The organism is Microbacterium sp. UFMG61, assembly GCF_015354505.1.
In the GTDB taxonomy this organism is placed as follows: Bacteria; Actinomycetota; Actinomycetes; order Actinomycetales; family Microbacteriaceae; genus Microbacterium.
The window spans coordinates 166,034-223,219 of the sequence record NZ_JACAFP010000007.1 but is presented as its reverse complement, the minus strand read 5'-3'; the positions used below and the strand labels follow the sequence as shown (position 1 = coordinate 223,219).

Below are 57,186 nucleotides of genomic sequence, written 5' to 3'. Positions count from 1 at the left end.
CGGGGCGACTGGCCGCTCCACCTCGGCGTGACCGAGGCGGGCCCCGCCTTCCAGGGAACCATCAAGAGCGCGACGGCATTCGGCATTCTCCTCGGTGAGGGCATCGGCGACACCATCCGCGTGTCCCTCTCCGCTCCTCCCGCAGAAGAGGTGAAGGTCGGCCACCAGATCCTGCAGTCCCTGAACCTGCGTGAGCGCAAGCTCGAGATCGTTTCGTGCCCGTCGTGCGGACGCGCTCAGGTCGACGTCTACACGCTCGCCGAGAACGTGACCGAAGGACTCAAGGACATGACCGTCCCGCTGCGCGTCGCGGTCATGGGCTGCGTCGTGAACGGACCGGGTGAGGCCCGTGAGGCGGATCTCGGTGTCGCCTCCGGCAACGGCAAGGGGCAGATCTTCGTGAAGGGCGAGGTCATCAAGACCGTGCCCGAGGCCGACATCGTCGCCACTCTGATCGAAGAGGCGAACCGCATCGCGGCCGAGATGGGACCTGAGGCGCCGCTCGGCACCGCTCAGGTCGTCACGGTCTGAGCGCGTGGTCTCTGCGGTGACCACGTCGACGATCGTGTCCTTCGCCGGTGGCGACGTCACCGGCTCGAGCACTGTCTCGCGCGTCGAATCGACGCCGATCGGCGCCGTCGTGGTCGTGGAATCGACCCCGTTCCACCCCGTCGATCACACCTGGCCCGACCAGCCTGGCGACACGGGTGAGATCGCGTACGACGATTCTGCCGTCCGAGTCTCCCCGGCGGTCATGGCCGCGGTCTCCGACGAGGGAGCGTTCGCGGTCGGCTCTGACATCCCGGTGAAGCGCGGGGCTGATGGGTGGACCTGGCTCGTCGGCCATCCGCTCGAGGCCGAGGCGCCGGCGTGGATGGTCGAGGGTGCGCGCGTCGAGTTGTCGGTCGACTCGTCCCGGCGGGCGGGGCTCAGCCGCGGCCACACGGCCTGCCACCTCGCGTCGCTGGCTCTCGACCTCGCGCTCGCGGATCTGTGGCGCAAGGATCCCGGTGTGGATGCCCTGGGCACCCCGAACTTCGAGGCCAGGGCGAACCAGTCCAGCCGCATCCACGAAGACGGCGCCGTGGACGAGTATCGACTCGGCAAGAGCCTGCGCAAGGCGGGCTTCGACACCGAGGGGCTCACCGCGACGCTCGCCGACCGAGAGGCGGCGATCAATGCACAGCTGACCGCCTGGGTCGCATCAGGCGCGCCGAGCCGCGTGGTGCCTGAGGGCCCGACGATCGTGGATCGGCGCAGCTGGAGCTGCGAGCTTCCTCAGGGAACCGCAGAGATCCTGTGCGGCGGTACACATGTCGCGTCCCTCAGCGAGTTCGTCTCGATCTCGGTGACGCTCGACCTGACGGATCCTCAGACGCTGGTCATGACGACAAGGGCCGTGCCCGCGTCCTGAGTCGTGCTCAGCGCACGAAGCCGCTCTGAACCCGGCCGCCCGCACGATCGAGCTCGTCCTCGACACGGTCGGCGAACGTCGCATAGTCGCGATCGATCCACGGGATGCTCAGCAGCTCGGCGCGTTCGTGACCAAGGTCCCGGAGCCGTCGCGGCAGCCACTTGCCCGAAGCGATCCACCGCCGCTCGCTGAGCAGCATGAGCTCGGCGATCTTCTCGAACAGGATGGCTGCCTCGATCTGCTGCTCGAGAGGGTCGGTGGCATCCCTGAGGTCGTCGAGAACGTCGGTGATGACGTAGCGGCGGAAGGTGGATTCCTGCGCGGACAGCGCGGGGCCCGCGTCGAGGATGCGCTGCCACCGTTCTCGGAGCGCGGCGAGGCGGCCGTCGTCCCGGATCGCGATGCCGTCGACGAGCATGTGCACGGTCACAGGTCTGTACGGGGCGACGCCACGATCGGCCCACTCGTCGAAACCGGTCGGCGTGTAGGCGAAGACCTCGAAGATCTCACCCTCGAACTCGTGAGTCGACGCCTCGCTCGTCTGATCCCGCGCGTCGAACAGTGCGTCTCCGAGCAGCAGCAGGTCGATGTCGCTCGTCGTGGTGCGCTCTCCGCGGGCGGAGCTTCCCGCAACGATGGCGACGTCGGCTCGGGGGTAGTGCGCAGCGACGAATCGTTCAGCGACGGCGAGGGGATTCACGCCGTCAGCGTAGCTGCCTGTGCCGTTCACACAGAGAACTCGATCTCGCCTCGTGCGATGTCCGCACGCACGACCCGGAGTGGCACGACCGCGCCGGGAACGGTATCCGCCGGGAGCGGAGCGGAGGCGGTGACGGCGGGGTCCGCGAGCTGGATCGTTCCCCGTTCCCCACGCACCTCGATCACCGTCGCATCCACCGTCGAACCGACCAGCGGTGTGAGAAGCGCGGCCTCGACGCAGTTGATCGTCGCGGAGTCGAGCGTCGATGCGCGCTGACCGGACTCCTGCATCAGCGCGGGGAGGTCATCGAGCGACTCGCGAACCCAGTCGGGTACGTCACGCCCTTCGGACACAGCCAGGCAGATCGCGAGCGACCAGCGGTCGACGAGGCGACGCAGGGGAGCGGTGGCGTGTGCATAGGGAGCGGCTATCGCCGCCTGCTCGATCTCGGAGGGCAGCGCGCCGTCGAAGGTCACGTAGCCCGCCCCGCGGAACAGCGACGCCGCTGCCTCGAGAACAGGGAGCGTCATCGGGTCGGCACGATCCAGTCGCCGCAGGTACTCGCCGTACCTGCCTGTCGTCCACGGGCGCCCGAGCGCTTCGGTCTGATGGCGGAACGCCTCGAAGGACTTCTCATCGGGCTGAGGCATCGTGCGCAGGATCCCGATGCCGGCGTCGATCATCAGGGATGCGGCCGCCATGCCGGTCATCAGGGACAGCTGGGCGTTCCATTCCTCGACGGGCAGCGGGTGCCTGCGCTCTATCTCGTACGTCCCGTCGGAGTGCCGCACGACTTCCTCGTCCGGCAGGTTCAGGCTCGCGCCGCCCCGGAGCTTCTCCTGCTCGATGCGCAACGTGCCGATCTCCGGCAGCAGCGCTGCGGGGCCGCCCTCGCCCCGGTCGAGTGCGGCCTGAGTGCTGGCGTAGTCGAGCTGGGCGTGCGAGCGGATCAAGGCCCGCTCGAGCCGGAACTCCTCGACGATTCCCGCAGGATCGAGGGAGAACGTCCAGACGAGCGCGGGACGATCCACATCCGCCAGCAGCGACGCGCGGTCCTCGCTCAGGACCTTCGGATGCAGCGGGATCGTGCCGTCTGCCGCATACAGCGTCTGACCTCGGCGACGCGCCTCCGTGTCGACCGCGCCTCCCGGCGCGACGAAGCCCGGAACGTCGGCGATCGCGTACCGCACGGTGTATCCCGCATCCCGCCGCTCGAGGTGGAATGCCTGATCGAGGTCCCGCGACCCGAGCGGGTCGAGCGTCGCGAAGGGGATGTCGCGCAGGTCGAGGCCAGGAGTCGCGGCGTCGGCGTCGGCGGCCTCGGCCACCACCTCTGCCGGGAAGTCGGTGGGAGTGTCGAGGGATTCGCGGAGCGCGGTGAGCGCCGCAGCGAGTTCGGTCTGCGCGGCGGACGGAGCAACGTGAGATCGGCGCTGAGGCATGTGCCCACACTATGCGGCGGTCGATGATGTGCGGTCACCCGGTGGCGGGTCTGATGACGAGGGAAACCTGTGATTTGCGTGTCCGTCCGGCCCCGACCGGAATACTGGGCGTTAGCGTGGGGGCATGACCACTGCTGCGAAAGCCCAGACCCTGATCGGACTCTACGAAGCCCCGGAGATCCTCCGGGTGGTGAACGTGTGGGACGTCGTCTCCGCTCGTGCGGTCGCGATGCTCCCCGAGACGAAGGCGATCGCCACCGCCGGACACGGGATCGCCGCCTCGTTCGGATTCGAGGACGGCACCATCACCCGCGAGATCATGATCGACATGGTCGGGCGCATCGCGGCATCCGTCTCCGTGCCGGTGACCGCCGATCTCGACGACGGATACGGGGATGCGGGGGAGACCACCCGGCTCGCGATCGGTGCCGGTGTCGTCGGCGCCAACGTCGAGGACCGTCTGAAGCCGTTCGACGAGTCCGTGGCGGCTGTCGAGGCGATCGTCAAGGCCGCCGAGGCCGAAGGCGTGCCGTTCGCCCTCAACGCCCGTACCGACGCATTCGTGCGTGCCGGCCACCGCCCTGTCGCCGAGAGTGTCGCCGACGCCATCCAGCGCGGTCGGGCCTTCCTCGACGCCGGTGCCACCGCGGTGTTCGTCCCCGGCATGCTCGACGCGAACATCACACGACAGCTCGTCGAGGGCCTCGGCGAGGGCAAGCTCAGCGTGATCGGTCTGCCCGGCACGCTCGCGGCCTCCGAGTACGAGAAGCTCGGCGTCGCCCGGATCTCGTACGGACCCCTTCCTCAGCGGGTCGCCCTCACCGCCGTGCAGGAACTCGCCGCGAGCCTCTACGCCGGAGGTGTGATCCCCAACGGGCTGCCCGCGCTCAACTGACGAGTCGCGAAACGGGTGACCACCGGTCAGTAGACTTGGCCCGTGGTCACTCGTTTTTCGAACTTCTTCCTCCGTACGCTCCGTGAAGACCCTGCAGGCGCAGAGGTCGCGAGCCACAAGCTGCTGATCCGCGCCGGATACATCCGACCGCAGGCCGCCGGCATCTTCGCATGGCTCCCGCTCGGGCTCCGGGTGAAGGCCAAGATCGAGACCGTCGTCCGCGAGGAGATGGGCGCTGCCGGTGCGCAGGAAGTGCACTTCCCGGCTCTGATGCCGCGCGAGTCGTACGAGGCGACCGGGCGCTGGGATGAGTACGGAGACCTGCTGTTCCGTCTCCAGGACCGCAAGGGCGGCGACTACCTGCTGGCTCCGACTCACGAAGAGGCCTTCACCCTGCTCGTGAAGGACCTGTACTCGTCGTACAAGGATCTGCCCCTGACCCTCTACCAGATCCAGGACAAGTACCGCGATGAGGCGCGTCCGCGCGCAGGTCTGCTCCGCGGTCGTGAGTTCACGATGAAGGATGCGTACTCCTTCGATTCCTCGGACGAGGGCCTCGAGGTCAGCTACCAGGCGCAGCGCGATGCGTACGAGCGCATCTTCCAGCGGCTGGGGCTCGAGTACGTCATCGTCCAGGCGGATGCCGGAGCGATGGGCGGCTCGCGCAGCGAGGAGTTCCTTCACCCGACTCCCGTCGGCGAGGACACGTTCGTCCGCAGTGCCGGTGGATACGCCGCCAACGTCGAGGCGTTCACGACTGCCGTGCCCGATGCGATCGCTTTCGACGCGGACGCCGCGCCGGTGGTCTTCGACTCGCCGAACACACCCACCATCGAGACGCTGGTGGCGCATTCCAACGCTCACCTCGACGGCGAGTACACGGCCGCAGACACGCTCAAGAACGTCGTGCTCGCGCTCACGCACCTCGACGGCACCCGCGAACTCGTCATCGTGGGCATCCCCGGCGACCGCGAGGTCGACGAGAAGCGCGCCGAGGTCGCGTTCGCGCCCGCCGAGGTCGAGACGGCCACCGCCGACGACTTCGAGAAGAATCCGCTGCTCGTCAAGGGCTACATCGGGCCCTGGTCACCGACGGGCGCCATGCTCGGTGAGGATTCCGCCACAGGCATCCGCTACCTGGTCGACCCCCGCGTGAGCGAGGGCACCAGCTGGATCACCGGCGCGAACATCGACGAGAAGCACGCGCACTCGGTCGTCGCCGGACGCGACTTCTTCGCCGACGGCATCGTCGAGATCGCGAACGTCCGTGCGGGCGACCCCGCGCCCGACGGATCTGGTCCGGTCGAGCTCGCACGCGGCATGGAGATCGGCCATGTGTTCCAGCTGGGTCGCAAGTACGCGGAAGCGCTCGGACTCAAGGTGCTGAACGAGAACGGCAAGCTCGTCACCGTCACGATGGGCTCGTACGGCATCGGCGTCACCCGCATCCTGGCGATCATCGCCGAGCTGAACAACGACGAGAAGGGTCTCATCTGGCCCGCGTCCGTCGCCCCGTTCGACGTCCAGGTCGTCGCCGCCGGTCGCGACCAGGTCGCCTTCGACGTGGCCGCTGACCTCTCGACGCAGCTCGAGGCGGCCGGACTCGACGTGCTCTACGACGATCGCCCCAAAGTGTCGCCGGGCGTGAAGTTCGGCGACGCCGAACTCGTCGGCGTCCCGAAGATCGTCATCGTCGGTCGAGGCGCCGCCGACGGTCAGGTCGAACTGTGGGATCGCAGCACCGGCGAACGGGATGCGGTCTCGATCGCCGACGCGCTGGGCCGGCTCACACGCCGCTGACTCTCATGTCGATTCACGCAGAACGCCGCGTATCCCTTCTCGGGTACGCGGCGTTCTCGATGAGGAGGGCGGTCAGTGCACGATGTGCCCGTGGTTCATGATGTCGTCGTCCGGGGTGTCCTTCGTGACGAGTGCCTTGAGCGCCCCCGCAGCCATCGCGATCTTGCCCTTGGCCGGCTCCCAGAACTCGGTCACCGTGGGCGTCACCTTCAGGAGCGCGATCCCGGGGGTGTCGAGGCCCTCGGCGAACCAGATCTCGAGCGACGGCGAGTAGAGCTCCTTCATCTTGGCCCGGTCGTGCACGAGGGAGGCCCTGCCGGCGACCGAGACGTAGCGCATCCCCTTGGCGTCGCAGTACGACAGCCCCACTTGGCGGTGCTTGCGTGCCTCGTCGACCTTCTCGGTGTCCTCCGCGGTGAAGAACCAGATGTCTCCGGCATCATCCATCTGCCTCGTGGACATCGGTCGGCTGACGAGGTTGCCGTCGTCGTCGGTCGTCGTCAGCATCGTGAAGTCGATGTCCTCCACGAGCTCGGCGACGCGAGCACGTGCTTCAGGTCCAGTGATCTCTGTCATGTCGACAGCTTCGCGCGAGCGGCCGGCACCGGCACGGGGATTGACACGGCGAGGGTCGCGTGATCGGGAGCGGCGTTGCGGCGCCCACGCCGCCGATCGTGCATGACAGGGTGGACTCATGACCGAGGAACCGCTGCCCGAATCGCTGAGTGCCGAGATCAACGTCGTCCTGGACGAGGCCGGGGTCAAGACCGATCGGCGCCTGGTGATGCGCATGATGCGTACCGCGATCCTGCTCGGCGAGGACGGCACGAACAGGCTCGACCTCAAGATCGCATCCGCGGCGCTGGCGGAGATGCGCGATGCGTTCCGGCTCTTCGCACCGTTCGAAGGAGTCCCCAAGGTCACCGTCTTCGGGTCCGCACGCACCCGACAGGACGATCCGCTGTACTTCCAGGCGCGAAGAGTCGCGGAGGCTCTCGCGGCGGACGGCTGGATGGTGGTGACCGGAGCCGGACCGGGGATCATGCAGGCCGCGGCGGAGGGTGCAGGCCCCGCGCTCTCGCTGGGCGTCTCGATCCGACTACCGTTCGAGGAGAAGGCGAACAGCCTGGTCGCCGGAAGCGACCACGTCGTCGCGATGAAGTACTTCTTCACCCGCAAGCTCATGCTCATCAAGGAATCCATCGGCTTCATCTGTCTGCCGGGAGGATTCGGCACGCTCGACGAGATGTTCGAGCTCCTGACGCTGCAGCAGACGGGGAAGGCCGAGCCCACCCCGATCGTGCTTCTCGATGAGCCGGGCGGCACGTTCTGGAACGGACTCAAGCGCTTCATCGACGAGGATCTCGCGCCCACCGGCGTGATCTCCGAGGGTGATTTCGACCGGGTCGTCATCACCGACTCGGTCGAGTCCGCGGCCGCGGTGATCGCCGGATTCTGGCGCAACTACGACTCGCTGCGCTGGGTGGGTGACACCCTCGTGCTCCGACTTCGCTCTGAACCGACCGATGCGGAAGTCGAGCAGCTCAACGATCAGTTCGCCGGAATGCTGGCGAGCGGCCGTATCGAGCGAAGCGCACCGCGCTCACCGGAGGTCGCCGACGACGACGTGCTGCATCTGCCGCGGCTGGCGCTGCATCTCGATCAGCGCCAGGTGGGCAACCTGTTCCGACTGATCGGTGCGATCAATTCGTTGGAGACTGCTCCCGCGCTCTGACGCCGGCCACGAAGGCGGCGAGGTCGACGTCATGCCCGAGGATGCGCTCGGCCGCGCGGTGCCCCGAGTAGTACGCCGCCCCCACGGTGGCAGGTTCGTCGCCCCAGGTGGCTTCGCCGGCGAAGTGCAGCACTCCGTCGACGGGCCCCGCCGCCGCGTCGTGATCGTGATGCGATGACCCGACAGCCAGGTGCGAATAGGACCCGTTCGAGAACGGGTCGTGTCCCCAGCGGGTGATCCAGTGCGCTGTCGGCTCTGCGACGGCGTCGCCGTACAGGGCGCGCAGCGCGACGAGCACGTCGGCGACGATCTCCTCATCAGGGAGCTCCTGCATCCTGCGACCGAACGGGCCCGCGGCGAAGGTGAGGAGTGTCGGGAGCCCGCTCACCGCCGAGACGTCGTACCAGGAGTGCCAGTGCTCACCGGCCTCGCCGAGAGCCCGCAGAACATAGCTGTCCTCTCTCCAGAAGCGCTCCGGGAACTGGATGAATACCTTGTTGAACACTCCCATGCCGAGCCGTTCGATCGGCCCCGCGACCGCGTCGGGCAGAGCGGGGGCGAAGTCGATCGACCCCGCCTTGAGCACTCCGAGCGGCACCGTGACCACGGCGCTTCGGGCGGAGAACTCCCCGTGCTCGGTCGACACCGTGACGCCGGCATCCGTGCGCGCGATGCGGGTGACCACGTGCCCCAGGCGGATGTCGAGGTCGGTGGCGATGCGCCGCGGGAGCTCGTCGTAGCCCCGGGGGAAGATCACCTCTTCACCGTCGATCGCATCCTCGTCGAGCCCGTGCGCGTCGAGGTCTCCGATCCAGGCTCCGCACTGCTCCTCGACGCGGTGTCGGAAGAACTCGCGGATCTCGTCGATGCGTTCCGGTGCGAACCCCGAGCGGTCGAGCGCCCGCTCGGCCACGTCGAGGTAGGTGTCGCCGGGAGAGGACCGCTCGATCTCGTCGACCAGCAGGCGGTCCGCCGCCGCGACGTCGTCGACCCACTGGGTGGTGCTCGCGGCATCCATCGGCGTGCCCTCACCGTCGAAGTTCTCGATCGGACGACCACCCGCCTGGAAGCTCCCGACGGTGTACTCGATCGTGGGGATGCCGAGGGTCTGCACCAGCTCCCACAGGGGGGAGCCGTCGATGCCGTGGATCCAGGACGCGCCGAGATCCACGGGGAACCCGGCGGCGCGGTCGGTGCTCATCCGACCTCCGATGCGCTCCCGTGCTTCGAGGACCACGACCTGCTCTCCGGCGTCCGCGAGCATACGGGCTGCGGTGACGCCGGACATGCCGGCTCCGATCACGATCGTGTCGTACGTGGTCACTGGGTCCTCCCGGGTGTCCTGCGCCGCGGGCCCGCGACGCCCGCCGTGGCAGCGGGCGGTGGGCACAGGGTATCGTGGTACGGATGTCGCGTGTGCACACCCGCGCGACGAGAGCTGAATAGGGAGCCGTCATGGATATCGAACTGAGTCTGCTGCGTGGGATCGAGAAGGAGAAGGCGATTCCCTTCGATGAGCTCGTCTCGATCATCGAACAGGCCATCCTGACGGCCTACGCCAAGCACGTGTCCGCAGATGGCGCCACACCTGAGGGTGTCCGCGTCGAACTCGACCGCCGCACCGGACACGTGGCCGTGCTGCAGGCCGTGAAGGACGACGAGGGCGCGATCATCGGCGAAGAAGACGCCATGCCCGACGACTTCGGCCGCATCGCCGCCTTCGCGGCCAAGCAGGTCATCAGTCAGCGTCTGCGTGACATCGCCGACGATGTCGTGCTCGGCGATTTCAAGGACAAGGAGGGCGACATCGTCGCCGGCGTGATCCAGCAGGGACCCAACCCCCGCATGATCCACGTCGATCTCGGATCGGTCGAGGCGATCCTGCCGCCCGAGGAGCAGGTGCCCGGCGAGGAGTACACGCACGGCTCACGCCTTCGCGTCTACGTGACCAGCGTCGCCAAGGGGCTCAAGGGTCCGCAGATCACGGTGTCGCGGACGCACCCCGGGCTGGTGCGCAAGCTCTTCGCGCTCGAGGTTCCCGAGATCGCCGCCGGGCTCGTCGAGATCGTCTCGCTGGCCCGCGAGGCCGGCCACCGCACGAAGATCGCTGTTCGGGCGAATGACCCGGCCATCAACGCCAAGGGTGCATGCATCGGAGAGATGGGGCGCCGCGTGCGCGCCGTCACCGAGGAGCTCGCGGGGGAGAAGATCGACATCGTCGACTTCGACCCGGAACTCGCGCCCTTCGTGGCGAACGCTCTCTCGCCGGCCAAGGTGACGAGCGCGTTCATCCTCGACGCGAACACGAAGGCGGTACGCGCCCTGGTGCCCGACTACCAGCTGTCCCTCGCGATCGGCAAAGAAGGGCAGAACGCCCGACTCGCCGCCAAGCTCACCGGCGCGAAGATCGACATCCAGCCCGACAGCGTGCTGGACTGACCGCTCGGCACACCCGACTCGCCACCCTCGCGCGAGTCGGGTGGGAACTCAGGTGTAAGATGGAACCCGTACGAATGTGCGTCGGTTGTCGCACGCGTGCTCCCCGCGCCGCTCTTCTCAGAGTGGTGTCCCAGAACGACACACTCATCATCGATGAGCGAGCCGTTTTGCCAGGGAGAGGCGCGTGGGTCCATCCGACACCGGAATGCATGGATGCCGCTGTGCGGCGTCGGGCTTTCGGACGAGCACTGCGCGTCTCCAGCGATCTGGACACGCGGAACATCGAACAGCACCCACCAAGAAACAAAGGCTGAACGGCTATGGAAACAAAGTGAACGGCTCGAAATGAGACCCGTCCGCGACTAGTGGTCTGCCCTGTCTGGGTGGACCGACCCCAGACAGGAGAATTGTGGCTGGTAAACCACGCGTACATGAGATCGCCGCTGAACTCGGCGTCGACAGCAAGATCGCACTTGCAAAGCTCAAGGAACTCGGAGAGTTCGTCAAGAGCCCCTCTTCGACCATCGAACCGCCGGTGGCGCGTAAGCTTCGCGCCGCCATCGAGTCGGACGCCTCGCTGAAGTCTTCCGGCGACGCTGCTCCGGCAGCGAAGCCCGCGTCCTCCGCGGCCAAGCCGGCTGCGTCCGGCGCCAAGCCGGCCGCTCCCGGTCGCGCACCGCGGCCCGGAGCTCCAGTGCCCGGCCCGAAGCCCGGCCCCAAGCCGGTCGCCGAGGCGCCGGTCGCAGAGGCTCCGGCCGAGACGCCCGCTCCCGCGGCGCCCGCCGCTCCCAAGTCCGGCGATGACGCTGCTCCGAAGCCGTCAGGCGATGCTGCTCCGAAGCCCGGCGCTCCGCGTCCGGGCAACAACCCGTTCTCCTCGGCGCAGGGCATGGGCCAGCGTCCGGCCGGTCCGCGTCCGGGCAACAACCCGTTCGCGTCCGCGCAGGGCATGGGCCAGCGCCCGACCCCGGGCAACATCCCGCGCCCGCAGGCACCGCGTCCCGGCGCTCCGCGGCCGGGTGCTCCGCGTCCCGGTTCTCCCCGTCCCGGCGCTCCGCGCGGCGGTCAGGGTGGCCGTCCCGGCGCACCGTTCCAGCAGCGTCCGGGTGGACCCGGTCGTCCCGGCGGTGCCGGTGGACCCGGTGCAGGCCCCGGCGCGCGTCCCGGTGGCGGCGGCGGTTTCGCCGGTCGTCCCGGTGGCGGCGGTGGCCGTGGCCGTGGTCCCGGCGGTGGCACGGCCGGTGCCTTCGGCAAGGGCGGCGGCAAGAGCAAGCAGCGCAAGTCGCGGCGGGCGAAGCGCCAGGAATTCGAGATGCGGAGTGCTCCGGTCGTCGGTGGCGTCAACGTCACCCGTGGCAACGGAGAGATCATCCGCATGCGGCGCGGCGCATCGATCGCCGACTTCGCCGACAAGATCGAGACGCTGACCGGGTACACGGTCCAGCCGGGAACCCTCGTGACGATCCTCTTCAACCTCGGAGAGATGGCCACGGCCACCGAGTCGCTGGACGAGGCGACGTTCGAGGTCCTGGGTGCCGAGCTCGGCTACAAGATCCAGATGGTCTCGCCCGAAGACGAGGACAAGGAGCTCCTCGAGGGCTTCGGTCTCGACCTCGAGGCCGAGCTGGAGGCGGAGAGCGAGGATGACCTCGAGATCCGTCCCCCCGTGGTCACCGTCATGGGTCACGTCGACCACGGTAAGACCCGACTGCTCGACGCCATCCGCCAGACCAACGTCATCGAGGGTGAGGCCGGAGGCATCACCCAGCACATCGGTGCGTACCAGGTGTGGACGGAGCACGAGGGCATCGAGCGTGCCATCACCTTCATCGACACCCCGGGTCACGAGGCGTTCACCGCCATGCGTGCCCGTGGAGCGCAGGTCACGGACCTCGCGATCCTCGTGGTCGCAGCCGACGACGGCATCATGCCGCAGACGGTCGAGGCCCTGAACCACGCCCAGGCGGCGAACGTGCCGATCGTGGTCGCGGTGAACAAGGTCGACAAGCCCGACGCCAACCCCGGCAAGGTGCGCCAGCAGCTCACCGAGTACGGTCTGGTCGCCGAGGAGTACGGCGGAGACGTCATGTTCGTCGACGTGTCGGCACGTGCCAACACCGGAATCCAGGACCTCCTGGACGCCGTGCTGCTCACTGCCGACGCGGGTCTCGACCTCACGGCCAACCCGAACAAGGCAGCTCGTGGTGTCGCCATCGAGGCGAAGCTCGACAAGGGCCGCGGTTCGGTCGCCACCGTGCTGATCCAGTCCGGAACGCTCCGCATCGGTGACGCGATCGTCGCAGGCACGGCCTACGGGCGCGTCCGGGCGATGGCGGATGAGAACGGCGAGCAGGTCCTCGAGGCCTACCCGTCGCGTCCGGTGCAGGTGCAGGGTCTCAACTCGGTGCCGCGTGCCGGCGACGTCTTCATCGTCACCGAAGAGGACCGTATGGCCCGTCAGATCGCTGAGAAGCGTGAAGCGGTTGAGCGCAACGCCCAGCTGGCCAAGGCCCGCAAGCGCATCTCGCTCGAAGACTTCACCCGTGCTCTCGAAGAGGGCAAGGTCGAGTCGCTCAACCTCATCATCAAGGGTGACGTCTCCGGTGCCGTCGAGGCGCTCGAGGAGTCGCTGCTCAAGATCGAGGTCGACGACTCGGTCCAGCTCCGCATCATCCACCGCGGTGTCGGTGCGATCACCGAGTCCGACGTCAACCTCGCGACGATCGACAACGCGATCATCGTGGGCTTCAACGTCCGCCCCGACACGAAGGCGCGTGAGCGCGCTCAGCGTGAGGGCGTGGACATCCGGTTCTACTCCGTCATCTACAACGCGATCGACGAGATCGAGAGCTCGCTCAAGGGCATGCTCAAGCCGGAGTACGAAGAGGTCCAGTCGGGTGTCGCCGAGATCCGCGAGGTGTTCCGCTCCTCGAAGTTCGGCAACATCGCCGGTGTCATCGTGCGGTCGGGAACGATCACGCGAAACGCCAAGGCTCGCGTCATCCGCGACGGTGTCGTGCTGGCCGATGGCCTCGCCATCGAGTCGCTGCGCCGCTTCAAGGACGACGTCACCGAGGTGCGTACGGACTACGAAGCCGGTATCGGCCTCGGCAAGTACAACGACATCCAGATCGGTGACGAGATCGAGACCACTGAGCTGGTCGAGAAGCCTCGCGGCTGATCGAGTTCGATATCTTCGGGCGAGGGTGCGCCATGCATCCTCGCCCGAAGGGTACCTAGAGGGAGAGAACAATGGCTGGTGAACGACAGGCACGTCTGGCCGATCGTATTCGTGTGATCCTCGCCGAGCGCCTCGAGAAGGGGCTGCGCGATCCGCGCCTCGGATTCGTGACGATCACCGACGTCCGCGTCAGCGGAGATCTGCAGCACGCATCGGTGTTCTACACGGTGCTCGGCACCGAAGAGGAGCGGGTCTCCAGTGGCGCCGCCCTGACATCCGCCACGGGGATGCTGCGCAGTGAGGTGGGTCGTCAGCTGAGTACCCGCCTGGTGCCGACTCTCGAGTTCATCCCTGATGCGCTGCCGGAGAACGCAGATCACATCTCGGCACTGCTCCGCGAAGCGCAGGAACGTGATGCCGAGGTGGCGAAACTCGCGTCCTCGGCGTCGCACGCCGGAGATGCTGATCCCTACCTTCGTCAGGAAGAAGACGACACCCCCGCGTGATATTCCAGCACCTCGGCTGAGCCGGTCGGGTGCTTGATATCCTCAGCCTGACGAGCGGACGCTCGTTCGGGCTGGGGGGTTCGGAATAGACGTTCTTGGTGCGCGCACTGCGCCTTCGGTGACGATGGGTCTCTTCGAGGCACTCCTCGACGACCTTCTGGCTCATGATCTCGGGTGCGCCCCGCATGTCGTGGCGCGAATCGTGGCGGAGGTCGCCGCTGACTCCGCGACGGTCCTGGCGGTCGCGCAGAAGCTCGATCAGTCGCAGCGACACGGTCTCAGGCCGCTGCCGTCGCCCCTGCCGATGGTCGACTCCATCGCCTCATTGTTCGCGGACCTCGCGTTGCGGCCGCGAGACCGCGAGCTGCTGATCGCGGTGTCGATGCGCCTGGACGATCGGTTGGAGCCGCTGCTCGAGTTCGACGGTCGTTCGGCGCACGATCTCGCGGCGTGCCCGGTCTCGGATCTCCTCGACATCCATGCGGGTCGTGTACGTCTCGCAGATCCGCGTCTCGCGATCTGGTTGCGAGCCACGACGGGGGCGTCCGCGGCTGTCCGGGTGCACACCCGCCTGCACCATGTCTTCCAGGCACGCGGAGAACGGGTCGATGCGGATTGGCATCTCGCGCGCGCCTCGTTGTACGGGGTTCCGGGGACCGCTGCGGAGCTGACCCGGATCGCACGGTCGCTCTCCGAGGCCGGCGCGAATGAACGGGCCATGCACCTGGCGGCAGAGGCAGCGGCGCATGCGACCGGGGCGGAACGGGATGAGGCGACAGCTGTCGCGGGTGTCTCGGCGATCGCCGCCGGTTTCGCGGTCGAGGCGGTGAGTCTGCTCAGCGAGTTGTTCCCCGACGCTCAGGAGCATCATCGGCTGCAGGCGCTGGGAGGGCTGCTCATCGCGCAGACACATCTGCATGGAGCGGTCCCTCGGGTCGATCCCGTCGCGCTCCGCCCGCAGGGCGCGGGGGAGGAGGAATGGTATCTCTGGGCGCGAGCCGCGGCGTTCGCCGCTGTGCTCTGCGCTGAGCGCGGAGATCGTGAGGGGATGCGCTCCTGGATCGCCGCGCTTCGTGAGGGAGCGGGAAGGGCGGCGGCCGACGCCGATCTGCGGGATCCTGTCGTCGCCCTCGCGTGGCTCATCGCCGGGGATCGGGACGTCGATGCGGAGATCCACGGGACGGGGCCGCTCACCGGCGGGATGCTGCGGGCGCTCCAGGCCGCGATGGACGGAGACATCGAACAGGGCCTGGGATTTCTGGCGGCGGGTGGCTCCGGTATCGGTGTCGAGGTCGACCCGTTCGTCGCCGGGTTCGAGCGGAGCCCGCTCGTGGGCGCCTACCGGGCCGTCGTCGAGGTGCTACTGATCATGTGGAGCGGCGACATCGGGACCGCTCGTAAGAAGCTCATGCGGTCGGCGCTCGACCTGCCGGTCTCGATCCCGTTCGCAGGGCTCGCAGCGGTGATCGCTCGCCGTCTCGATCTCGCGGTCCTCGGCCATCTGGGGCCGTTCGCGCGGTCGCTCACCGCGGCGCTGCCTCCTTCCATGCGGATCGATGATCTTGTGGACCGCGGCATCGAGGCGTTCCTCGCCGGAGGCTTCGAGCAGGCGGCGGCGTTCATGCGGCTCTGGCGTGACGCCGGGGCTCCGCAGACGACGCTCTCGGTGCCGGGACTGGAAGAAGCCGTGCTCGTGGGAGAGCGGGACCGAGCACGCAGACGTCGGGTCGAGCCTCCGGGGATCTCGCTCGCGCAGGATCTGCGCGCGCGCATGCTGAGCTGCTCCGACGAGGAGTGGCGCTCGGTGCGCGCCGCGGTCGTCGACGCGGCCAGGTCGATTCCCTCACCGTTCTCGCGCGGACGTGTCGAGGCGATGATCGGCACGCGTTGCCTCATCACCGGCGACGTCGCACGCGCCAGAGAGCACCTGGAGGCCGCACGCAGTCTGCTGGAGGTGTCAGGCGCAACGGCCTGGGCCCGCGCCGTGGCGATGCGGCTCGCGCGACTGCAGGCGGATGCGGTCGGTGGCGCGTCGTCCGGCGATCCTCTCGCGACATCTCGCCGGATCTGGGAGCCGATGCTCACGACGCGTGAGCTCGAGGTCACGATGCTCGCAGTGGCGGGGGCGCCGAACAGGGACATCGCGGAGTCGCTCCACGTATCGGTCCGGACAGTCGAGGTCCATCTCGGCAGAGTGTTCGCGAAACTGGAGGTGCGCACGCGCGTGGAGCTGACGGTGCTCGCGCATCGGATCGGTCAGTACGTCTGAGCGACCCGCCGCACCGGCGGTCAGTGGGGGAGCGAGAGCATGTCCCCGTCGGCTTCGGCCAATCCGTCCGCGATCAGTGAATCGATCGCCCGGTCGCGTTGCAGTGCATCGGGCCACTCGGGGACCACGGCGTCGGTCGGTACTGCGTCGGGAGATGCTGCTCGGAGCACGCGCAGCACCGCTCCTCGGGCCTGACGGTCCGAGCCCTCGAATGCGGCCTGGCGTCGCCGGTTGTCGCCGGTGTCCGGCCGCCCGGCGGCGACCCACACGCAGGTGCCGAGCAGCGGACACGATTCGCACCGTGGTCTCCGCGCGGTGCACACCGTGGCTCCCAGCTCCATCGCGGCGGCGTTGTACACGGCGGATTCGACATCATCCGCAGGAAGCAGGGACTCCATCAGCTCGAGGTCGCGGCGTGACGGCGACCCGGGATGCGCCTGACCGAGCACCGATCGTGCCAGCACACGACGTGTGTTCGTGTCGACCACCGGATGACGGTCACCGTAGGAGAACACGGCCACCGCCCGCGCTGTGTAGTCTCCGATGCCGGACAGCCGAAGGAGGGCATCGACATCGCGAGGCACGACACCGCCGTGCCTCTCCGTGACTTCGATAGCGGCACGATGCAGCCAGAGCGCGCGGCGTGGATATCCCAGGTTCGCCCACTGCTGCACGACCTCGGCAGGCGTCGCGGATGCGAGTGCCGCGGGTGTCGGCCACCGCGCGAGCCAGGCCTCGAGGTGAGGGATCACCCGGGTGACCGGCGTCTGCTGCAGCATGAACTCGCTGACGAGGGTTCCCCAGGCGCCGTACTCGTCGTGGAAATCGGATCGTCGCCAGGGCAGATCGCGCGCTGTCCGCCGGTACCACTCGATGAGCGACGCAGCGGGCGCACCGGCGGGACTCGTGTTCGGGAGCACGGAGCCAAGCCTAGGCGACGGTGCCGAGCGGTCGTGTTCGAGGGCACAGGTGAACGCGCCGTAGGCTGGAGGGATGGTCTCACCCGGCATACTTCTCGTCGACAAGCCGACTGGACTCACCAGCCACGATGTGGTCGCTCGCACTCGGCGCGCGCTCGGGACGCGGAAGGTCGGTCATGCCGGGACGCTCGACCCGATGGCCACAGGGCTGCTCGTGATCGGCGTCGAAGGCGGGACCCGTCTGCTCACGTACGTGGTCGGAGCCGACAAGACGTATGAGGCGACGATCAGGCTCGGGCAGACGACTCACACCGACGACGCGGACGGCGAGATCCTCACCCGCGCGGCGGACGATGCCTGGAGCACCGTGACGCCGGACCGCATCGCCGCCGGCGTGACGGCACTCACCGGCGTGATCTCTCAGGTTCCCAGCTCGGTCTCGGCGATCAAGGTCGACGGCCGTCGTGCCTACGACCGGGTCCGCGCGGGCGAGGAGGTCGTCCTCGCTGCGCGCGAGGTCACCGTGTCACGGTTCGATGTGGTCTCTCAGCGGCAGGGTGGGGGTTTCCTCGAACTCGACGTCGTCGTCGACTGCTCGTCGGGCACCTACATCCGCTCTCTCGCCCGTGATCTGGGCGAGGATCTCGGGGTCGGCGGCCATCTCACCGCGCTCCGACGCTCCCGAGTCGGAGACTTCGATGTGGCTGACGCGGTCGGCGTCGACGACCTCGGGGAAGCGACGCTCATGACTCCCGCGCAGGCGGCCGCTCGTGTCCTGGCCGTCCTCGACGTGTCGGCTGCCGAGGCCACCGATCTGCGGCACGGGAAGCGTCTTACGGGGCAGGCGCCGCGACTGGACGGCGACCGCGCCGCGGCCGTCGATCCGGAGGGGAACCTCGTCGGCGTCGTCGAGAAGCGCGGGGCAGATCTCAAAAGCGCCATGAACATGCCCGAGGCCGCGCGATGATCCTGTGGCTGACGATCCTGCAGGTCTCCGTGGCAGTCGCGGCGGGGGCGTTCTGTCTCGTGCTCGGGCTCGTCGGTCGCCGCCCGAGCGATTTCTCGGTGGGCGCGCTCGCTCTCGTGGAGCTCCTCCTGATCGTCCAGGTCGTGGCGGCGATCGTCGCGCCCTTCGTCGGCAACCCGCCGACAGGCGATCTCCTCGAGTACTGGGTGTATCTGGTCTCCGCAGTGCTGCTGCCGATCGGTGCTGTGCTGTGGGCGCTCATGGAGCGCAGCAGATGGAGCACGGTGATCCTCGGAGTCGCCGCCCTCGCGGTGGCCGTCATGGTGTGGCGCATGCACGTCATCTGGACCGTCCAGGTCGCGTGACCGCTGTCGCGGCGCACGCATCCGGTGCCGACGCGCCGCGCGTAGAATGTATGGAGCTATGAGCACCTCCGTCTCCTCCTCTCGATTGACCGGCATCGGCCGCGTTCTCGTGATCGTCTACGCCGTCATGGCTCTTGCCGCGACCGGGCGGAGCTTCGTGCAGATCTTCCGCCAGTTCGACGAGGCGCCGCTCGCATACGCGTTGTCGGCGCTCGCCGCCGCGGTCTACGTGCTGGCCACCCTCGCTCTGGTGCTCGCGAAGAGGAGCGGGTGGTACACGATCGCGTGGATCGCGATCGTGTTCGAGCTCACGGGCGTCATCGTCGTCGGCGCGCTGAGCGTCTTCCTGCCCGATCTGTTCCCGCACGACACGGTGTGGTCGATGTTCGGACGCGGTTATCTGTTCATCCCGCTCGTGCTTCCCGTGTTCGGCATCTGGTGGCTCCGGACGCACCGACCGGCTCACTCCGTGCAGGTGGGCGAGCGCACTGAGGTGACTGCGTGATCGTCTTCCGCGATCCGCGAGAGGTCCCGGCCGATTTCGGACCCTCGGTCGTCGCGATCGGAAAGTTCGACGGCGTCCATGCGGGCCACCGTGCCGTGATCCGTCGACTGCGTGAGAAGGCCGCCGAGACCAGCGAGCGTTCCGTGGCAGTGACCTTCGATCGGAACCCCCTCGCGGTGCTGCGGCCCGACCGCTGCCCCGAGAACGTGGTCACGGTCGAGCGCAAGATCGAGCTCCTCGGAGAACTCGAGCTCGATGCCACGCTGCTCCTGACCTTCGATGCGGAGTTCGCATCGCGCAGCGCCGAGGATTTCGTCGCCGACATCCTCGTGGGCGCTCTGCACGTGTCGACCGTGCTCGTCGGCGAGGACTTCCGTTTCGGCCGCGGCGGCGCGGGAACCCCTGCGCTCTTGCGTGAGCTCGGACCGCTCCACGGCTTCAGCGTCGAGGTGGTCGACGACGTCTTCCTGGCGGGTTCCGACCGCCGCGTGTCATCCACGTGGATCCGAGAGCTGCTGATGGCCGGCGACGTCACGACCGCGGCGCGGGTCCTGGGCCGGAACGTCGATGTCCGCGGCGAGGTCGTGCACGGCCTCAAGCGGGGGAGGGAGCTCGGGTTCCCGACCGCGAATCTCTCCGCGTCGGTCGACTCGTTCGTCCCCGCCGACGGCGTCTACGCCGGGTGGCTGCACGATCACGCGACCGGTATGCGGCATCCCGCGGCGATCTCGGTCGGCACGAACCCGACCTTCGACGACGTGCTCGAGCGCCAGGTCGAGGCGCACGTGCTGGGCGAGACCGAGCTGGACCTGTACGGGCACGACGTCACGGTGGAGTTCGTCGAGCGTCTGCGAGGCATGGTCGCCTTCGAAGGCATCGAGAAGCTCATGTCGCAGATGGCCGCCGACGTCACGGATGCCGAACGGGTACTCGCCGGAGGGTGAGCCTGAACAACGTCCGAACTCTCCGCGACGGATTCTGCGCCCTCCCGGCGCGATGGCATACTATTACCAACGGTTGTCGTCGATCTTCGCGAGTCGTTTCGCGCATCGTCGGAAACCGGAACCACTGTTCGTACGGTCCTGGCTCACGCCACACGCGGACATCGAGAACGGTCGTCGCATCCCGCGGATGCCTCGGCCTTCACGCTCAGGAGGAGCATGCCGACCACGGCAACCGCAGCCACACGGCGCAAGAAGACATCTCGTCGTGACGACGAGGCCCCGCTGATCCCGATCCTCGCGCGCAAGGTCCGCGAGATCGAGGCGAAGTCGCAGCGCGGCAAGCTGGGACCCACGAACCGCGTGAAGTTCCAGGTGATCGCCTTCCTCGTCCGCGAGGAGCGCGCGCGCGTCAAGGCGGACTCGGAGATCGCGGACAACGCTCGCGCGGAGCTGCTCAAGCGGCTCGACGGCGTCGCGACGATCCTGGCCAAGACGGCGGCGCGTGACACCTCTCTGATCCAGCTCCTCGAAGCCGACCAGGCGACCTCGCCGGTGGCGAAGCGCATGCGACGCGACTGGCTGCTGGAGTCCGGTGCCGAGCTCGCACCTGAAGAGCTCATCATCGCCGACATCGCACCGGTGCAGACGCCGGTCGTGCCGGCCGCGATCGCGGAGCGTCAGGTGACGCCGCCCTCGGTCGAGGCGCGACAGCTCGCCAATCCGTTCCTCGCTCCGGATCTCACCCCGCGCGCGGCCACGACGCCGCGCCGTCGTCTCGACGGGTGGGAGCTGATGGGCCCCCTGTACAAGGCGTTCGAGACCGGTGCGGGGGGTGCGGCTGCGAGCATGGATCTTCCGCCCGCACCCGAGTACGACCACCTGTCGCCCAAGGGCCTCGAGGTCATGGTGCACCAGTCCCGCTTCCTCGAGGCGGTCCGTGCCGGTCACCGGAGCTTCCTTCTCGCGGACGAACCGGGTCTCGGCAAGACCGCCCAATCGCTGCTCGCCGCGTCCGTGGCCGACGCGTATCCGCTGCTCGTCGTGGTGCCGAACGTCGTCAAGATGAACTGGGCGCGCGAGGTCGAGCGGTGGACGCCGCAGCGCCGGGCGACCGTGATCCAGGGCGATGGCAGTGACATCGACGCCTTCGCGGATGTCTTCATCGTGAACTACGAGATCCTCGATCGGCACATGTCGTGGCTTGCTTCCATCGGCCTGCGCGGAATGGTCGTCGACGAGGCGCACTTCATCAAGAACCTGAGCTCGCAGCGCTCGCAGAACGTGCTCTCGCTCGCCTCACGGGTGCGCGAGCGCACCCCTGGCGGCAAGCCGCTGCTGCTCGCACTCACCGGAACGCCCCTGATCAATGATGTCGAGGATTTCGACGCGATCTGGCGTTTCCTCGACTGGACGACAGGCGAGAAGCCCGGACCTGAGCTGATGGAGAAGCTCGACGCGACCGGCCTCACGCCGGCCGACAAGGCGTTCTATCCCGAAGCGCGCGACGCGGTGATCTCGATGGGGATCGTGCGACGCAAGAAGAAGGACGTCGCGGCAGACCTGCCCGACAAGCTCATCGCCGATCTGCCGGTGCAGCTCGACGACGAGTTCGGGCGCGGCATCCGCCAGGCCGAGCGCGAGCTGGGGGAGCGGCTCGCCGCTCGGTACCGCCGCATCGTCGAAGCGCGCACATCGTCGGCCGGATCGTCGCGCGTGGCTGCCGGTGAGATCGACGAGGACATCGTGCGTCTCGTGGCGCAGAACGAACTCGAGGAGTCGAAGGCCGCGGGCACGGGCGGGGACAACGTCTTCACCATGGTGCGTCGCATCGGCCAGGCGAAGGCGCATCTCGCCGCCGACTACGCCGCTCAGCTGCAGCGCTCCGTGGGCAAGGTGGTGTTCTTCGCCAAGCACATCGATGTGATGGACCAGGCTGAGGCGCATTTCGCCTCGGCCGGAATCCGCTCGGTGTCGATCAGGGGCGATCAGTCCTCGACCGCCCGACAGCAGGCGATCGACGATTTCAACGGCGACCCCTCGGTCGGCATCGCGGTCTGTTCGCTCACCGCGGCCGGCGTCGGGCTCAACCTGCAGGCGGCGTCGAACGTCGTTCTGGCGGAGCTCTCGTGGACGGCTGCCGAACAGACCCAGGCGATCGATCGCGTGCACCGGATCGGACAGGATGAGCCGGTCACCGCGTGGCGCATCATCGCCGCGCACACGGTCGACGCGAAGATCGCCGAGCTCATCGACCAGAAGCAGGGGCTCGCGGCGCGTGCGCTCGACGGTGACGCCGTCGACGACGTCGCGGCTGAGCCCGTGCAGCTCGGTGCCCTCATGCACCTGCTCCGGGAAGCGCTGCGCGCGGCCTGATATTGCTTCAGCAATCGGCGTTAAGAACCTTGGTTCTTAACGCCGATTTTGCCTTCCTCGCGACGATCCCGTCAACAACCGAGGAAACGTCGCCGGTCGATCGCAAGATCTGCCGTTTTCGTCGCCTCGAATGGCGCGCGATCGTCCAGTGACGCTAGTGTCGTTCGCAGGCAGTGTCGCCTGTTCCCCCTTTTCCCTGACCGTCTGAGGCAAGCATGAAGATCGGCATCCTGACGAGCGGCGGCGACTGCCCCGGACTCAACGCGGTCATCCGCGGAATCGTGCTCAAGGGCACCACGACCTACGACGTCGAGTTCGTGGGGATCCGCGACGGCTGGCGCGGCGTGGTCGACGGGGACTTCTTCCCGCTGACGCGCCACGAGGTGAAGGGCCTGTCCAAGGTGGGCGGCACGATTCTCGGCACGAGCCGCACCAACCCTTACGAGGGTGAGCGTGGCGGAGCGGAGAACATCGCCAAGACACTGTACGGTCACCGGATCGACGGCATCATCGCGATTGGCGGTGAGGGGACGCTTGCTGCGGCGGATCGCCTCGCGAAGGACGGCATCAACGTCATCGGCGTTCCCAAGACGATCGACAACGACCTGCGCGCCACGGACTACTCGTTCGGGTTCGACACGGCCGTCAACATCGCCACGGATGCCATGGACCGGCTGCGCACAACGGGCGACTCGCACCAGCGCTGCATGGTCGCCGAGGTCATGGGGCGCCACGTCGGATGGATCGCGTTGCACGCGGGCATGGCAGCCGGGGCACACGCCATCCTGATCCCCGAGGTTCCCCAGACCCTCGACGAGATCGCGGCTCTGGTCACCAGCGCCCACGATCGCGGACGTGCTCCGCTGGTGGTCGTCTCCGAGGGATTCACGCTTCAGGGGATGGACGAGGCGTACAGCGACAAGGGACTCGACGCGTTCAACCGCCCCCGCCTCGGCGGGATCGGCGACCAGCTGGCCCCCGAGATCGAGCGCATCACCGGCATCGAGACCCGAGCCACCATCCTCGGCCATATCCAGCGAGGCGGTTCGCCGTCGGCGTTCGACCGCGTGCTCGCAACGCGACTGGGCCTCCACGCCGCAGACGCGATCATGGATGGTGCCTGGGGGCAGATGGTGGCGATGCAGGGCACCGACATCGTTCGCGTGCCGTTCGCGGAGGCGCTCGGCGAACTGAACACGGTGCCGCGCAGTCGCTACGACGAGGCAGCTGCGCTCTTCGGCTGATCTCGGGATCGATCGTCGAGATGCCGACGCTGCACGAGCGCGGTGCGCACGATGTCCGCGACGAGCTCGGGCAGGAAGAACACCTGGTGATAGTCGAACCTGAGCACGGTGTATCCGCGCCGGCGTAGACGGGCGTCGGCGTCGATGTCTCGTCCCCGCAGCGCCGCATCGCCGTGGCGGGCGAAGCCGTCGAGCTGGATCACGAGTCGCTGACCGACGAGCGCGTCGACCGATCGCCCGTCGAGTCGCACCTGCTGGCGGACCACGATGCCGATCGATCGCATCAGATCGGCGAACTCGGTGTGCAGGCCGGGATCCGACAGACGTGGTGTGAGATCCGCGAGTCGGCGAGCGCGGTGCCCCTGCCAGGTCACGCTCTCCACGACCTCCGCATCGATCACGCGTCGAGAGAGCGCGGACTCCCAGACCGCCAGCGCCACCGGCGCCTCCTGGCATCTCGCGACATGGTGGAGGACGTTGACCACCGGGTCGACGATCCGGTGCCGGTGGACGGGGGCAGGGCCACGGGACCGGTGAATGCGGATGCCCGTCAGGGGCGTCGTTCTCGCCGGGGCCGCCACATGGTGCGTATCGAGATCGGGGGTCCACAGCCCGCGTCTGCGAGCGGCGCTCACGCACGTGAGGCGTCCGCCTGCTCCGATCGCGGCGAGCAGGTCGTCATCGCACTCGTGCAGTGCGACCCAGGATCGGCGTACCCGCTGCATCCGCCCTTCTGCGACTGCCGATTCGACCGCGTCCCTGCTGAAACCGGCCGCAGAGACCTCCGACGTGTGTGCCACTCCCTCGCGTGCAGCGAGCCATTCGTCCAGGTGCATCCGCCCACTGTGGGCCGTTTGAGAGCACGACGGGCGGCGGCAGCGGCGGCGAAAGGAATCCCGCACGAATCCGCCGCCCGTGCAGAAGACGTGGGTGCGGCTCAATTCTCGGCGAGCCCGACGGTGTCGAGCAGCCAGGCGAGCTCGAAGGCGCGTTCCTTCCAGGAGTTGTAACGCCCGCTGACGCCGCCGTGTCCGGCGACCATCTCGCACTTCAGCAGGACATCCGTCGCTCCTGCGACACGCAATGCGGCGACCCACTTGGCGGGCTCGACATACATCACGCGGGAGTCGTTGAGCGAGGTGACTGCAAGGATGCGCGGGTACTTGATCCCGTCGCGGACATTCTCGTAGGGGGAGTAGGACTTCATGTACTCGTAGACGTCGGCGCCGTGCAGCGGGTCGCCCCACTCGTCCCACTCCACCACGGTGAGCGGCAGCGAGGGGTCGAGGATCGTGGTGAGCGCGTCGACGAACGGAACGGCCGCGAGGACTCCGGCGAACAGCTCGGGGGCCAGGTTCGTCACGGCCCCCATGAGCAGGCCACCCGCACTGCCTCCCTCGGCGACGAGAAGCTCGGGTGTCGTGATCCCCGTCTCGACGAGGTGCTCGCCGCAGGCGATGAAGTCCGTGAAGGTGTTGCGCTTGTTGAGCAGCTTGCCGTCCTCGTACCACTGGCGGCCCATCTCACCGCCGCCGCGGACGTGCGCGACGGCGAAGACGATGCCGCGGTCGAGCTCGGAGAGGCGTGCGACCGAGAACCCCGGGTCGATCGAGTGCTCGTACGACCCGTAGCCGTACAGATGCACGGGGCGCGGAGCGTCGCCGGGCACACCGAACGATCGCTTCCACACGAGTGAGATCGGCACGCGCGTGCCATCGGATGCCGTCGCCCACGCGCGCTCCTGGCCGTAATCGTGCGGATCGTAGCCGCCGAGCACCGCGACCTGCTTGCGCAGCACGAGTTCGCGAGACGAGAGATCGAGCTCGTACACGGTGCCGGGGGTCACGAAGGACGTGTAGCCGAGACGCAGGAACGGCGAGTGCCATTCCGGATTGCCGCTGACGCCCGCGGAGTACAGAGGCTCGTCGAAGAGGATGTCCTCGACCTCATCCGTCGCGTAATCGAGCATCCCCACGCGCTCGAGCCCCTCGCGACGGTACTCGACCGTCGCGAAGTCCCGGAAGGCGTCCATGCCGAGCAGTCGACGTCCGGCTTCGTGCGGGAGCACGACGTGTCGTTCTCCCTGCGGGTCGGATGCGGCGACCGACACGAGCTCGAAGTCGAGTGCGTCGTCGTTGTGGAGGATGTACAGGCGATCCTCGCCGTCGACGACCGCATGCTCGAGTGAATACTCGACCCCCTCCCGCCTCGGCCAGACGACGCGGGGGGCCGCGGTCAGATCTCCGGTCAGGTCGACCAGATACTCCTCGCTGGTGATGCTCGAACCGACCGCGATCACGAGGTACCGGCGGCTGCGGGTGATTCCCGCGCCGAGCCAGAACTTCTCGTCGGGTTCGTGGAAGAGCTTCACGTCGGCTGCCACGGGGGTGCCGAGGCGATGAAGCCACAGGGTCTCCGGACGCCACGCGTCGTCGCGGGTCGTGTACAGGATTCCCGTGCCGTCGGGTGTGAAGAACGCGCCGGCGGTGTTCGGGATCTCATCGGCGAGCGTCTCACCCGTCGCGAGGTCTCGGACGTGCACCGTGTAGAGCTCATCGCCCTCGAAATCGGTGGACCAGAGCAGCTTCGTCGCATCGTCGGAGGTGTCGAACGCCCCGAGGGAGAAGAACTCGTGTCCGTCGGCCTCGGCGTTGCCGTCGAGCAGCACGATCTCGCCCCGCACAGGGACACCCGGTTCGAGCACCGGGGGAGTCCAGTCCTCCGGCGTTGCCGCGGTGCGGCAGTGGATCCCGTACTGAGCGCCTTCCTGGGTGCGGCTGTAGTACCACCAGTCACCGCGCCTGGTGGGGACGGAGAGATCGGTCTCCTGCACCCGGCCCTTGATCTCCTGGAACAGCGTGTCCCTGAGGCCGGCGAGGTGTTCGAGCTCCGCCTCGGTGTGGGCGTTCTCGGCCTCGAGATGCGCGATCACCTCGGGAGAGTCCTTGTCGCGCAGCCACTCGTATGGATCGTCGAATGTGTCGCCGTGGTGGGTGCGGAGGGTCGAGCGGCGTTCAGCGATCGGAGCATCAGTCACACCTCCCACGCTAGTCGAGGTCGAGTTGACCGGCACCCGACTGGGTGGGAGGATTTACCGGGGCCGGTTAACGGAAGTCAAACCCACGGTGAACTCTTCGTTCGTCACGTCGATCCCGTCGACACCTTCCTTTTCCTCAACGACCGAAAGCGAACGGTGGAAACCGCAGCCCTCATCGTCGTGCTGGTTATCCTGCTGGCACTCTTCTTCGACTTCACCAACGGGTTCCACGACACCGCCAACGCGATGGCCACTCCCATCGCGACCGGCGCGCTGAAGCCCAAGACCGCGGTCCTGCTCGCCGCCGTCCTGAACCTCGTCGGGGCGTTCCTCTCGACAGAGGTCTCCAAGACGGTCTCGCACGGCATCATCCGCGAGGACACCATCCAGGGGGACGTGTTCCTGCCGATGATCTTCGCCGGACTCATCGGCGCGATCACCTGGAACATGCTGACCTGGCTGCTCGGCCTGCCGTCGAGCTCGTCGCACGCGCTGTTCGGCGGGCTCATCGGTGCGACGCTGGTGGGTGTCGGGGTCACCGGCATCGACTTCGGCATGGTGCTCTCGAAGATCATCCTGCCTGCGCTCATCGCCCCGCTCACCGCCGGGATCATCGCGTTCGCCGCCACCAAGCTCGCCTACTCGATCACCCGACGCTACGACGGCAAGCCCGACGGACGCGACGGCTTCCGATGGGGGCAGATCTTCACCTCGTCGCTCGTGGCCCTGGCTCACGGAACGAACGACGCGCAGAAGACGATGGGTGTCATCACCCTCGCTCTCATCACGGTGGGATGGCAGAACAGCGAGCAGGCGGATCCCTATCTCTGGGTGATCATCGCCTGTGCGGTCACCATCGCGCTCGGCACCTACCTCGGCGGATGGCGGATCATCCGCACGCTGGGCAAGGGGCTGACCGAGGTGAAGCCCGCGCAGGGCTTCTCTGCCGAGAGCTCGACGGCGGCGACCATCCTGGCCTCCAGCGCCTTCGGCTTCGCCCTGTCGACCACGCAGGTCGCGTCCGGTTCGGTGATCGGCTCCGGTCTCGGGCGTCGCGGGTCGACGGTCCGCTGGCGTACGGCCGGCCGCATCGCCATCGGCTGGCTCCTCACGCTTCCGGCGGCCGGGGCCGTCGGCGCGTTCGCGGCGCTCCTCATCACCTGGCTCGGCCTGTGGGGAATCGCGATCGATGCCGTGCTGGCACTCGCGGTCATCATCGGACTCTTCCTGCGCTCGCGCAAGGACGCCGTGACCTCCGCGAACGCGATGAGCGACGTCGCGGAGTCCGGTCTGGCGATCGATCTGCCCGACAGCCCGCCGCCGACGCGTCGTCAGCAGCGGGTCGCGCAGGCGAAGGCCGATGCCAAAGCGCGTGCGGCCGCCCGTGAGCAGGCGAAGGCGCGCAGCAAGGGGAAGTCCGCCACGACCACGGACTCCGACACGACCGACAGTGAGGCCTCGAAGTGAGCGTCGACATCGACTGGGGTGCTTTCGTCCAGGTCTTCTTCGCCGCGCTCGTCGGTGCGTGCGCGGTCGTGACCTTCTACGCGTTCGGTCTCAGACTGCTGGTCCGCAGCGGCCATGCGCCTGTCGTGAGCCCGGCGGAGTTCACGGATGCGATCACCGTGATCACCGAGAAGGAACTCAAGCGCGCCGCCAAGCAGGCGGCGAAGGCCGCGAGGAAGAGTCCCCTCACCGAGGGGCAGAAGCGCCTCGCCCTGTTCGGCGCCTACGGGTGCTTCGCGCTGTGCGCGGTGGCGGTCGTGATCGGCATCCTCATCATCGTGCTCGGGCACTGAGCCGCATCCGCGCACGGATCGGGATCGCGCCCTAGGCTGGTGCCATGCGCGCGACCCCCGGCAGCCTTCCCGTCTTCGGTCGTCACGGGTCGCCGTCGCACGTCATCATCCACGTCAGCGATCCGCACTACCTCGCGGGGGGAGTGAAGCTCGGCGGACGATACGACGTCGAAGCGAACTTCGCGCGCACTCTCGAGTCCATCACCGCGGTGCATCCGAACCCCGACGCGATCGTCGTCACGGGTGACCTCGCCGATCTGGGCGAGCCCGACGCCTATCGTCGTCTTCGCTCGGCCGTGGAGCCGGTGGTGGAGGCGCTCGGAACGACGATCGTCTGGGTGGCCGGCAACCACGACGAGCGGCCGGCGCTGCGACAGGGTCTGCTCGATCAGGAACCGACCCAATCGCCCATCACGGGCGTGTGGGACCTCGACGGCCTGCGCCTGATCGCCCTCGACACGAGCGTGCCGGGCTGGCATCACGGAGACCTCGATCAGGACCAGCTCGATTGGCTCGCCGGCGTGCTCCGCGAGCCGGCCCCGCACGGCACGCTCCTCGCCATGCACCACCCGCCGCTGCCCAGCCATGTGCCGCTGTTCGACATCCTCGAGCTCCGGCACCAGGACGAGCTCGCGGGCGTGATCCGGGGCAGTGACGTCCGAGGCATCCTCGCGGGACATCTGCATTACTCCGCGCACGGCACGTTCGCCGGCGTCCCCGTCAGCGTGGCATCCGCGACGTGCTACACGATGAACGTCGCGCGGGCGGCAGCCGACGTGAACGGAATGGACGCGGCGCAGGCGTTCCAGATCGTGCATGTGCGCCCCGACACGATCACGCACACCGTCGTGCCCGTTGTCGACGCCCCCACCGGCGACCATTTCTCGCAGGCATGGCTCGACAGGATGGCGACGCTGAGCCCCGAGCAGCGACTCGAGGCGTTCTCGCGCAAACGATGACGCGCGGTCGTATCCCCGGTGGTGCATGCTCCCGGGCGTAGACTGTCGGCATCCCCCGCAGTCCACACTCGCCACTACCCACAAGGATGTGACATGGCATCTGCCGCGCCCGCTCCCACCCGCACCGAGACCGATTCGCTCGGGAGTATGGAGATCCCCGCCGACGCGTATTGGGGCATCCACACCGCCCGCGCCGACGCGAACTTCCCGATCACGAAGCGTCCGATCTCCGTGTATCCCGATCTCGTCATCGCGCTCGCGATGGTCAAGCAGGCGAGTGCTCGGGCGAATCGCGAGATCGGCGTGCTCGATCCGTCACGCGCCGATCTCATCGATCGCGCCGCACAGCGTGTGATCGACGGTGAGTTCCATGACCAGTTCACGGTCGGGGTCATCCAGGGCGGCGCAGGCACCTCGACGAACATGAACGCGAACGAGGTCATCACCAACATCGCGCTCGAGATGGCGGGGCGCGAGAAGGGCGACTACGCCTATCTGTCGCCGATCGACCACACCAACCGCAGCCAGTCGACCAATGATGTGTACCCGACGGCGGTGAAGATCGGTCTTTCGCTCACGCTGCGCTCGCTGCTCGAGGAGCTCGACCTGCTGCGCATCTCGTTCCTGCACAAGTCGCACGAGTTCCACGACGTGCTCAAGGTCGGCCGCACCCAGCTGCAGGACGCCGTGCCGATGACGCTCGGCCAGGAGTTCCACGGTTTCGCGACGACCCTCGGCTACGACCACACCCGTCTGACCGAGAACGCCTCTCTGATGTTCGAGATCAACATGGGCGCGACGGCGATCGGCACCGGCATCACGACGCACATCGACTACGCTCCCTCGGTGCTCAAGCACCTGCGTGAGATCACGCAGCTCGATCTGGTCACCGCCGGCGACCTGGTCGAGGCGACCAGTGACACCGGGTCGTTCATGTCGTTCTCCTCGACGCTCAAGCGCAACGCGATGAAGCTGTCGAAGATCTGCAATGACCTGCGTCTGCTGTCGTCGGGACCGCAGGCCGGGTTCGGTGAGATCAATCTCCCGGCCATGCAGGCGGGCTCGAGCATCATGCCCGGCAAGGTGAACCCGGTCATCCCCGAGGTCGTCAACCAGGTCGCCTTCGCCGTTGCGGGCGCGGACATGACGGTGACGATGGCTGCCGAGGCGGGGCAGCTGCAGCTCAACGCCTTCGAGCCGGTCATCGCGCACTCGATCTTCCAGTCGATCACCTGGATGCGTCAGGCCATGTGGACGCTTCGCGTGAACTGCGTCGACGGCATCACCGCGAACCGCGACCGTCTCGGCGCGATGGTCGGTGCCTCGGTCGGAGTGATCACGGCGCTGACGCCGTTCATCGGCTATGCCGCTGCGGCGGCCCTGGCGAAGACCGCTCTGCTCACCAACCGGAACGTCGCAGATCTCGTCGTCGAGGCCGGCCTCATGTCGCGCGATGAGGTCAGCAAGCAGCTCTCCCCGGCACGTCTGTCGGGGCTCGAAGCCGTGACGGCGGCGATCCCGGTGATAGCCGCCGAAGATCTCATCGAGATCTGATCGGACATGACGACGGCCCCGGCGAGTTTCGCCGGGGCCGTCGTCATGTTCCGCGGATGCGATCAGTCGATCACGCGGCAATGAGTGGTCAGCTCTCCGATGCCGTCGATCCCGACAGTGACCGTCGAACGGTCGCGGAGGAAGATCTGCGGATCGCGGGAGTATCCGGCGCCGCCGGGGCTGCCCGTCGAGATCAGCGTGCCGGGCAGCAGCGTCAGCGACTGCGAGAGGTGGGCGATCAGGGTCGCGACCGACCGCACCATCTGACCGGTGGTGGCGTCCTGCACGGTCTGACCGTCGACGACCGCCCAGATGTGCAGATCCTGCGGATCGGCGACCTCATCTGCGGTGACGGCGAAGGGGCCGGTCGGGCTGAAGCCGTCGAAGGACTTGCAGCGCGACCACTGCGCCTCGGAGAACTGCACATTGCGGGCGGTGATGTCGTTGACGACCGTGTAGCCCCAGACGTGCGACAGAGCGTCGGCCTCGGTGACGTCCTTCGCAGGCGTGCCGATCAGCACACCGAGCTCCGCTTCGTAGTCGACGGCCTCGCTGAGCGACCGCGGCCAGGAGGTGGTCTGCTCATGGCCGGTGAGAGAATTCGGCCAGAGTGTGAAGACGGTCGGGGCGGTATCGGTCTTCAGCCCCAGCTCGCTCGAGTGCGCCGCATAGTTGAGTCCGACGGCCAGTACGGCCGGGGGAGCGATGACGGCGGAGTCGAAAGCCCAGCCCTCGAGGGAATGGCGCTCGGCGCTGCCCTCTGCCAGAGCCGAGCGCAGAGCGTCGAGCATCGGCTCGCCACCCTCGATCAGCTGCTGGAGCGTCGCAGGTGGGTCGGTGAGGAGATCGGAGACGAGGATGGCGTCGGCGCCCTCCACCACTGCGAGATTCGCAACGGCGGAGTCGGCACGACGCAGATGAGCGAACCGCATACTCCTACGGTATCCGGTGCGGCGTGGTTATGGCGGAAGGAAGGGGCGGGCCGCGGCGAACTCGCACAGAGCCAATATGCTCATTCCTATGAGTTCCGGAGGACCGTCCCAGCCATCGCCGTACACGCCCCCGCCCGCTCAACAGCCACCGCAGTACTCGGCGGAGCAGTACGCCCGCTCGAACTACACCCCGGCGCAGTACACGCAGCACCCCGCGTACGCGTCGATGCTCGCTCAACCGACGTCCTACTCGCCGCCCGCTCCGGTCGCACCCGCGCCGTCACCGGGACTGCCTGCGCTGCCCGCTGCACGGCGCGGCGGTCGCGTCACCCTGTACGTCCTCTTCGCCGTCCTCGGTCTGATCATGCTCGGATTGATCGCGTACTTCGGCCTGTTCCTTGGACCCTTCGCGTCGGTCGTGGGGCTGGTCCTGGCGTTGGTCCCGCTCGCGATCGTGTTCTTCGTCGTCCGCATGATCGACAGGTGGGAGCCGGAGCCGAAGTCTCTCGTGTTCTTCGCGGTCGCCTGGGGAGCGATCGCGGCTGTGGGCCTCACGCTTCTCGTCGACCTCGGCCTGACTCTTGTCGTCGGCTACCGGGGTGAAGTGGCGAGTGCCGTGGTGCAGGCCCCCATCGTCGAGGAGCTCTGGAAGGGCGTCGGCGTCTTCATCGTGTTCCTGATCGCCCGTCGATCGTTCAACGGTCCGGTGGACGGCGTCGTCTACGGCGCTCTCGTCGGCGCGGGCTTCGCGTTCACCGAGAACATCCAGTACTTCGCGATCAGCCTGATCGAGGGCGGCAGTGGACAGCTCACGGTCACCTTCATCCTCCGCGCCATCATGTCGCCCTTCGCCCATGCGATGTTCACCTCCCTCACCGGGCTCGCGATCGGGCTCGCCGCACGGCGTCACGCATCGACGGGTCGAGTCCTGGGGGCTGGCCTGCTCGGCCTCATCGGTGCGATCTTCCTGCACGGACTGTGGAACGGCTCGTCGTTCGCGAACTTCTTCCTGCTGTACTTCGTCCTTCAGGTTCCGCTGTTCGTGGCGTTCATCCTCGGAATCGTCGCGCTGCGGCGTGAGGAAGCGCGTCTGACCAGGGCCCGCCTCGGCGACTACGCGGCCGCGGGCTGGTTCACTCCCGAAGAGGTCGTCATGCTCGCGACGCCGGCGGGGCGCAAGACAGGGCTCCGCTGGGCATCGCAGCTGCGCGGCGACCGTCGCCCGCTCATGCGCGAGTTCATCAAGGATGCGACGATGCTCGCGTCCGTGCGTCAGCGTGCCGTCACGGGGCGCGACCCGATGGCTCCCGCTGACGAGCAGGCCCTGCTCGCGCGTACCCGCGCGACGAGGGCCGCTCTGTTGGCCTATTGAGGTCATGAGGTCCGGGCAGCACCTGCCCGGACACAGACTCAGCGCCCGGTGCTGCGGCGATGCCTGCATGTCTACCGGGCGCTGAGTTGATCTAAGAACAGGGTGCACCTGCCCCATCCCCGTGTCAAGACTTTCTCGCGACATCGGTCGTCGCGCGAGTGTGCCGTCGTGTTCGCTGTGAGCAGGCGCGACCGCGTTGACCGAGATCGGTGGGCTCGGGTTGGATGGAAGCATGACTGATCGCACAAAGCCTGAGTTCGACGCCCCCTCCGGTCCCGCCCCCGCGGAGCTCGTGATCCGCGACCTCATCGAAGGAGACGGCACCGAGGCCAAGCCCGGCGACACCGTGACCGTGCACTACGCCGGTGTCGAGTTCGAGTCCGGCGAGGAGTTCGACTCCTCGTGGGGTCGCGGCGAGACCATCCAGTTCCCCCTCCGCGGCCTCATCCAGGGCTGGCAGGACGGCATCCCCGGTATGAAGGTCGGCGGACGCCGTGAGCTGGTCATCCCGCCGCATCTGGCGTACGGACCCGTCGGCGGGGGACACTTCCTCTCGGGCAAGACCCTCATCTTCATCATCGATCTCGTCGCCGTCGGCTGATCGGATCCGCCCGGAAGGCGCCGAGCCATCGAGGCTCGGCGCCTTCGTCGTTCCTGAATAGAAGTCGCACACAGGGGAATACATGCATCTGCATGTAAGTTATCTCCTGTGACGCCGTGAACACGGCCCCTCATCCGTTGCCGCACATGCGGCTGATCTCTCCAGAGGAGAAACCATGACCACCATCGACATCCCCGGTTACCGCGCGGGCACCTGGGTCCTCGACCCCTCCCACAGCGAGGTCACCTTCAGTGTCCGCCACATGATGATCTCGAAGGTGCGCGGCACCTTCGGCGTCAAGAGCGCGACACTCATCGCCCCGGAGAACCCCCTCGACGCACGCGTCGAGGCGAGTGTCGACGTCACGTCGATCGACACGAAGGACGAGGGCCGCGACCAGCACCTGCGCTCGGGCGACTTCTTCGACACCGAGAACTTCCCGACCATGGAGTTCGTCTCGACCGGTGCGCGCGCCGAGAACGGCGAGCTCTTCGTCGACGGCGACCTGACCATCCGCGGCATCACCAAGCCCGTGAGCTTCGAGCTCGACTTCGGTGGCTTCGGTTCCGACCCGTGGGGCAACTACAAGGCGGGCGCGTCGGCGAAGACCGTCATCAACCGCGAGGACTTCGGCCTGACCTGGAACGCGGCGCTCGAGACCGGTGGCGTGCTCGTCGGCAAGGACGTCACGATCAGCCTCGACCTGCAGGGCGCTCTGCAGCAGGACTGATCGCCCTCAGATCACGAGAACCCCGGGCCCCTCAGGGCTCGGGGTTCTCTGCGTCGTAGGCGCGGAATCGCCTGTTGCGACGAGCGAGCAGAGCGACGAGGGCGATCACCAGGAATCCGCCGAGCAGGGGTGGGAACCACAGTGTCGTGAGGGATGCGAGGGTTCCGGCGTACAGGGCGCCGACGCGCGGACCGCCGGCGACGACGATGATGAACACCCCCTGCAGTCGACCGCGCATGCTGTCGGGCACGGCCGCCTGCATCATGGTGTTCCGGTAGATCGAGCTGACGTTGTCGGATGCTCCGGACAGCGCCAGCGTGATGCAGGCGGCGATGATCAGGCCGATGTGCGGAAGATTCTCGGTCGCGGGGGAGGAGAAGGCGCCGATCAGCAGGACAACGCCGAAGGCGAGGATCGATGCGCCGTACGCCTCCACGGCGCGCTCGATCCCGCGGCCGTGCCATCGGTACCGCACGACGCGCCCCGAGAACAGGCTCGACGTGAACGTGCCTACGGCCACCGCTGTCGTGAGGATGCCGGTCGTGACCGCGCCGCCGCCGAGCAGCACGGTGCCGAGGGCCGGGAACAGCACGAGAGGTTGGCCGAACGTCATCGCGATGATGTCGACGAGGTACTGCATGCGGATGTTGCCCGCCCGTCGGAGGAATCTCCATCCGTCGACCAGTGAGGCGAGGCCGGGGCGCACGACGTCGCCGTCGGGGCGCAGCGCCGGGAGGGTCCACAGGCCGAGGAACATCGAGAGCATCAGGACGACATCGATCGTGTAGGTCCACCCGTAGCCCGTGAGGGCGACGAGGACGCCGGCGGCGGCGGGGCCGGCCATGACCGTGAGGCCGAAGGCGACGCCGTTGAGCGCGGAGGCCGAGGCGAGCAGATCGCGGGGCACCAGCCGGGGCACGATGGCGGTGCGCGTCGCCATCCCCACCGAGTTGGCGGCGGAGTTGACGATGCTCAGGACGTAGAGCCACCAGATTGTCTCGGCGCCCGTCCAGGTGAGCGCCGCCAGCAGTCCCGTCGACGCGAACGTCACGGTCGCGGCGAGCAGCGCGACGCGCCGACGATCGAATGCGTCAGCCAGCATCCCGCCGTAGAGGCCGGCGAGGATCATCGGGACGAGCCCCGCCACGGCGATCATCGACACCGCGAAGGTGTTCTCCGTGAGCGCGAACACGTGCAGCATCACCGTCACGATCGTGAGTTGGCCGCCGATGCCGGCGAGCACGGAACCGATCCACATGCGAGCGAATGCGGGGCTGGCCTTCAGCGGGCTGAGGTCGATCAGGAGACTGCGAGTCCTGCTCACGTCGCGTGCCTGTCGTGCATGCTCCGAGCGTATCCGAGGCGCGGAAGCCGGCAGCCCGTCGGCGGTCACAGGGCTGGGTCGAGTCCTGGTAGACTCTTCAGGTTGCCGTTCGATCGGCCGCGGATAAAGAGAGCCCTCGCATCAGGCGTCGGGCGCCGCGCAACAAGCAGAGAGGGGATCGAATCTATGGCACTGGAAGCAGACGTCAAGAAGGCGATCATCGAAGAGTACGCGACGCACCCCGGTGACACCGGATCCCCCGAGGTGCAGGCCGCGATGCTGACGCAGCGCATCAAGGATCTCACCGAGCACCTGAAGGAGCACAAGCACGACCACCACTCGCGTCGTGGCCTGTTCCTGCTCGTGGGTCAGCGCCGTCGTCTGCTCGGCTACCTCCAGAGTGTCGACATCGAGCGTTACCGCTCGCTGATCGCACGCCTGGGTCTCCGCCGATAAGGCGAAGCGAGCCAGCGTACAATCGCGCAGAACATTCTTGAGAAGGCCGTCCCAGGTGTGGGGCGGCCTTCGTCATGTTCCGGGGGTTGATCCCGCGCAGACTTTCCGTTAGGAAAGTATTGAGCTTTCCCGAAGGAAAGCGATCGGGGGTCAGACGATGGACCAGACGCCGGTTCAGGGGCAGGAGGCGCTTGCGCCGCCGAGCGCAGACATCGCCCAGCGCTACCTCGACGAGGCGGATGCCGTGGTGCACCGCCGCGGGCGCGTCGTCGACAGACGGGCGCAGGCCAGGCTGCACATCGCGAACGCCGTGATCACCGCCGCATACCTCGTCGCGATGGCGGCGGCCCTCCGTGGCGACGGAGGGGGAACGAGTCAGGTCATCCTCTTCAGCTTCCTCCTCTGGGGACAGCTGGCGAGCGGGATGGCTCAGCGCAGCGGGGTGCAATGGCGCCTGACGGCGTCCCGCTGGCCGCTGCTGCTGGCCGGCGGCGTACTGATCGTGGCCGCGCTCGTCGTGTTCGGGTTCGTCGTCTGGGACCCGGAGGTCCCGGCGATCGGGATGTGGATCCCTGCCGCGCTCGTGCTCTTCGGATTCGGCGGCTACGGCGCCGTCCGGCTCGCGCGGGCATCCGGTGACCCACACACTCCGCGATCGCACCCTGCTCCGCTTCCGCGTGGTGCGCGGTGGGGGACCGTCCTCGTGGGCATCGTCATCGGCGTGCTCGCGATGCTCGGCTCGGCACCGGACGGCGTGCTCACCAGCGTCTTGATCCTCCTCGTCGTGTTGATGCTGGTCGCGTGGATGGCTGCTGCGCGCACGGAGATGGGCCTTCCGACCGTCGGCGCCTCATGGCGCTGGCCCCACCTCGCCGCCTTCGCCGCATCTGCCTGCACTCTGTCTCTGGTCGTGCTGCTCGACGGAGTTCCGGTCGTCGTCGGTGTGCTCGGCGGGCTGGGGATCATCGCGCTGCTCACCGCGGTGTCGTTCGTCTCCGGACGTGATCTGCGTGACTGACATTCCGTCCGTTCCGCACCCGCGCACACGGCTCGACGACAACTTCGCGTCGCCGATCCGGTTCTCGGTCCTGGCATCGCTCGGGGATGGGATAGAGCTGGATTTCGCGACTCTGCGCGAGATCCTCCAGTGCGGTGACTCGCCGCTGAGTAAGGCCATCTCGCATCTGCAGGCCGCAGGATATGTCGTCTCGCGCAAGAGCAGCCTCGGCAGTCGCCCTCGCACATGGATCCACTCGACCGCGGCAGGCCGAGAGGCTTTCGCCGGCCACCTCCAGGCGCTGCGCGAGATCGTCGCGCTCGGAGGCGGCTCGGCGTTGTGAGCCGCGTCAGGCGTTCGCGCCGACGAGATCCGGGTGATGGATCGCGGCCACATCCGGGTGGGCACGCAGGCGAGACTTCATCGCATTCTCGCCGTACGTCGCATGGATGGGATTGCTCGGATCCTCAGTGACGCCGGTCGCCTCCGCAGCCAGCTCGGAGGGAAGCTCGAGCAGCGGCAGCTGCCGGTCGAGCGCCGGGTTGAAGAAGAACGGGATCGAGATGCGCTCGTCCGGAGCCTTGGGGGAGATGACGCGGTGGTTCGTCGCCTTGAGGTAGCCGCCGGTTGCGTACTCCAGCAGTTCCCCGATGTTGACGACGAAGGCTCCGGGTACGGGCGGAGCCGACACCCACTCGCCGTCGCGCTCCACCTGCAGCCCGCCCTTGCCGGGCTCGACCCAGAGAAGGGTGAGAACGCCGGAGTCCTTGTGCGCACCGACGCCCTGCTGCGGCTCGGGCTCGTGCGTGCCGGGATAGCGGACGATCTTGATCAGCGTCGACGGGTCGCGGAAGGGCTCGTCGAAGTACGTCTCCTCCGCACCGAGAGTGACCGCCCAAGCGCGCAGCAGCTTGCGGGCGATCTCGGTCAGCGTGTCGTGCCATTCGGTGACGACCGCCTTGAGTTCGGGCTGCGCGTCGGGCCACAGGTTCGGGCCGACCAGCCGGTTGAAGGCTGGTCCGCCGTCGACGGGCTCGCGCTCCGGGCCGATGTCGATCTGCTCGCGCCAGTCGACCTTGCCCTGGGTCCGCTCTCCGCCGATCCGGGTGTACCCACGGAAATGCGGGCTCTTCACGTTCTCGATCGCGAGCTTGTCGTCGTCCGGCAGCGCGAAGAAGTCCAGAGCTGCGCGATGCAGTCGGGCTTCGAGCTCGGGCGAGATGCCGGTGCCGGTCAGATAGAAGAAACCGACGTCGTGGGTGGCCGCTCGCAAGTCGTCGCGGAACCGCGCAGCGGCCTCGGGGCCGGCATCGAGCTGGGACAGGTCGAGGATGGGGAGCGAGAGATCAGCCATTCACCGAGCGTAGATCGACTCAGGAGGTGGGTGGTCGAGTGTTGCGTCGGATTACCGAGGGGCTCCATCGGGGTGTCCACGGCATGACTGAACTGGTGATAATCTCTCTGAGGTAAGGAATGCCTTACCTCAGTTCTTCCAGAGAGATCGCTCGTGCTCGCCACCTTCCTCATCGGACTTCGTGAAGGCCTCGAAGCCGCGCTCGTCGTAGGCATTCTCGTCGCCTATCTTCGACGTCTGGGGCGCCAGGACGCGCTGCCGAAGCTGTGGGCGGGAGTCGCCCTCGCCGTCGCTCTGGCGCTCGGTATCGGCGGTGTCCTCACTTTCGGTGCATACTCGCTCACCTTCGAGGCTCAGGAGCTCATCGGCGGTCTGCTGTCTCTCCTCGCTGTCGGCATGGTCACATGGATGATCTTCTGGATGCAGAAGGCCGGACGCACGATGAAGGCGACGCTCGAAGGCGGCCTCGATCGAGCGTTGACCCAGGGGGGCATCTGGGCACTCGTCGCGATCGGCTTCGTCTCGGTGGCGCGAGAGGGGATCGAGACCACGCTCCTGCTGTGGTCGATGGTGCAGTCGTTTGGAGACGCGCCTTCCGCACTGCTCGGTGCATTGCTGGGCCTGGCGACAGCCGTGGTGGTGGGCTGGCTGCTCTCGCGAGGCGCCGTGCGACTCGACCTCCGTCGCTTCTTCACGTGGACGAGTGGCTTCCTCGTGATCGTGGCCGCGGGGGTGCTCGCCTACGCGGTCATGGATCTTCAGGAGGCCGGGGCTCTGCCCGGACCGTTCACGGCCGCTGCGCCCATCGACGCCGTCACCGGCACAGTGGCACTCGGCTGGGCGGCCTTCCCCTTCGGCTGGGCGTTCGACGTGACGAACGTCATCGCCCCCGACAGTGCCTGGGCGACTATCCTGCAGGCGACCGTCGGATTCATGCCGCGTATGACCTGGCTCCAGGTCGCGGTATGGACTCTGTACCTCGTCGTGGTCTCATCCCTCTTCGTCCGTGGGCTTCGTGCCCGTACGCCTGCCGCACCCGGAGCCCCGACCACTGCGGTACGGGAGCCGTCGGCATCCACATCCACCCAGCAAGGAGCAGTATGACCATCTCTCGCCGCCCCCTCGGTGTCCTGGCAGTGGCGGGTGCCGCTGCGCTCGTCCTCACCGGCTGCGTCGCCAAGAGCGACGTCGCCGCGGGCGGCACGTTCGACGTCTCATCGACCGAGTCGGACTGCGCCGTGTCGGGCGCCACCGCGAAGAGCGGCACGCTCACGTTCGACGTCACGAATGACAGCGGCCAGACATCCGAGTTCTATCTGCTCGCCGAAGACGGCCTGCGCATCGTCGGCGAAGTCGAGAACATCGCGCCCTCGGCATCCCGCACACTCACCGTCGTCGCCCAGCCCGGACAGTACTTCACGCTGTGCAAGCCCGGCATGGTCGGCGAAGGCGTCGGCAAGTCGGAGTTCACAGTCAGCGGCGATCGCGTCGCCGTCGAGGGCGAGGACGCCGAGCAGAAGCAGCAGGCGGTCGACCTGTACGCCGCATTCGTCAAGGATCAGGTGGGCCAGCTCATGCCTGCGGTCGAGGACTTCGTCACCGCGTACGAGACAGGTGACGACGAGACTGCTCGCTCGCTCTTCCCGCAGACGCGCGCATTCTACGAGCGCATCGAGCCGGTTGCCGAAGCGCTCGGCACCCTCGACCCGCGCATCGACTACCGCGAGGTCGACGCCGTGGCCGAGGACCTCGACTGGACCGGCTTCCACCGCATCGAGAAGGATCTGTGGGTCCCGGCTCAGGTTGCCCTGAACGCCGACGGGGAGACCCCGGCATGGCAGGACTGGGCGCCGTCGACCTCTGACGAGCGTGTCGGCTACGGCGACCAGCTCCTCGCCGATGTGCAGGAGCTCTACGACTACGTCCACTCCGACGACTTCACGACCGCGCTCGAAGACCAGGGGATCGCAGGCATCTCCAACGGCGCTATCACGTTGCTCGACGAGGTCGCCACGGGCAAGATCTCGGGCGAAGAGGACTGGTGGTCCGGAACCGACCTCTACGACTTCGCCGCGAACGTCGAAGGCTCCAAGATGGCGTTCTCGCTCGTCCAGGACTTCGCGGCCGCTCAGGGTGAAGAAGGTGAGGCTCTCGTGACCGAGATCGAGGGCGGGTACGCCGCGCTCGAGGAATCGCTGGCAGCGCACGGATCGCTCACGGCAGGGTTCGTCGGATACTCCGAGCTCACGGATGCGGACAAGCGCGAATTCACCGACCTGATCAACGCTCTCGCTGAGCCGCTCTCGCAGCTCACGGGCACGGTTCTCGACTGACCTGAACGATACGATCTCGCAGTGAACGAAAGCTCGACAGGCGCTGACGTCGACTCCATCGAGGAGTCGACGTCAGCCGCACCGTCCGGACTCAGCCGCCGCGGCCTGCTCGGTCTCGCGCTCGGCGGGGGAGTCGCCTCGCTCGCCGTCGGCGTCGGCGCCGGAATCACCGGGGGAGTCGCCATCGGTCGAGCTCGCGCCGAAGCGGAAGCTCAGGCTGCGTATGAGTTCTTCGGCGCTCACCAAGCGGGCATCACCACCCCGGTCCAGGAGCACCTCCACTTCGCATCGTTCGACATGATGCCCCGCACCGATCGCGACGACCTCGTGACGCTGCTGCAGGACTGGACGTACGCTGCGTCGCGCATGATGCAGGGACTGGAGGTGAGCGCCACGGGCGCCGTCGGCGGCGACCCGGAGACGCCGCCGGACGACACGGGTGAGGCATTCGGGCTCCCGGCGTCAGGGCTCACGATCACCATCGGCTTCGGGCCCAGCCTGTTCGAGAACGAGGAGGGTGATCGGTACGGCATCGCAGCCCTCCGTCCCGCCGCACTCGAGCGGTTGCCGTCCTTCCTCGGCGACGACCTGGTGCCGGAGGCCTCGCACGGAGACCTGTGCATCCAAGCCTGCGCGGACGACCCTCAGGTCGCGGTGCACGCGATCCGCAATCTGAGCCGGATCGCGTTCGGCCGCGCCAAGCTCCGCTGGTCCCAGCTCGGTTTCGGCAAGACCTCTCGCACCACGTCGTCGCAGGCGACCCCGCGCAACCTGTTCGGCTTCAAAGACGGAACGGCCAACATCCTCGCCGATGACGCCGCTGCGCTCGACGCGCACGTGTGGGTGTCGGCATCCGATGAACCGGCGTGGATGTCCGGTGGGTCCTACCTCGTCGCCCGCAAGATCGCGATGCTGATCGAGACGTGGGACCGTGTGCGGCTCTCGGAGCAGGAGACGATCATCGGACGTGACAAGGGCGAAGGTGCCCCGCTCTCCGGGGGCGATGAGTTCACCGCACCGGACTTCTCGTCGTCGGGGATCGATCCCGATTCGCACGTGAGGCTCGCACACCCGGATCAGAACGACGGCATCCGCATCCTCCGTCGCGGCTTCAACTACGTGAACGGCAACAACGAGCTCGGACGCCTCGACGCGGGACTCTTCTTCCTGTCGTACCAGCGCGATCCGGAGCAGTTCATCACGCTGCAGCGACGCCTGGCCACGGATCGGATGAACGAATACATCCGGCATGTCGGCTCGGGGATCTGGGCTGTTCCCGCAGGAGTCTCGCCCGGATCATTCGTCGGGGCCGAGCTCTTCGCCTGAGAGCGACCGAGACCGTGACCGCGTGTCTCAGTCGGTGAGGCTGTCGATGACGTAGGCAGCCATCGCATCGGCGCCGAAGTGATCGTCGGCGCTGATCGTCACGACACCGTCGCCTGCGAACACGATGAGCTGGCCATAGGCGCCGTGCAGCCGCCACCCCTCACCGGGTCCATCCCATCCCGCGAGTGCGTAGCGGGCGTATCCGGGGTTCGATCCCGCGACGACCCAGTCCGAGTGCATCGCGTCGATCACCTCCGGCGATACCAGTCGCCGGCCGTTCCATAGACCTCGGTCTCGGATCAGGCGCCCGATCCGAGACATCTCCTCGGTGCGCAGCGACACGCCAGCCCCGGCGATGATCCGCCCGCGGGGACTCCGCTCCCAGGCGATCCCGTCGAGGCCCATCGGGGTGAACAGCCGAGGGGCGAGGTACTCGGCGACATCCCCGACCTGTGCGGCGAGCGCCGCCATCGCGGTGTATGTGCTGGCATTCGAGTACTGGAACACGCGATCGCTCGAAGGGCGGCTGAGGAACTCTTCTGCGAGGTCCGGCCAGTCGGTCATCATGGTCTCGGAGTAGGGGAGATCGATCCCGCTCGACATCGTCAGCAGGTGCCGCAGCGTGACCTGATCCACCCCGGCGCCCGGCTGCGATGTCGGCAGCAGGTCGAGAACAGGGCTGTCGAGCGAGAGGGCACCCTCGTCTGCGGCGATCCCGGCCGCGAGCACGCAGAGGGCCTTCGCGACGGAGTGGATCTCCTCGCGGTCGTCCGGGGCCCACCGATGCTCGGCGATGTCGTCGTCGATCAGTACGTGCAGACCGTGGGCTCCGAAGCCCGTGGCATCCGCCCGCTGCACGATGAGATCGCGGACCGCCCCGGCCCGAGTCACCGTTCGGCGCCGTCTGCGTTGCCCTGGCGAGGGCGGCGGGACCCGGTCGGATCGCTGCGATGACCCTCGCGGCTCGCGAGAGCGGGGTCGACGAACAGCCAGCGCGGACGCGGCTCGACGAGTGGCCGCAGGACCCTGCGCACCGGCTTCGTCGCGAGTGCGAGGGCGAGCAGCACCGACAGTGCGGTCACGAGCGGAAGCCAGATCCAGGTGGGGTCGAGGTCTCTCAGCGCGCCGGATTCGCGGAACGGATAGAGCACGAAAGAGTGCAGCAGGAACACGTACATCGTGTACTGACCGAAGGTCGTCCACCAGTACGTGCCGCGTGGCACCAGGGCGAAGAACGCCGCACTGAGGATCACCGCGAGCACCATCAACGTGATGCGGACGCCTCCGGCCCACCACTGTCCGCCTCCGAGATCGGCGTATGCATCCTCGTAGAAGAGCCAGTGGCGGAGGTCGAGCTGCTCCCACACGTCGACCCAGCGCCACGATGCGAACCCCGCGACGGCCAGCACGAGTGCCGCGATCGCCCTGATCCACCAGGGGCGCAGGTCGAGGAGACGGAACCGGGCGACGATGTCGTGCTCGCGGAGCCACCAGCCCAGTGTGAAGAACGGAAGGAGCCCCAGGGTGCGCGACAGTGAGAATGTGCTGTCGACGTTCGGCAGGTAGCCGACTCCGATAGAGATGACGACCGTCCAGAGCAGAGGCCAGCGCATCAGCGCGAGGTAGGGGAGTACCAGCCGGAAGATCCCCAGCGCGAGCAGGAACCACAGCGTCCAGGAGGGCTTCGTGAAGTTGGGATCCGTCTGCCCCTCGACGAGCCACTTCGTGAGGGTCCACAGCGTCTCGAAGATCACATAGGGGAGCAGGATGTCGGTGATGACCCGCGCCATCTGCACCCGCGTCGGGGATCCGGACTTGGAGAAGTACCCGGAGATGATCGCGAACGCGGGCATGTGGAACGCATAGAGAGCGAGGTACGCGGCCAGGGCGATGTCCGAGTCGTACGTGAGGCGCTGAATGGCATGACCCAGCACCACGAGCACGATGCAGGCGAACCGGGCGTTGTCCCAGAACGGGACCCGCCGACGTGGCTTCGGGGTGGAGCCCGTGGGAGGGCTCGTCGGTGCGGCGCCGGCGCTGTTCATGTTCCGAGGCTACCGCCGGGAATAAAGTTGGACTGACCGCGTTGACTCAGATACATTCAAATGAATAGAAGCGGGTGCAGGGCATCCGATTCGGAGAAGACGGAGCAATCATGAGTGAGCAGGCAGGCGTCCCGGTGCAGTTCGGCATCATGTCGGTCAGCGACATCACCCGCGACCCCACCACCGGTGTCACGCCGAGTGAGCAGGAGCGGATCAAGGCCACCCTGGCGATCGCCACGCACAGCGAAGAGGTCGGTCTCGACGTCTTCGCGATCGGCGAGCACCACAACCCTCCGTTCTGGTCATCGAGCCCCACGACTTTCCTGGCGGCGCTCGCCGCGCAGACGGAGCGCCTCATCGTCTCTACGTCGACGACGCTCATCACGACGAATGACCCTGTCCGCATCGCCGAGGACTACGCGATGCTGCAGCACGTCTCAGACGGACGTATGGACCTCATGCTCGGTCGCGGCAACACCGGCCCGGTGTACCCGTGGTTCGGCAAGGACATCCGTCAGGGGCTTCCGCTGGCGATCGAGAACTACGCACTGCTGCACAAGCTGTGGCGTGAGGATGTCGTCGACTGGGACGGCAAGTTCCGCACCCCGCTGCAGGGCTTCACCTCCACGCCTCGCCCGCTCGACGGCGTGCCGCCGTTCGTGTGGCACGGGTCCATCCGCACGCCCGAGATCGCCGAGCAGGCCGCGTACTACGGAGACGGCTTCTTCGCGAACAACATCTTCTGGCCGAAGGAGCACTACCAGCGCCTCATCGAGCTCTACCGTCAGCGGTACGCGCACTACGGGCACGGCACGCCCGAACAGGCGATCGTCGGTCTCGGTGGTCAGGTGTTCATGGCCGCGAAGTCGCAGGATGCGGTCGATCAGTTCCGCCCGTACTTCGACAACGCCCCGGTCTACGGGCACGGACCGAGCATGGAGGACTTCACCGAGATGACCCCGCTCACGGTGGGGTCGCCGCAGCAGGTCATCGACCGTTACGCCGCGATGCGCGAGCACTACGGCGACTACCAGCGCCAGCTGTTCCTCATCGACCACGCGGGCCTGCCTCTGAAGACGGTGCTCGAGCAGCTCGACATCCTGGGATCCGAGGTCGTGCCGGTGCTCCGCAAGGAGCTCGCGAAGGATCGTCCGGCGACCGTGCCGGATGCTCCGACTCACGCCGCGCGAGTGAAGGCCGAATTCGGTGACGGACCCACCCGTCAGGCGCGGCCCGGTGCGAACCGGGGCGACAACCTGACCGGGGACTCTCCCTACGAGGACACCCCGGCCCCGGCCGGCGCCGCCTTCGGTCTCAGCCGGAAGGAGGCCTGACATGGCCACGCGTCGGATCGCCGTCGTCTCGGCGGGGCTCTCGAACCCCTCCTCGACGCGGATGCTCGCAGATCGCCTCGCGGCCGAGACCGTGAAGGCTCTCGCCGGTCACGACATCGAGGCCAGCGTCGATGTGATCGAGCTGCGCGACTATGCGCACGACATCACGAACAACCTGCTCACGGGCTTCGCACCGCCCGCGCTGGAGACCGCGATCAACACGGTCGTATCGGCGGACGCTCTGATCGCCGTGACGCCGATCTTCTCGACGAGCTACAACGGACTCTTCAAGTCGTTCATCGACGTTCTCGACCCCGACGCGCTCACCGGCACGCCGGTGCTGATCGGGGCGAACGCCGGCACGGCGCGGCACTCGCTCGCGATCGACTACGCGATCCGGCCGCTCTTCGCCTATCTGCACGCCGAGGCCGTCTCGACCGGTGTGTTCGCGGCGTCCAGCGACTGGGGCGGGGCGGGCGACGACGTCGCACCGCTCGCGAAGCGCATCGAGAAGGGTGCTCGTGAGCTGGCCGAGGCCATCGCACGCCGCGAGGCGGCGTCTGTCGCTGATCCCTACGATCCGGCCACCTATCTGGGTGAAGGACGCTCGTTCGGCCACATGCTCGGCGGTCTCGCCGGGGAGTGATCGGCTCGCCGGCACGGCCGGGAGCAGGTGCAGGGCCATGAGGCCGTAGACGATGTCCGAGGGGCGTCGTACGGTGACCTCATGGCCCTTCGCTCTGTGCTCGACTCCGCGCGGGATGCATTGCGCGGCACTCTGCTCCTCCCCGGTGACGATTCCTTCGATTCTGCGCGCAGACCGTGGAATCTTGCGATCGAACAGCGTCCGGCGGGCGTGGCCGAACCTGCCGACCTGCGAGACCTGCGCGCTCTTCTCGGTGTCGCGCGGAACACGGGCGTGACGCTGGCGGTGCAGCCCACCGGGCACGGTGCCGGCGGTGACCTGGCCGGCGCGGTCATCGTCCGCATGTCCGCTTTCGACGAGTTGTCGGTCGACCTCGGCTCCGGCGTGGTCCGCGTCGGCAGTGGGGTCCGCTGGGGAGCCGTCGTCGAGGCGCTCGAGGGCACCGGCTGGGTGGCTCCTGCCGGTACGAGTCCGGTCGTCGCCGTCGCGGGGTACACCCTGGGCGGTGGTCATTCCTGGTTCAGCCGCACGGCAGGACTCGGTTCCGAGAATCTCAGGGCCGCGTGGGTGCTGCGGGGCGACGGAACCCACGAACGGATCGACGACGAGAGCGACCCCGAGGTGATGTGGGCGCTTCGCGGAGCAGGCGGCATCGTCGGAATCGTGACCGCTCTCGAGATTGACCTGGTTCCCGCGCCGACGGTGTGGGGAACGCAACTCACGTTCGACGCTTCGGACGCGGGAGCGGTGATGCGGGCTGTCCGAGACATCTCCGCAGACGCCCCGGCATCGGTGAACGTCTTCGTGAACTCGATGCGCATGCCCGACGCTCCGCAGCTTCCCGAGGAGATCCGTGGACGCGGCTACGTCACCGTGCAGGCGCTGTCCACGGTCGGGCCCGCCGATGATCTGATCGGAGCCGTGCGGCGAGCCGGTACCGTTCGCCGCGAGGAGTCGGGGGCGACATCGCCGAAGACGGTCGCCGCGGCGAGCGGCGAACCCCTCGAACCGACGGCGGGCAAAGGCGTCTCCGCTGCCCTCTCGTCGCTCGACGACGCGACTATCGACGACCTCTTCCGCTTTCGGGATCTGCCGGAGCAGTGGTCGATCATGGGGATCGAGATCCGGATGCTGGGCGGTGTACTCGAACACCCGAGGCGGGCGGGATTCGCGAGTCTTCGGGGTGTCGACTGGCTGCTTCACGCACTCGTGCCCGTCTTCCCCGGCGACCGGAGCGAGCCGGGAGAAGCAAGCATGAGCGGCTTTCGCGACGTGCTGGCGCCCGCGATCGCTCCGCACACGATCCCGACCTTCCTCGGGCCGGGCGAGACGCTCGAGCGTTGCGGTGATCCGGGCGCGATCGATCGACTGCGCACCGTCAGGGCTGCCGCCGACCCTGACTCCGTGATCCACGAGGGTCGGCTGCCACGCTGACGACGAGCCGCACCGGAGGGAACGACTCGGGTCATTCGAACGATCGATGACGGTGCACGCCGCGCGGGCGTCAGTCGCCTCCGTCGCCGCGTCGTGCCCAGCGGTACTCCGTCTCGGGTCGTCCTCGTGCGCCGTACCGGGCGCTTCGGGTGATGACCCCCGATGCGGTGAGGTGCTCCAGGTACCGCCGCACGGATACACGGGACATCCCGAGCCGCGTCGCTGCCTCGCTCGCTGACACCGCGGCGCCGGTGGAGCGCAATTCAGCAGTCACCCTCTGCAGCGTCGCGGATGACAGCCCCTTCGGAATCGGGATCGTGCCGGTCGTGCGTCCGAGAAGCGCATCGATCTCGGACTGTGTCGCTTCGCCCGCGGTCGATCGAGCGTGATCCCGGTGCGATCGGTACGCGGTGAGCCGCTCCTGGAAGACCGCGAAGGGGAACGGCTTGACGAGGTACTGGTACACGCCCAGGGCGGCCATCTGCCGCACGGTCTCCGCGTCGCGCACGCCGGTGATCGCGATCACATCGACCGCGGCCGCACGGGCGCGGAGCGTGCGCAACACATCGATCCCCGATCCGTCGGGCATCGTGATGTCGAGGAGGACGAGGTCGAACGGCTCGCCGCGCGGCTGATCGAGCAGAGCAGTGAGTGCGGCGCGGGCTCCGGTGCACTCGCCTCCGATCACGAAGCCGTCGAGTCGCTCGAGATACGAGCGGTGCAGCTCGAGGGTCAGAGCGTCGTCGTCGACGATGAGCGTGCGGATCACGATGTCCTCCGTCCTCTCGCGGGCGGGAGGACGACGGTGAACGTGGTCGGATGGCCGGAGAGATCCACCGTGCCGCCTGCGCCGGTCACCACCGCGCGGACCAGGGGAAGGCCGACCCCCCGCCCCTGGGATCCGGCGGGCTTCGTCGAGAAACCGCGGCTGAACACGTGCTCGCGCAGCTCCGCGGGGATGCCGTCGCCGCCGTCCGACACCTGGAGCACGATCCCGCCTTCGGTCGAGGGCCTCAGCGAGACCTGCACCCAGCGTTCGCCGCCTGCCCCCGCGGCATCCATGGCGTTATCGATCAGGTTCCCCAGCACGGCGACGCTGTCGACCGCCGAGAGCGGCGACGCTGGAGTGTCGGGGTCGATACTGACCCGCCAGTCGATCCCGCGCTCCTTCGCCTGTGACGCCTTGCCGAGCAGCAGCGCACCGACCGCAGGGTCGCCCGCCTGTCGAGCAGTCACCTGGTCGACGAGCGACTGGCTCTGTCGTGAGGTCTCGGTCAGGATCTCGATCGCCTCGTCGCTGCGACCCAGCTCCAGGAGCGCGACTGCCGTGTGCATGCGATTCCCGTGCTCGTGCGTCTGGGCGCGCAGCGCATCTCCGAGTGTGCGCAGCGATTCGTACGACGACACGGCATCCCGCACCTGGCCCGGTGGCAGATCGCCGGCGATGCCCCGGGTGAACCGGCGTGCGACCCACGCTCCGAGGGCACCGAGGGCGACGAGCCCGACCGTGATGCCGATCGACAGCGGGAGACGACGCATGAGGGTCTCGGAGATGGACTCGATCGTCACGCCCGACGACACCCAGCCGAGCAGCTCGCCGTCAGATGCGACCACCGGAACGATGGTCCGTACCGACGGGCCGAGGGTACCGGTGAAGACCTCGGTCAGGGTACGCGGCGAGTCCGGGATCGTGCCGAGGTAGTCTCCGCCGATCTGGTCGAGGTCGGGGTGCGTGAGACGAATGCCGTCGGGAGTCATGATGGTCACGAAGTCCAGACCGGCAGCCGCGATCACGTCGAGCGCATACGGCTCGAGCACGCGGGTCGCCTCTTCCGGCCGTCCCGCCTCGAGCGCATCGATGACGAGTGGGGAAGAGGCGAGGGTCACGGCGGTGGCGGCGGTGACTCGCTCCGCCTCCGCATGGGTCGCGCGTTGCGCATCCACGACGAGGAACACAGCCACCAGAGCACCGACCACGACGGCGGCGGCGAGGAGCACCAGAAACACCCGGGAAGCGATGCTCCGGGTGGCGCGCGCGTGTGTCATCGCGTCCTTCCGATCGTCAGTGATCGCGGACTCCGAGATATCGGTGAAGACCAATACGACCACAAATGGTGTCGCCGTGCGAAGTCCGCGACGGTGAGCTTACCGAAGGCGAGGGCGCCCGAGGGCATGAGACGACGACGTTCATGATCAAGGAGGAAAACATGGCCATCACGACAGGGTTCTCGCTTCCCGGATTCCACTGGCGGCGGGGCAAGCAGGCCTGGGACAGGCACACCTGGCTGTACGTGTCGGTGATCATCGCCGTGGTGCTCGGAGCGGCGGTCGGACTCATCTGGCCCGAGGTCGGGCAGAGCCTCGAGCCGATCGGCAAGGGCTTCGTGTCGCTGATCAAGATGATGATCGCGCCGATCATCTTCTGCACGATCGTCGTCGGCGTCGGGTCGATCGCGAAAGCGGCGACCGTCGGCAAGATCGGCGGCCTGGCGCTGCTCTACTTCATGGTCATGTCCACCTTCGCTCTCGCTATCGGACTGGTCGTCGGCAACATCATCCACCCGGGTGCAGGTCTCGACATGGCGAACGCCGACTACGACGCGACCGAGACCGAGGCGAAGACGACCACGGAGTTCATCCTCGGGATCATCCCGACGACCTTCTTCTCGGCCTTCACGGGTGAGAGCGTCCTGCAGGTGCTGTTCATCGCCCTGCTCGTGGGCTTCGCACTGCAGGGACTCGGCGACAAGGGGGCGCCGATCATGGAGGCGGTCAAGAACCTGCAGAAGCTGGTGTTCCGCATCCTCGGCATGATCCTGTGGCTCGCCCCGCTCGGCGCCTTCGGAGCGATCGCCGCCGTCGTGGGCAAAACGGGTGTCGCAGCCATCTGGAGCCTCGGCGTGCTCATGATCGCGTTCTACATCACCTGCTTCCTGTTCATCGTGGTCGTGCTCGGCGTGCTGCTCTATGCCGTGACACGGGTCAACATCTTCAGCCTCGTGAAGTACCTGGCCCGCGAATACCTGCTCATCGTCGGCACCTCGTCATCGGAGTCCGCGCTTCCGCGTCTCATCGCCAAGATGGAGCACATCGGCGTCTCGAAGCCGGTCGTCGGCATCACGGTGCCGACCGGGTACTCGTTCAACCTCGACGGCACCGCGATCTACCTGACGATGGCGTCTCTCTTCATCGCCACCGGAATGGGGCAGCCGATGTCGATCGGCGAGCAGATCGGGCTGCTGGTGTTCATGATCATCGCCAGCAAGGGAGCAGCCGGTGTCACGGGCGCCGGCCTCGCGACTCTCGCGGGCGGCCTCCAGGCCTACCGGCCCGATCTCGTCGACGGCGTCGGCGTGATCGTCGGCATCGACCGGTTCATGTCCGAGGGGCGAGCCCTCACCAACTTCACCGGCAACGCTGTCGCCACGCTCCTGATCGGCACGTGGACGCGTCAGATCGATCGCGATCGGGTTCAGAAGGTGCTGAGCGGCGCGCTGCCCTTCGAGGAGTCGCAGCTCGACGGCGTCGACGATCACGGGATGGCCGATGAGCGGAAGGCTGTCGATGTGCAGGGGCTCAAGGACTCCGCCCTCGACGAGATGGCGGCGAAGGAGGAGCGCGCGCGTCTCCGCGCCGCACGCAACTGAGCCTCGCGACGGAACGAAGAAGGATGCGGGAGTCGGCAGTCGCCGGCTCCCGCATCCGTGTGGTCAACCGCTCTTGCGTCGGAACTCGCGCCGCGTCTGCGGGGCGGGTGCGCCGTGGACGGCGGAGTCGCCGTCCAGGTGGGCCTCGCCCTGCCTGTGGTGCGCGTTCTTCTTCTCGAGCGCTTCCTTGAACTTGCGCTTCATGTCCTCGGTGGAGGAGGCGCCTTCTTCGGTGCTCATGCTCGCCAGCCTAGGGCACGCCTCGCACGGGTGGGGGATCACCTCCGCACCCGACGCGAGATGAGATCGATCACCGCCCCGAGGGCGAGTGCGATCACCACAGACACCACCACCGCCACGACCGGGCCACCGGGGACGAGAGTCGCGACGATCGCACCCACGGACGCCTGGTACACCGCCCATCCGAATGCCGCCACCGTCACCAGGCACAGATAGCGGCCCGCATGGATACGGGAGGCGCCGGCGACGAGGTTGATGGCCAGGCGTGCGAACGGCACGAAGCGGGCCGTGAACAGAACCACGGCGGTGCCGCCGTCGAGTCGACGTCGGGCCCATTCGAGCGCCTGGCGCACACGCGGAGCCCGCATCCATCGCCAGCGTGCCGTTCCGACCGTGCGCCCGATGAGATAGCAGGCGGCATCACCGGCGGCGGCTGCTGTACCCGCGCAGGTGATCACAGCCCAGAGGGGCGGCGATCCGACGTTCGACGCCACAGCACCGAGTGCGGTCACGGCGATCTCGCCCGGCACGACGACGAGGAACGCGTCACCGAGGACCAGGAGGCTCATGACGACGAGGGCCCAGGGGCCGGTGAGCAGATCGGTGGGCACGCCTTCAGAGTGCTCTGCGCAGGTGAACGGGAACCAACGTCCGGATAGCCGGTGACGCGCGCTCCAGCATCCGGTGAACTTCTGGTGATCGGAGGGTTTTCCTGCCTGCGGCGCACTCCGGCGACGGCATCCTGGGCATGTGAGAGTCGCGATCGTGACAGAGTCCTTCCTTCCGCACATGAACGGTGTGACCGGATCCGTCCTGCAGATCCTCACGCACCTCGAACGCACCGGCCATCAGGCCCACGTGATCGCCCCGGATGCCGACGGCATACCCACCGAGATCAGCGGGGCCGTTGTCGAACCGATCCCGAGCATCGCGCTCCCCGGGTACCGCACCGTGCGAGTGGGGACCTCACCCGCCCACCGGGTCGCCGCGTCTCTGCGTCGCTTCCAGCCCGACGTCGTGCATCTCGCGTCGCCCTTCGCGCTGGGCTGGCGTGGAGCGCTCGCCGCAGAGCGGCTCGACATCGCCGCGATCGCCGCCTACCAGACCGATGTCGCCGCGTACACCGAGCGATACCGGGTCCCTGCGACGACCGCGATCGCTCACTCGCACATCGCACGGCTCCACCGCCGGGCGACTCTCACGCTCGCACCGTCGGCAGACTCCACTGAGCGTCTCGCCTCCCTCGGGGTCGATCGGGTACGCCGGTGGGGCAGAGGGGTGGACGCCGAGCGCTTCCAGCCCTCTCGCCGCAGTGACGAGCTGCGAGCGCAGTGGGGCGGTGATGTCGTGATCGGGTACGTCGGCCGACTCGCACCGGAGAAGCAGGTCGAGGATCTCGCCGTGCTGCAGAGCATCCCCGGCGCCAGACTCGTGATCGTCGGCGACGGCCCGAGCCGCGCCGCGCTGATGAACCTGATGCCGCGGGCGGTGTTCCTCGGTCACCTCGATGGGCAGGCGCTCGCCGCGGCGATGGCGTCGTTCGACGTGTTCGTGCATCCGGGGGAGAGTGAGACGTTCGGTCAGACGCTGCAGGAGGCGCATGCGGGCGGCGTGCCGGTCGTCGCCACCGGACGAGGCGGACCCCTGGATCTCGTCAGGATGGGGATCGACGGCTGGCTCTACCGCCCGGGTGACCTCGACGACCTGCACATGAGGGTCGCCGACCTCGCCGGAGACGAGCGTAAGCGCAGAGCTTTCGGTGCAGCCGGTCACGAGGCGGTGCAGGGGCGCAGCTGGGCGAGCGTGTGCGACCAGCTGCTGGGGCACTTCGACGAAGCGAGGATGCTCCGCGCCGTGGACTCAGGGCTCCGGGCCCGTCGTCTGACCCGCCCAGAGATCACCGCCCCCGTCGAGGCCCGCCGCTGGCAGCGCTACGTCGCGATGGGGGACTCGCTCACCGAAGGCCTCTGCGACCCGGCGCCCGACGGCGCCCTGCGCGGATGGGCTGACCGCCTCGCGCTCCTGCTCGCCGCCCGGGGCGGCCTGCACTACGCGAACCTCGCGATCAGGTCGAAGCGCGTCCGGGACGTCTGCGGGATCCAGCTCCCCCGTGCCCTCGAGCTCGAACCTGACCTCGTGTCGATCCTCATCGGCGCGAACGATCTGGTGAAGCCGAGCGTCGACATCCCTGCGCTCGCCGCGGAGCTCGAGGGTGCGGTGCGCAGACTCCGCGGAATCGGAGCGGATGTCGTGCTGGTCACGCCGTTCCTGCCTCGTCGACGGGCGGCGGCGATGTACTCTCGGCGCTTCGCGGCCTTCGCGACAGCGCTCGCGGGCATCGCCGCCCGCACGGGAGCGATCCTGATCGACACCGACCTGCACCCGACCCTTCCGGATCGGACGAACTGGGGCGAGGACCTCGTGCACCTCAGCAGCCGCGGTCACCGCTTCCTTGCATATCGAGCCGGCGAACTGCTGGCCGTCCCGCACGCGGACGCGCTCGGCGCACTCGACGCGGCACTGCACGAGAACGAGCCGATCGGTGCGGGGCTGTGGTGGCGCAGGCACGCCCTGCCCTGGGTGTGGCGCCGGATGCACGGTCGTACCGCCGGCGACGGGCGCACGGCGAAGCACGACGACTACGTGTACCTGGGCCGGTCGAACTCGCGCCGCGGAGTGAGGGTGAGCTGAGGGGCCCGAGGCGAGCGCGCCTGTCGCTCGAGTGGCTGTGACGCGTGGACCGCGTGCGATCAGCGGCGCCCCATGCCGTGATAGGTCCATCCGGCAGCGCGCCAGGCGGCCGCGTCCAGACAGTTCCGGCCGTCGATCATGACTCGTCCCGCGACGAGAGACCCTGCGTGCTCGGGGGTCATCTGGCGGCGGTAGAGATCCCACTCCGTGGCGATCACGACGGCATCCGCGTCTCGCAGCGCCTCGTCGCGCTCGGCGGCGTAGCCGAGCTGCGGGTGCGCGGCCCTCGCATTGTCGAGAGCAGCAGGGTCCGTGACGATCACGTCCGCGCCGAGACCGCGCAGTCGCACCGCCACATCGAGGGCGGGGGAGTCGCGGATGTCATCGCTGAAGGGCTTGAACGCGGCTCCGAGCACCGCGATCCGCCGTCCGAAGACAAGCCCGCCCAGGGCGTCGACGACGAGCTGGACGGCTCTGTCACGTCGCCGGAGGTTGATCGAGTCGACCTCGCGCAGGAATCCGACGGCCTCGCCTCGTCCGAGCTCCTCGGCCCGTGCGGCGAAGGCGCGGATGTCCTTCGGAAGGCAGCCGCCGCCGAACCCGATGCCCGAGCCCAGATATCTCCGTCCGATCCGGGTGTCGTGCCCGAGCGCGTCCGCGAGGAGGGCGACATCGGCACCCGCGGCCTCCGCGATCTCGGCCATCGCGTTGATGAACGAGATCTTGGTCGCGAGGAAGGCGTTCGCGGCGCCCTTGACGAGCTCGGCCGTCGCCAGATCGGTCACGAGGAATGGCGTCCCCGCCTCGACCGCGGGGCGGTACGCCTCGCGCAGGAGGTCGGCGGCTCGTTCGCCATCGTCTCCGGAGGGGACACCCACCACCAGGCGGTCAGGCGAGATCGTGTCGTGCACCGCCCATCCCTCGCGGAGGAACTCGGGGTTCCACACCAGGGTCGCACCGGAGTCGGTGATCGCAGTGCACAGGCGCTCGGCCGTGCCCACCGGCACCGTCGACTTGCCGGCGACCACGTCTCCTGGGCGCAGGTGGGGGAGCAGCGCGGCCACAGCGGCGTCGACGAACTGCAGATCCGCGGCATGTCCGCCCGCGGTCTGGGGCGTGCCGACGGCGATGAAGTGGACTGCCGCCCCGGACGCATCCGACATTTCGGTGCTGAATCGCAATCGACCTGAGGCAAGGCCCTCCTGCAGGAGCTCAGCGAGCTGTGGCTCGAAGAACGGCGCGGCGCCGCTCGCCAGCGCTGCGACCTTCTGCGCGTCGACGTCGATACCCACGACGTCGTGTCCGAGTGAGGCCATCGCTGCGGCATGCACGGCACCCAGGTACCCGCATCCGATCACTGACATACGCATGATCCCAGGACAGCGGATGCTCCGGACGAGTCGGCATCCGGCCGGTGAACGCCGTGTGGCTGCGGCGTGTCCGGATATCCGGAGGGCGCGGTCGCGGGGGTTTTCGTAGTGCCGCTGGTAGGCTGAGGGAGGTCGACGTCTGTCGGCTGCACAACTTCATATCGACTCATGGAGCGATCGGCGGAGAGCTGGTCCCCTGTGGTGGGTTCCTCGGCGGGTCGTCGGGTGGCTTTCTACTGGTGGCCAGCGCAGGTGACATTCGCGGGAATGCCCGCGCGCCCGTATCCGGCCGCATCCGCTCCTTCATGAACACGCTCGCGCGTCATACGGACTCGCGAGTCTAAACAAAGAAGGAGAGACCTCTTGGAAGGTCCTGAAATCACCGCCACCGAGGCCGTTCTCGACAACGGCCGCTTCGGCACCCGCACCATCCGCTTCGAGACCGGCCGCCTCGCGCAGCAGGCTCAGGGCGCAGTCGCCGCGTACCTCGACGGCGAGACCATGCTCCTCTCGGCCACGAGCGCAGGCAAGCACCCGCGTGAGGGCTTCGACTTCTTCCCGCTGACGGTCGACGTCGAAGAGCGTTCGTACGCAGCAGGCAAGATCCCCGGCTCGTTCTTCCGTCGCGAGGGACGCCCCTCCACCGAGGCGATCCTGGTCTGCCGACTGATCGACCGTCCGCTGCGTCCGTCGTTCGTCGACGGCCTCCGCAACGAGGTCCAGATCGTCATCACCGTTCTCTCCATCGCTCCGGGCGAGTTCTACGACGCTCTCGCGATCAACGCTGCCTCCGCGTCGACGCAGATCTCGGGTCTCCCGTTCTCGGGCCCCGTCGCCGGCGTGCGCCTCGCGTTCATCCCCGGCCACGGCGAGCACGCCGACCAGTGGGTCGCGTTCCCGACCGCCGAGCAGGTCAGCGAGGCCGTGTTCGACCTGATCGTCGCCGGTCGTGTCGTCACCAAGGCCGACGGCACCGAAGACGTCGCGATCATGATGGTCGAGGCCGAGGCCACCGAGGGCAGCTGGAACCTGATCAAGGCCGGCGCCACGAAGCCCGACGAGACTGTCGTCGCGCAGGGTCTCGAAGCGTCGAAGCCCTTCATCGCGCAGCTCGTCAAGGCTCAGGCCGAGCTCGCAGCCACCGCTGCGAAGGAGCCGGGCGTGTACCCGGTCTTCCCGCCGTACTCCAGCGAGGTCTACGACTTCGTTGCCGAGCGCTCGTACGACGACCTGGTGAACGTCTACCAGATCGCCGACAAGCTGGAGCGTCAGGGCAAGGACGACGAGGTCAAGGACCGCGTCAAGG

General features: G+C 67.8%; 52 protein-coding genes (2 of these 52 only partly in view). 35 read left to right on the top strand and 17 right to left on the bottom strand.

Annotated elements, in window-relative coordinates:
* Positions 1 to 531, top strand: partial view of a flavodoxin-dependent (E)-4-hydroxy-3-methylbut-2-enyl-diphosphate synthase gene (gene ispG, locus IXW21_RS10750; RefSeq protein ID WP_194764249.1) — the 3' portion only. 600 nt of this gene lie to the left of the window's left edge; the window shows 531 of its 1,131 coding nt (coding positions 601-1,131); its start codon lies off the left edge, out of view; it ends in the stop codon at positions 529 to 531.
* Positions 532 to 535: 4 nt separating this feature from the next.
* Positions 536 to 1,414 (top strand): hypothetical protein, encoded by an 879-nt coding sequence (locus tag IXW21_RS10745; RefSeq protein WP_228528391.1) that lies wholly within the window; start codon positions 536 to 538, stop codon positions 1,412 to 1,414.
* A 7-nt stretch (positions 1,415 to 1,421) separates the two neighbouring features.
* On the opposite strand, the gene IXW21_RS10740 is transcribed toward IXW21_RS10745, so the two are convergent.
* Positions 1,422 to 2,114, bottom strand: coding sequence for a nucleotidyltransferase domain-containing protein (locus tag IXW21_RS10740; RefSeq protein ID WP_194764248.1), 693 nt, complete (start codon positions 2,112 to 2,114; stop codon positions 1,422 to 1,424).
* Positions 2,115 to 2,140: 26 nt separating this feature from the next.
* Complete coding sequence (locus tag IXW21_RS10735) at positions 2,141 to 3,556, bottom strand: RNB domain-containing ribonuclease (protein ID WP_194764247.1); 1,416 nt, start codon at positions 3,554 to 3,556, stop codon at positions 2,141 to 2,143.
* A gap of 124 nt (positions 3,557 to 3,680) precedes the next feature.
* Here IXW21_RS10735 and IXW21_RS10730 point away from each other — a divergent pair, with 124 nt between their 5' ends.
* Together IXW21_RS10730 and IXW21_RS10725 are read left to right on the top strand one after the other, a co-directional pair.
* Positions 3,681 to 4,451: an isocitrate lyase/PEP mutase family protein gene (locus IXW21_RS10730; RefSeq protein ID WP_194764246.1), complete on the top strand. Its 771-nt coding sequence runs from the start codon at positions 3,681 to 3,683 to the stop codon at positions 4,449 to 4,451.
* Between the two features lie 42 nt (positions 4,452 to 4,493).
* Positions 4,494 to 6,251, top strand: coding sequence for a proline--tRNA ligase (locus tag IXW21_RS10725; RefSeq protein ID WP_194764245.1), 1,758 nt, complete (start codon positions 4,494 to 4,496; stop codon positions 6,249 to 6,251).
* 72 nt (positions 6,252 to 6,323) lie between these two features.
* Here IXW21_RS10725 and IXW21_RS10720 read toward each other — a convergent pair whose 3' ends face one another.
* Positions 6,324 to 6,827 (bottom strand): pyridoxamine 5'-phosphate oxidase family protein, encoded by a 504-nt coding sequence (locus IXW21_RS10720; protein WP_194764244.1) that lies wholly within the window; start codon positions 6,825 to 6,827, stop codon positions 6,324 to 6,326.
* A gap of 118 nt (positions 6,828 to 6,945) precedes the next feature.
* Between IXW21_RS10720 and IXW21_RS10715 the strand changes: the two genes are divergently transcribed.
* Positions 6,946 to 7,986: a TIGR00730 family Rossman fold protein gene (locus IXW21_RS10715; RefSeq protein ID WP_194764243.1), complete on the top strand. Its 1,041-nt coding sequence runs from the start codon at positions 6,946 to 6,948 to the stop codon at positions 7,984 to 7,986.
* Here the strand turns inward: IXW21_RS10715 and IXW21_RS10710 are convergent.
* Positions 7,955 to 9,310, bottom strand: a complete 1,356-nt coding sequence (locus IXW21_RS10710; RefSeq protein ID WP_194764242.1) for a flavin monoamine oxidase family protein — start codon at positions 9,308 to 9,310, stop codon at positions 7,955 to 7,957. The genes IXW21_RS10715 and IXW21_RS10710 overlap by 32 nt on opposite strands.
* Positions 9,311 to 9,441: 131 nt before the next feature.
* Between IXW21_RS10710 and nusA the strand changes: the two genes are divergently transcribed.
* The 5 genes from nusA (at position 9,442) to IXW21_RS10685 (ending at position 16,381) form a co-directional block, all read left to right on the top strand.
* The gene (nusA, locus tag IXW21_RS10705) at positions 9,442 to 10,425 is read left to right on the top strand and encodes a transcription termination factor NusA (RefSeq protein WP_194764241.1); all 984 of its coding nucleotides are present in this window, start codon (positions 9,442 to 9,444) and stop codon (positions 10,423 to 10,425) included.
* Between the two features lie 59 nt (positions 10,426 to 10,484).
* The gene (locus IXW21_RS10700; protein ID WP_194764240.1) at positions 10,485 to 10,739 is read left to right on the top strand and encodes a YlxR family protein; all 255 of its coding nucleotides are present in this window, start codon (positions 10,485 to 10,487) and stop codon (positions 10,737 to 10,739) included.
* 95 nt (positions 10,740 to 10,834) lie between these two features.
* Positions 10,835 to 13,606 carry a translation initiation factor IF-2 gene (gene infB, locus IXW21_RS10695; RefSeq protein ID WP_194764239.1) on the top strand — a complete coding sequence of 924 codons (2,772 nt, stop codon included), beginning with the start codon at positions 10,835 to 10,837 and terminating at the stop codon, positions 13,604 to 13,606.
* A gap of 71 nt (positions 13,607 to 13,677) precedes the next feature.
* The gene (gene rbfA, locus IXW21_RS10690; RefSeq protein WP_194764238.1) at positions 13,678 to 14,112 is read left to right on the top strand and encodes a 30S ribosome-binding factor RbfA; all 435 of its coding nucleotides are present in this window, start codon (positions 13,678 to 13,680) and stop codon (positions 14,110 to 14,112) included.
* A gap of 124 nt (positions 14,113 to 14,236) precedes the next feature.
* A complete protein-coding gene (locus IXW21_RS10685) occupies positions 14,237 to 16,381 on the top strand; it encodes a helix-turn-helix domain-containing protein (RefSeq protein ID WP_228528430.1) in 2,145 nt (714 codons plus the stop codon).
* Positions 16,382 to 16,401: 20 nt separating this feature from the next.
* Here IXW21_RS10685 and IXW21_RS10680 read toward each other — a convergent pair whose 3' ends face one another.
* Positions 16,402 to 17,301, bottom strand: coding sequence for an A/G-specific adenine glycosylase (locus tag IXW21_RS10680; RefSeq protein WP_323742220.1), 900 nt, complete (start codon positions 17,299 to 17,301; stop codon positions 16,402 to 16,404).
* A 73-nt stretch (positions 17,302 to 17,374) separates the two neighbouring features.
* Here IXW21_RS10680 and truB point away from each other — a divergent pair, with 73 nt between their 5' ends.
* From truB to IXW21_RS10650, 6 genes are all read left to right on the top strand, one after another.
* On the top strand, positions 17,375 to 18,268 hold the full coding sequence (truB, locus tag IXW21_RS10675; RefSeq protein ID WP_194764235.1) for a tRNA pseudouridine(55) synthase TruB: 894 nt from the start codon (positions 17,375 to 17,377) through the stop codon (positions 18,266 to 18,268).
* Complete coding sequence (locus tag IXW21_RS10670) at positions 18,265 to 18,633, top strand: hypothetical protein (protein ID WP_194764234.1); 369 nt, start codon at positions 18,265 to 18,267, stop codon at positions 18,631 to 18,633. The genes truB and IXW21_RS10670 overlap by 4 nt, the downstream gene beginning before the upstream one ends.
* A 58-nt stretch (positions 18,634 to 18,691) precedes the next feature.
* Positions 18,692 to 19,138, top strand: coding sequence for a hypothetical protein (locus IXW21_RS10665; RefSeq protein ID WP_194764233.1), 447 nt, complete (start codon positions 18,692 to 18,694; stop codon positions 19,136 to 19,138).
* Positions 19,135 to 20,082: a bifunctional riboflavin kinase/FAD synthetase gene (locus tag IXW21_RS10660; protein ID WP_194764232.1), complete on the top strand. Its 948-nt coding sequence runs from the start codon at positions 19,135 to 19,137 to the stop codon at positions 20,080 to 20,082. Before IXW21_RS10665 ends, IXW21_RS10660 begins: the two co-directional genes overlap by 4 nt.
* 216 nt (positions 20,083 to 20,298) lie before the next feature.
* The gene (locus IXW21_RS10655) at positions 20,299 to 22,455 is read left to right on the top strand and encodes a DEAD/DEAH box helicase (protein WP_194764231.1); all 2,157 of its coding nucleotides are present in this window, start codon (positions 20,299 to 20,301) and stop codon (positions 22,453 to 22,455) included.
* 215 nt (positions 22,456 to 22,670) lie between these two features.
* On the top strand, positions 22,671 to 23,699 hold the full coding sequence (locus IXW21_RS10650) for an ATP-dependent 6-phosphofructokinase (RefSeq protein ID WP_194764230.1): 1,029 nt from the start codon (positions 22,671 to 22,673) through the stop codon (positions 23,697 to 23,699).
* Here the strand turns inward: IXW21_RS10650 and IXW21_RS10645 are convergent.
* A complete protein-coding gene (locus tag IXW21_RS10645; RefSeq protein WP_194764229.1) occupies positions 23,669 to 24,535 on the bottom strand; it encodes a DUF559 domain-containing protein in 867 nt (288 codons plus the stop codon). The genes IXW21_RS10650 and IXW21_RS10645 overlap by 31 nt on opposite strands.
* Positions 24,536 to 24,636: 101 nt before the next feature.
* Positions 24,637 to 26,736: a S9 family peptidase gene (locus tag IXW21_RS10640; protein ID WP_194764228.1), complete on the bottom strand. Its 2,100-nt coding sequence runs from the start codon at positions 26,734 to 26,736 to the stop codon at positions 24,637 to 24,639.
* A 156-nt stretch (positions 26,737 to 26,892) separates the two neighbouring features.
* Here IXW21_RS10640 and IXW21_RS10635 point away from each other — a divergent pair, with 156 nt between their 5' ends.
* The 4 genes from IXW21_RS10635 (at position 26,893) to IXW21_RS10620 (ending at position 31,048) form a co-directional block, all read left to right on the top strand.
* The gene (locus IXW21_RS10635; protein WP_194764227.1) at positions 26,893 to 28,203 is read left to right on the top strand and encodes an inorganic phosphate transporter; all 1,311 of its coding nucleotides are present in this window, start codon (positions 26,893 to 26,895) and stop codon (positions 28,201 to 28,203) included.
* Positions 28,200 to 28,535: a peptidase gene (locus tag IXW21_RS10630; RefSeq protein ID WP_194764226.1), complete on the top strand. Its 336-nt coding sequence runs from the start codon at positions 28,200 to 28,202 to the stop codon at positions 28,533 to 28,535. Before IXW21_RS10635 ends, IXW21_RS10630 begins: the two co-directional genes overlap by 4 nt.
* A 44-nt stretch (positions 28,536 to 28,579) precedes the next feature.
* Positions 28,580 to 29,494 carry a metallophosphoesterase gene (locus IXW21_RS10625; protein WP_194764225.1) on the top strand — a complete coding sequence of 305 codons (915 nt, stop codon included), beginning with the start codon at positions 28,580 to 28,582 and terminating at the stop codon, positions 29,492 to 29,494.
* Positions 29,495 to 29,587: 93 nt separating this feature from the next.
* Complete coding sequence (locus IXW21_RS10620) at positions 29,588 to 31,048, top strand: aspartate ammonia-lyase (RefSeq protein WP_194764224.1); 1,461 nt, start codon at positions 29,588 to 29,590, stop codon at positions 31,046 to 31,048.
* Between the two features lie 62 nt (positions 31,049 to 31,110).
* Here the strand turns inward: IXW21_RS10620 and IXW21_RS10615 are convergent, their stop codons facing one another.
* Positions 31,111 to 31,980 carry a fumarylacetoacetate hydrolase family protein gene (locus tag IXW21_RS10615; RefSeq protein ID WP_194764223.1) on the bottom strand — a complete coding sequence of 290 codons (870 nt, stop codon included), beginning with the start codon at positions 31,978 to 31,980 and terminating at the stop codon, positions 31,111 to 31,113.
* An 88-nt stretch (positions 31,981 to 32,068) separates the two neighbouring features.
* On the opposite strand from IXW21_RS10615, the gene IXW21_RS10610 reads away from it, so the two are divergent.
* The 3 genes from IXW21_RS10610 (at position 32,069) to IXW21_RS10600 (ending at position 34,683) form a co-directional block, all read left to right on the top strand.
* Positions 32,069 to 33,352, top strand: a complete 1,284-nt coding sequence (locus IXW21_RS10610) for a PrsW family intramembrane metalloprotease (RefSeq protein ID WP_228528390.1) — start codon at positions 32,069 to 32,071, stop codon at positions 33,350 to 33,352.
* Between the two features lie 232 nt (positions 33,353 to 33,584).
* Positions 33,585 to 33,953: an FKBP-type peptidyl-prolyl cis-trans isomerase gene (locus tag IXW21_RS10605; protein WP_194764222.1), complete on the top strand. Its 369-nt coding sequence runs from the start codon at positions 33,585 to 33,587 to the stop codon at positions 33,951 to 33,953.
* Positions 33,954 to 34,128: 175 nt separating this feature from the next.
* Positions 34,129 to 34,683 (top strand): YceI family protein, encoded by a 555-nt coding sequence (locus tag IXW21_RS10600; protein WP_194764221.1) that lies wholly within the window; start codon positions 34,129 to 34,131, stop codon positions 34,681 to 34,683.
* 31 nt (positions 34,684 to 34,714) lie between these two features.
* Here the strand turns inward: IXW21_RS10600 and IXW21_RS10595 are convergent, their stop codons facing one another.
* Positions 34,715 to 35,941 carry an MFS transporter gene (locus tag IXW21_RS10595; RefSeq protein WP_416361098.1) on the bottom strand — a complete coding sequence of 409 codons (1,227 nt, stop codon included), beginning with the start codon at positions 35,939 to 35,941 and terminating at the stop codon, positions 34,715 to 34,717.
* Between the two features lie 252 nt (positions 35,942 to 36,193).
* On the opposite strand from IXW21_RS10595, the gene rpsO reads away from it, so the two are divergent.
* The 3 genes from rpsO (at position 36,194) to IXW21_RS10580 (ending at position 37,803) form a co-directional block, all read left to right on the top strand.
* On the top strand, positions 36,194 to 36,463 hold the full coding sequence (gene rpsO, locus IXW21_RS10590) for a 30S ribosomal protein S15 (protein ID WP_017203073.1): 270 nt from the start codon (positions 36,194 to 36,196) through the stop codon (positions 36,461 to 36,463).
* Positions 36,464 to 36,620: 157 nt separating this feature from the next.
* Complete coding sequence (locus tag IXW21_RS10585) at positions 36,621 to 37,481, top strand: hypothetical protein (RefSeq protein ID WP_194764219.1); 861 nt, start codon at positions 36,621 to 36,623, stop codon at positions 37,479 to 37,481.
* Positions 37,474 to 37,803: a transcriptional regulator gene (locus tag IXW21_RS10580; RefSeq protein ID WP_323742219.1), complete on the top strand. Its 330-nt coding sequence runs from the start codon at positions 37,474 to 37,476 to the stop codon at positions 37,801 to 37,803. The genes IXW21_RS10585 and IXW21_RS10580 overlap by 8 nt, the downstream gene beginning before the upstream one ends.
* A 6-nt stretch (positions 37,804 to 37,809) precedes the next feature.
* On the opposite strand, the gene IXW21_RS10575 is transcribed toward IXW21_RS10580, so the two are convergent.
* Positions 37,810 to 38,814 (bottom strand): isopenicillin N synthase family dioxygenase, encoded by a 1,005-nt coding sequence (locus IXW21_RS10575; RefSeq protein ID WP_194764218.1) that lies wholly within the window; start codon positions 38,812 to 38,814, stop codon positions 37,810 to 37,812.
* Between the two features lie 153 nt (positions 38,815 to 38,967).
* On the opposite strand from IXW21_RS10575, the gene efeU reads away from it, so the two are divergent.
* Genes efeU through efeB form a run of 3 tightly spaced genes read left to right on the top strand, consistent with a single transcriptional unit; the run spans position 38,968 to position 42,473 of the window.
* Positions 38,968 to 39,918 carry an iron uptake transporter permease EfeU gene (efeU, locus tag IXW21_RS10570; protein WP_194764217.1) on the top strand — a complete coding sequence of 317 codons (951 nt, stop codon included), beginning with the start codon at positions 38,968 to 38,970 and terminating at the stop codon, positions 39,916 to 39,918.
* A complete protein-coding gene (gene efeO, locus IXW21_RS10565) occupies positions 39,915 to 41,147 on the top strand; it encodes an iron uptake system protein EfeO (protein WP_194764216.1) in 1,233 nt (410 codons plus the stop codon). Before efeU ends, efeO begins: the two co-directional genes overlap by 4 nt.
* Positions 41,148 to 41,168: 21 nt before the next feature.
* The gene (gene efeB / locus IXW21_RS10560; RefSeq protein WP_194764215.1) at positions 41,169 to 42,473 is read left to right on the top strand and encodes an iron uptake transporter deferrochelatase/peroxidase subunit; all 1,305 of its coding nucleotides are present in this window, start codon (positions 41,169 to 41,171) and stop codon (positions 42,471 to 42,473) included.
* 27 nt (positions 42,474 to 42,500) lie between these two features.
* On the opposite strand, the gene IXW21_RS10555 is transcribed toward efeB, so the two are convergent.
* Positions 42,501 to 43,364, bottom strand: a complete 864-nt coding sequence (locus tag IXW21_RS10555; protein WP_194764214.1) for a serine hydrolase domain-containing protein — start codon at positions 43,362 to 43,364, stop codon at positions 42,501 to 42,503.
* Positions 43,361 to 44,518, bottom strand: coding sequence for an acyltransferase family protein (locus IXW21_RS10550; RefSeq protein ID WP_194764213.1), 1,158 nt, complete (start codon positions 44,516 to 44,518; stop codon positions 43,361 to 43,363). Before IXW21_RS10550 ends, IXW21_RS10555 begins: the two co-directional genes overlap by 4 nt.
* A gap of 110 nt (positions 44,519 to 44,628) precedes the next feature.
* Between IXW21_RS10550 and IXW21_RS10545 the strand changes: the two genes are divergently transcribed.
* The 3 genes from IXW21_RS10545 (at position 44,629) to IXW21_RS10535 (ending at position 47,932) form a co-directional block, all read left to right on the top strand.
* Positions 44,629 to 45,852 carry an LLM class flavin-dependent oxidoreductase gene (locus tag IXW21_RS10545; RefSeq protein ID WP_194764212.1) on the top strand — a complete coding sequence of 408 codons (1,224 nt, stop codon included), beginning with the start codon at positions 44,629 to 44,631 and terminating at the stop codon, positions 45,850 to 45,852.
* Between the two features lies 1 nt (position 45,853).
* A complete protein-coding gene (locus IXW21_RS10540; protein ID WP_194764211.1) occupies positions 45,854 to 46,498 on the top strand; it encodes an FMN reductase in 645 nt (214 codons plus the stop codon).
* Positions 46,499 to 46,579: 81 nt separating this feature from the next.
* Complete coding sequence (locus IXW21_RS10535; RefSeq protein WP_194764210.1) at positions 46,580 to 47,932, top strand: FAD-binding oxidoreductase; 1,353 nt, start codon at positions 46,580 to 46,582, stop codon at positions 47,930 to 47,932.
* A 70-nt stretch (positions 47,933 to 48,002) separates the two neighbouring features.
* Here IXW21_RS10535 and IXW21_RS10530 read toward each other — a convergent pair whose 3' ends face one another.
* Entirely contained in the window at positions 48,003 to 48,701 is a 699-nt protein-coding gene (locus IXW21_RS10530; protein ID WP_194764209.1) for a response regulator, read from the bottom strand.
* On the bottom strand, positions 48,698 to 49,978 hold the full coding sequence (locus IXW21_RS10525) for a sensor histidine kinase (protein WP_194764208.1): 1,281 nt from the start codon (positions 49,976 to 49,978) through the stop codon (positions 48,698 to 48,700). The genes IXW21_RS10530 and IXW21_RS10525 overlap by 4 nt, the downstream gene beginning before the upstream one ends.
* Positions 49,979 to 50,139: 161 nt before the next feature.
* Here IXW21_RS10525 and IXW21_RS10520 point away from each other — a divergent pair, with 161 nt between their 5' ends.
* Positions 50,140 to 51,579: a cation:dicarboxylate symporter family transporter gene (locus IXW21_RS10520; RefSeq protein WP_194764207.1), complete on the top strand. Its 1,440-nt coding sequence runs from the start codon at positions 50,140 to 50,142 to the stop codon at positions 51,577 to 51,579.
* Between the two features lie 63 nt (positions 51,580 to 51,642).
* Here IXW21_RS10520 and IXW21_RS10515 read toward each other — a convergent pair whose 3' ends face one another.
* A complete protein-coding gene (locus tag IXW21_RS10515; RefSeq protein ID WP_181155964.1) occupies positions 51,643 to 51,819 on the bottom strand; it encodes a DUF5302 domain-containing protein in 177 nt (58 codons plus the stop codon).
* 38 nt (positions 51,820 to 51,857) lie between these two features.
* Positions 51,858 to 52,430 (bottom strand): DedA family protein, encoded by a 573-nt coding sequence (locus IXW21_RS10510; RefSeq protein WP_323742218.1) that lies wholly within the window; start codon positions 52,428 to 52,430, stop codon positions 51,858 to 51,860.
* A 154-nt stretch (positions 52,431 to 52,584) separates the two neighbouring features.
* Between IXW21_RS10510 and IXW21_RS10505 the strand changes: the two genes are divergently transcribed.
* Positions 52,585 to 54,510, top strand: coding sequence for a GDSL-type esterase/lipase family protein (locus IXW21_RS10505; protein WP_323742217.1), 1,926 nt, complete (start codon positions 52,585 to 52,587; stop codon positions 54,508 to 54,510).
* Between the two features lie 59 nt (positions 54,511 to 54,569).
* On the opposite strand, the gene IXW21_RS10500 is transcribed toward IXW21_RS10505, so the two are convergent.
* Positions 54,570 to 55,880 (bottom strand): UDP-glucose dehydrogenase family protein, encoded by a 1,311-nt coding sequence (locus IXW21_RS10500; RefSeq protein ID WP_194764205.1) that lies wholly within the window; start codon positions 55,878 to 55,880, stop codon positions 54,570 to 54,572.
* Between the two features lie 363 nt (positions 55,881 to 56,243).
* Here IXW21_RS10500 and IXW21_RS10495 point away from each other — a divergent pair, with 363 nt between their 5' ends.
* Positions 56,244 to 57,186: the 5' portion of a polyribonucleotide nucleotidyltransferase gene (locus tag IXW21_RS10495; RefSeq protein ID WP_194764204.1), read on the top strand. 1,334 nt of this gene lie beyond the right edge of the window; the window shows 943 of its 2,277 coding nt (coding positions 1-943); it begins with the start codon at positions 56,244 to 56,246; its stop codon lies off the right edge, out of view.

Bases quoted from the DNA above. Each gene is read 5' to 3' on its own strand.
- IXW21_RS10735 (WP_194764247.1), bottom strand. From the start codon at position 3,556: ATGCCTCAGCGCCGATCTCACGTTGCTCCGTCCGCCGCGCAGACCGAA.
- IXW21_RS10730 (WP_194764246.1), top strand. From the start codon at position 3,681: ATGACCACTGCTGCGAAAGCCCAGACCCTGATCGGACTCTACGAAGCC.
- IXW21_RS10720 (WP_194764244.1), bottom strand. From the start codon at position 6,827: ATGACAGAGATCACTGGACCTGAAGCACGTGCTCGCGTCGCCGAGCTC.
- IXW21_RS10715 (WP_194764243.1), top strand. From the start codon at position 6,946: ATGACCGAGGAACCGCTGCCCGAATCGCTGAGTGCCGAGATCAACGTC.
- nusA (WP_194764241.1), top strand. From the start codon at position 9,442: ATGGATATCGAACTGAGTCTGCTGCGTGGGATCGAGAAGGAGAAGGCG.
- IXW21_RS10700 (WP_194764240.1), top strand. From the start codon at position 10,485: ATGGAACCCGTACGAATGTGCGTCGGTTGTCGCACGCGTGCTCCCCGC.
- rbfA (WP_194764238.1), top strand. From the start codon at position 13,678: ATGGCTGGTGAACGACAGGCACGTCTGGCCGATCGTATTCGTGTGATC.
- IXW21_RS10685 (WP_228528430.1), top strand. From the start codon at position 14,237: ATGGGTCTCTTCGAGGCACTCCTCGACGACCTTCTGGCTCATGATCTC.
- truB (WP_194764235.1), top strand. From the start codon at position 17,375: ATGGTCTCACCCGGCATACTTCTCGTCGACAAGCCGACTGGACTCACC.
- IXW21_RS10670 (WP_194764234.1), top strand. From the start codon at position 18,265: ATGATCCTGTGGCTGACGATCCTGCAGGTCTCCGTGGCAGTCGCGGCG.
- IXW21_RS10665 (WP_194764233.1), top strand. From the start codon at position 18,692: ATGAGCACCTCCGTCTCCTCCTCTCGATTGACCGGCATCGGCCGCGTT.
- IXW21_RS10655 (WP_194764231.1), top strand. From the start codon at position 20,299: ATGCCGACCACGGCAACCGCAGCCACACGGCGCAAGAAGACATCTCGT.
- IXW21_RS10650 (WP_194764230.1), top strand. From the start codon at position 22,671: ATGAAGATCGGCATCCTGACGAGCGGCGGCGACTGCCCCGGACTCAAC.
- IXW21_RS10645 (WP_194764229.1), bottom strand. From the start codon at position 24,535: ATGCACCTGGACGAATGGCTCGCTGCACGCGAGGGAGTGGCACACACG.
- IXW21_RS10625 (WP_194764225.1), top strand. From the start codon at position 28,580: ATGCGCGCGACCCCCGGCAGCCTTCCCGTCTTCGGTCGTCACGGGTCG.
- IXW21_RS10620 (WP_194764224.1), top strand. From the start codon at position 29,588: ATGGCATCTGCCGCGCCCGCTCCCACCCGCACCGAGACCGATTCGCTC.
- IXW21_RS10615 (WP_194764223.1), bottom strand. From the start codon at position 31,980: ATGCGGTTCGCTCATCTGCGTCGTGCCGACTCCGCCGTTGCGAATCTC.
- IXW21_RS10610 (WP_228528390.1), top strand. From the start codon at position 32,069: ATGAGTTCCGGAGGACCGTCCCAGCCATCGCCGTACACGCCCCCGCCC.
- IXW21_RS10605 (WP_194764222.1), top strand. From the start codon at position 33,585: ATGACTGATCGCACAAAGCCTGAGTTCGACGCCCCCTCCGGTCCCGCC.
- IXW21_RS10600 (WP_194764221.1), top strand. From the start codon at position 34,129: ATGACCACCATCGACATCCCCGGTTACCGCGCGGGCACCTGGGTCCTC.
- IXW21_RS10595 (WP_416361098.1), bottom strand. From the start codon at position 35,941: ATGTGGATCGGTTCCGTGCTCGCCGGCATCGGCGGCCAACTCACGATC.
- rpsO (WP_017203073.1), top strand. From the start codon at position 36,194: ATGGCACTGGAAGCAGACGTCAAGAAGGCGATCATCGAAGAGTACGCG.
- IXW21_RS10585 (WP_194764219.1), top strand. From the start codon at position 36,621: ATGGACCAGACGCCGGTTCAGGGGCAGGAGGCGCTTGCGCCGCCGAGC.
- IXW21_RS10575 (WP_194764218.1), bottom strand. From the start codon at position 38,814: ATGGCTGATCTCTCGCTCCCCATCCTCGACCTGTCCCAGCTCGATGCC.
- efeO (WP_194764216.1), top strand. From the start codon at position 39,915: ATGACCATCTCTCGCCGCCCCCTCGGTGTCCTGGCAGTGGCGGGTGCC.
- IXW21_RS10550 (WP_194764213.1), bottom strand. From the start codon at position 44,518: ATGAACAGCGCCGGCGCCGCACCGACGAGCCCTCCCACGGGCTCCACC.
- IXW21_RS10545 (WP_194764212.1), top strand. From the start codon at position 44,629: ATGAGTGAGCAGGCAGGCGTCCCGGTGCAGTTCGGCATCATGTCGGTC.
- IXW21_RS10540 (WP_194764211.1), top strand. From the start codon at position 45,854: ATGGCCACGCGTCGGATCGCCGTCGTCTCGGCGGGGCTCTCGAACCCC.
- IXW21_RS10535 (WP_194764210.1), top strand. From the start codon at position 46,580: ATGGCCCTTCGCTCTGTGCTCGACTCCGCGCGGGATGCATTGCGCGGC.
- IXW21_RS10525 (WP_194764208.1), bottom strand. From the start codon at position 49,978: ATGACACACGCGCGCGCCACCCGGAGCATCGCTTCCCGGGTGTTTCTG.
- IXW21_RS10520 (WP_194764207.1), top strand. From the start codon at position 50,140: ATGGCCATCACGACAGGGTTCTCGCTTCCCGGATTCCACTGGCGGCGG.
- IXW21_RS10515 (WP_181155964.1), bottom strand. From the start codon at position 51,819: ATGAGCACCGAAGAAGGCGCCTCCTCCACCGAGGACATGAAGCGCAAG.
- IXW21_RS10500 (WP_194764205.1), bottom strand. From the start codon at position 55,880: ATGCGTATGTCAGTGATCGGATGCGGGTACCTGGGTGCCGTGCATGCC.